Origin of the sequence: Nocardiopsis alba (assembly GCF_000710955.1) — a bacterium.
Taxonomy (GTDB): domain Bacteria; phylum Actinomycetota; class Actinomycetes; order Streptosporangiales; family Streptosporangiaceae; genus Nocardiopsis; species Nocardiopsis alba.
Map to the genome: position 1 here is coordinate 230,687 of NZ_BAZE01000001.1, position 56,447 is coordinate 287,133.

Consider the following 56,447-nt stretch of genomic DNA (forward strand, 5'->3'; position numbering starts at 1 on the left):
GGAGAGCACATCGTCACGGTCCGGAAGGTGGGCTACATCTACCGCGGGCCGCAACCACCGAACCCGCCCCGAGAGAACTGACCGGGGCCGGCCGCCACGAGCGCCCGTGGCGGCCGGCCCCTTCTCGTCGGCCGTGCGAGGGCCCGCGTCGATCCGAGCGCGGGCCCCGACCCCGTCTCAGAGCGTCACTCCCCGGAAGAGCACGACCGCCAGCAGCAGGCCCACCACCAGGTTGAAGACCGTCGCGGCCGCGAAGACGCCGATCGGCCTCCAGCCCGCCTCGCGCAACGAACCGGCCTTGAACTCCAGGCCGATGCTGGTGAAGGCGGCGATGAGGAACCAGTCGCGCAGCGCCTTGGCGGTGTCCAGCCCCGCCTGGGCGTCCCCGGGGGCGTTGTCGGCCCACAGGGTGGCCACCACCGAGGCGATCAGGAAGCCCAGCACGAACTTGGGGAAACGGTCCCACAGGGCACGGACCCCGGGACGGTTCGCCCGCCCTTCCGGAGCGACCTTGACGGCGAAGTAGGCGGTGAGCAGCACGGCCACCACCCCCATCAGGACGTTCTGGGTGGACTTGACGATGGAGGCGATCTGGAGCGCCTCCTCCCCCACGATCGCCCCGGAGGCGGCCACCGCCGCCGTGGTGTCGATGTTGCCGCCGATCCAGGCCCCGGCCTGGGCCCCACTGAGCCCGAACACCTCGACCAGCCAGGGCAGCAGGAAGATCGAGGGGACCGCGAACAGGATGACCAGACCGGCGGTGTAGGCGAGCTGCTCCCGCCTGGCCTGCACCGCCCCGGCCGCGGCGATCGCGGCACTGACCCCGCAGATCGACACCGAGGAGGCCAGGAGCGCCCGGAGCCGGTCGTCCAGACCGACCCTGCCCCCGAGCCACCAGGTGAACAGGAACACCGAGGTGACCAGGGCCAGCGCCTGAAGGACCGCCGGACCCGCGGCGCGGACGATCACGTCGAACAGGACGGTCGAGCCGAGCAGGACCAGACCGGTCTTGATGAGGAACTCGGTCCGGAACGCCGGCGCCAACCGATCGCGCAGCCCGAGCAGGGACAGGATCAGGTTGCCGAGCAGCCCCAGGACGATCGCGTACACGGGGTACTCGACCGCGTCGGCGAACCCGGCCAGGGCGGTGCCCTCCGCCAGTTCGGGGACGCGGGACTCCAGGAAACGGGTGGTGGCGGCGAGCCCCAGGACGACCGCCAGGCCCACCGCCGTCCATGACCAGAGGGCGAGGGGGTTCCGCCGCTCGGGCGGGGAGGAGGGTGTGGAATCGGAGGCGTCGACGCTCTCGACGGAGGGACGTTCGACGCTCATGGGATCAGCCCCGCCGGGATGACTCCGGCCAAGGCCAGTCCGAGTAGGACGAGGCCGGTGAGGGTGGCCGCCCAGTCCTCACCGATCCGGAAGCCTCGACGTGCGGGTGGGGACTCGGGCGTTGGGGTGGAGGGTGTCTCGCTCATGTCCTTCTCGTTCTCCGGGCGCGAGAACGCCCGGCTCGGGGGGATGGTCGGGAGTGCGGTGGGGTGACCGGAAGGCCGTCGGCCTTCCACGCCCGGAAGCCGCCGACCAGGTCGGTGGCCCGGGGCAGCCCCAGACGGTGGAGGCCGACGGCGGCCAGGCTGGAGGCGTAGCCCTCGTTGCAGAAGAGCACGATGTGCCGATCGGTCGAGTCCGCCTCGGGGATCCGGTCGGGGCCGGTGGGATCCAGCCGCCATTCCAGGACGTTGCGGTCGATGACCAGGGCGCCGGGGATCTCGCCCTCGGCCTCGCGGTCGGTCACCGGGCGGATGTCGACCAGAAGGGCTCCCCGGTCCACGGCGCGCCGTGCCTCCTTCGGTTCCAGGCGCCGCAGAGCGGATCGTTCGCGGGCCAGGAGTCGGTCGATCGCGCTCATCGACCTCCCTCCTCCGACTCCGCCGGGGCTGTGGGGGCGGCCTCCAGCGTGGGGACGTCGGGCTCGGGGTCGGTGGTGAGGATGCTCCCGGTGCGACGGAGCGTGCCCCCGTCGGTGACCTCGTAGTAGTGCATGGCGGTCAGCGGGGGCGAGTAGGCGTGCACGCTCACGGCCGGCGCGGTCGAGGTGTTGACGACATCGTGCACGTGCCCCAGAGGGAAGCGCCCTCCCTCGCCCTCGGCCAGGGTGCGTTCGCGGAGTCCGCCGTCCCAGTGGTGTTCGACCAGCTCGCCCGTGACGACGGTGAGAGCTCCGAGCGAACCCGCGTGATCGTGCAGGCGGGTGGACTGGTCGGGGGTCCAGGAGATGAGCCAGACGTCGGTGTAGTCGTCCGCGCGCAGCCGGACCGACCAGCGTTCCTCCGCGTCGAAGTGGATCTCGTGAAGCCCCTGCCGGACCTCCTCCGCGATCTCGGCGGTCAACCCGGCCAGGCGGTCCAGGGTGAGCGGGGTCGGTGCGGCCGGTGCCGTTTCCGAGAGAGGGGAGGTGTCGATGTCGTTGACGGTCATGTTCCTTCTCGCCTTGCCGGTGGTGTCGATGGATCCTCGTGCGGCCACCGACAGTGCTCGTCGAAGGTGAGCGACCTGCTCCGGAACCGGAGACGTGGTATCGCGCTGCCTGCCATGCGCAGCAGTAAACCACATTTCCTACAGGTTTAGTTGGTAGTTGTTCGGCGCGGCGCGCCACCTCCCTACCTGGAGCGAGACGCCCACGGCAAAGATTCCCTACTTTATTGGTTGACAAACTATGATTACAGGACGCACAGTGGAGTCACGCCGACCGGAATCGCGGAGCCGGTCGGCCCGGACCGCTCTCGCACACCCCGTCCGAACCTCCTCACCGGACGGGACGGGCGAGGCGGATCCCGTTCCGGGTCGAGGCCGCTGCCATGCGCGGAGCAGCTCAGGACCTCGGCCCGGACGACCATCCTCGGCATCACCCAAGAAAGGCCGCATCCGATGCCCGGAACACGTCACCCGGCCGGTCGCCACGCTCGGACGGCGGGCTCGATTCCGGCACCACCGATCGGCACAGAACACGGGAAAACCTCTCTCACCTCCCATCTCACCGGCACGAGCACACGAATCGGTGGCGTACGAAGGACACGGGACGGGCAGGTACGCCCTGTCGGGTGAGACCACCCGATCCACTCGGCCTCGCCGCACCGATGGTCGTCGTGGACGATCCACACGACCGACCCCCGCTCTGATTCCATGCAATTCCAGTAGGAATTCAGGATCGGCGCCCCGGGGCGGCCGCGCACCAGTTCAGGAGGTTCCTTCCTTGTCCGAGACGCTCCCCGGACCGGCGCCCGCCCCGACCACCGACACCGTCCCCCCGCGGACCATCGCCTCCATCGGCGAGGTGCTCGATGTCGCACGCTCCCTGCTGCCCTCCCTCTCCGAGGGGGCCGCCGAACGCGACCGCGACCGTGTCCTGCCCCATGGGCCCGTCCGTGAGATCTCCCGCTCCGGGCTGCTCGGCATCACCGTCCCCCGGGAACTGGGCGGCCTCGAGGCGCCCGCGAGCGTCGTCGCCGAGGTCCTGCGCCTGTTCGGCACGGTCGACCTGAGCCTGGCCCAGATCCTGCAACCGCACTTCTCCTTCCTGAACGCGCTGCGTCTGCGCGGAGGACGACCGGCCCGCGAGCGCGTGTACGGCGACGTCCTCGCCGGTTCCCTGGTCTCCAACGCCCAGGCCGAGCGTTCGGGCAGGACCGCGCACACCCACACCACCCGGATCGAACCCGACGGCGACCACCACATCGTCGACGGCACCAAGTACTACGCCACCGGCTCCCTGTTCGCCGACTGGCTGGCGGTGGTCGCCCCGGCGCCCACCCCCGAGGGCCCCCGACCGCACATCGCGTTCGTGCGCGCCGACGACCCCCGGGTCCGGATCGAGGACGACTGGGCCGGCATGGGCCAGCGCACCACCGCCAGCGGCACCGTCCACCTGTCCGGGGTCCGGGTCGCGCCGGAGTTCGTCCTGGAGCAGTACCGGACCTTCGAAGGACCCATCACCTACGGGGCCCACGCCCAACTCCTGCACACCGCCATCGACGTCGGCGCGGCGCGCGGAGCCCTGGAGGAGGCCGCGGAGTTCGTCCGTACCAAGAGCCGCCCCTGGTTCGAGAGCGGGGTGGACCACGCGACCGAGGACCCGCTCCTGGTGCACCGCTTCGGTGAGCTGGAGGTACTGGTCCGCTCGGCCGAGGCCCTGCTGGAGACGGCGGCCGCCCGAGTGGACGTCGCCGACACGACACCGATGGACGAGGACCCCCGAGCGGCCGAGACCACCACCACCGAGGCCTCGATCGCCTTGGCGGCCGCCAAGGTCGTCGGCGGCCGGGCCGCGGTCGACGTCTCCTCCGCCCTGTTCGAGGTGGCGGGCACCCGGGCCACGGCCGACGCCGCCGGCCTCCACCGCCACTGGCGCGACACCCGTACCCACACCGTCCACGACCCGGTGCGCTGGAAGGTCCAGCACATCGGCGAGTACTCCCTCAACCGTCGCCGTCCACCGCGGCACGGCCAGATCTGAACCGAAGGGCCGAGCACACCCATGTCCCTGACCTTCCACTGGTTCCTCCCCACCCAGGGGGACGGCCGAGGCGTCATCGGCGGCGGACACGGCGCGGACGTCGTCTCCGCCGCCGCCCGGCGCACGCGCGAACCGTCCGTCGAGTACCTGGCCCAGATCGCCCGGGCCGCCGAGAACCTGGGCTTCGAAGGGGTGCTCACCCCGACCGGGGCCTGGTGCGAGGACGCCTGGCTGACCACCGCCATGCTGGTCGCGCACACGCGTCGCCTCAAGTTCCTGGTCGCCTTCCGCCCCGGGCTGATCACACCGACCCTGGCCGCGCAGATGGCGGGCACCTACCAGAGGTTGAGCGGCGGCCGGCTGCTGCTCAACGTGGTGACCGGGGGCGAATCGGCCGAACAGCGGGCGCACGGCGACTTCCTGGACAAGGAGGCCCGCTACCGGCGCACCGACGAGTTCCTGCGCGTGGTCGACGCCCTGTGGGAGGGCGGGACGGTGGACTTCGCCGGAGAGCACGTCACCGTGGAGGGGGCGACCCTGCACCGTCCGCCCCACCCGCGGCCACCCGTGTACTTCGGCGGGTCCTCCCCCATCGCCCTGGAGGTGGCGGCCGCCCGGGTCGACACCTACCTGACCTGGGGAGAGCCCCCGGCCGCGGTGGCCGACAAGATCGAACGGGTCCGCTCGGCGGCCGCCGCCCACGGCCGGAACCCGGGCTACGGGATCCGACTGCACGTGATCAGCCGCGACACCGAGGAGGAGGCCTGGGACCAGGCACGGCGGCTCCTCGACGGGATCTCGCCCGAGACCATCGCCGAGGTCCAGAGGAACCTGCGCCGAAGCGAGTCCGAGGGGCAGCGCCGCATGCTGGACCTGCACGGCGGAGACCCCGCCGACCTGGAGATCCACCCGAACCTGTGGGCCGGTGTGGGCCTGGTGCGCGGCGGCGCGGGCACCGCCCTGGTCGGCAGCCACACCCAGGTGGCCGACCTGATCGAGCGATACCACCGGGTAGGGATCGACGAGTTCGTACTGTCGGGCTACCCGCATCTGGAGGAGGCGTACTGGTTCGGCGAGGGCGTCCTCCCGATCCTGGCCGAGAGGGGACTGTGGCACCACCCCGACGGACCGGCCGCGCCCTCGTACCCCGCCGTCCCCTTCGCCGCCGCCGGCGCCCCGTCCTGAGAATCGGAGTCCGTCACCATGACCACCACCGTTCTGGTCGGCAACCCACGACCGAACTCCCGGACCGCCACCGCCGCCCTGGCCACGGCCCGCCACGCGGCCCGTGCCGCCGGACTGTCCGCGGAACCGGGGCGGGGCGACCTCCTGGAACTGTCCGACCTGCAACCCCTGCTGCTCACACCGGGTCCGCCCCTGGACGTGCAGGCGGCTCTGGAACGGCTCCGCGCCTCCGAACTGTTGATCGTGGCCAGCCCCACCTACAAGGCCACCTACACCGGCCTGTTGAAGGTCTTCCTCGACCTTCTGCCCTCCGGGGGCCTGGAAGGGGTGACCGCCGTCCCCGTCCTGGTCATGGGGTCGCCCGCGCACACCCTCGCCGTGGACGTGCACTTGAGGCCGCTGCTCCTGGAGCTGGGCGCCTCGGTCCCCACCTCCGGTCTGGCCCTGCTCCAGGACACCGTCTCCACCGAGGGGGCGGACTCACCCGAGCTGGAGGAGGTCCTCCGTCCCTGGGCCGAGAGGTCCGCTCCCGCGCTGCGCGCGGCCCTGAACCCGCGCTCCACCACCGTTCCACCACTGCCCGATCCCTCAGGGAGAATCCGTTGAGCGTCACGGAGACCACCACCCGTACCGGAACGACCTTCGAGGCCGATCGTCTTCGGGCCGCCATGCGCAACCATCCGGCGGGCGTCGTCGTCATCACCGCGGACGTCGAGGGACGTCCGGTGGGGTTGACCGCCACCTCGTTCACGAGCGTGAGTCTGGATCCGCCGCTGGTGTCCTTCTACATCGCCGAATCGTCGACCACCTGGCCGGACCTGCGCCGCGCCCCCGTGTTCGGGGTGCACCTGCTCGCCGCCGACCAGGCGGGGACGGCCGCCCGGTTCGCCGCCAAGGGGGTGGACCGCTTCGCCGACCCCACCTCGTGGCGCCCCGGCCCGTCCGGGGTCCCGCTGTTGGAGGGCGCCACGGCCCACCTGGTGTGCGAGTGGTCCGAGATCCGCGCGATCGGCGACCACGTCCTGGTCGTGGGGCGCGTGACCCACGCCGGGGTCGTGTCGGAGACGGCTCCCCCGCTGGTCTACCACCGGGGGACCTTCGGTTCGGTGGCCCCGTCGGCCTGAACCGACGGCATGGACCTCCCTTCGCCCGGGAGATGGGCGCCCCTGGTCCGGGGGCGCCCTCATCACCTCCGCCGGCCGAACGACACGGAGGTCTCGGGGATCAGCCCTGTCCACCGAAGAGAGCCCGCAGTCGCGCCCCGAAACGGGCCAGCACGGCTCGCGCCCCGCCCATCCGAGAGGGTCGTCGCAGCCCGGGGATGATCGGTACCGGGACGGGAGAGGCCAGAGGGGCGGAGATCGACAGTCCGCCCGGAATACGGCCGAGCACGGGACGCCCGACAGGGGTCTCCAAGGGGATGCGACGCAGGACCGAGCGGTCACCGGACCTCACCAGGACCAGGGAGCCGCCGTCCACCAGGACGAGGATCCCACCCGGATCCACCCCCGGGGCCAGCTCCACCCGGACCTCCAGGAGACCACCGCGACGCCCGCTGTCGACCCTGGTCACGGGGCCGACGGAGAGCCCGCCGGCCAGGGTCTCGTCGATCCCCTCGAACACGTCCGTGACACGCATCGGACCATCCCTTTCGACTTGAGCTTCAGTGGCTCAAGTTTATTGAAGCCATGACGCGAGGGCAAGACGATCCCCTCTCCCCCATGAGGTGATCGAGCCCCGCGGGGTGCGAGAATGTCCCGGCCGCCCCACGGCCCGTCCCCTTTCTCACCCCTACGGAGCGAACATGGCACTCGTCGCCGGAATCGACAGTTCGACACAGTCCTGCAAGGTCGTGGTCTGTGACAGCACGACCGGAGAGGTGGTGCGCGAAGGCCGAGCCCCGCACCCCGACGGCACCGAGACCGACCCCCGCCACTGGTGGACGGCCCTGTCCCACGCCTCCTCCGGACTGCTCGACGACGTGGCGGCCGTCTCCGTCGCGGGACAACAGCACGGCATGGTCGTGATCGACGACGAGGGAGAGGTCGTCCGCCCCGCCCTGCTCTGGAACGACGGGCGTTCGGCCCGAGCCGCCGACGACCTGGTCGAGGAGCTCGGCGGCCCCCGGGTCTGGGCCGACGCCATCGGCAACGTGCCCGTGGCCGGCTTCACCATCACCAAACTGCGCTGGTTCTCCGAGCACGAACCCGACCTCGCCGCCAAGGCACGCGGTGTCATGCTCCCCCACGACTGGCTCACCTGGCGTCTGGGCGGAGCGCGCCAGGCTCCGACCACCGACCGGGGCGACGCCTCCGGCACCGGCTACTGGTCGCCCTCCGAGAACGCCTACCGCACCGACCTGCTGGTCCACGCCTTCGGACGAGAGCTGGAGGTACCCCGGGTCGCCGCCCCCTCCGAGGCCGTGGGACACACCCCCGAAGGGGCCCTGATCGCGCCCGGAACCGGGGACAACATGGGCGCCGCCCTCGGACTGGGCCTGCGCACCGGCGACGTGGTGGTCTCGCTCGGCACCAGCGGCACCGTGTTCGCCGCCCACGACCGGCCCACCCACGACGCCACCGGAGCGGTGTGCGGGTACGCCGACGCCACCGGCGGCCACCTGCCCCTGGTGTGCACCCTCAACGCGGCCCGCGTCCTCGGTTCGGCCGCGTCGATGCTGGGCACGGACCTGGCCGGTCTCGACCACCTCGCCCTGGGAGCGCGTCCAGGCGCGGAGGGCGTGGTCCTGCTCCCCTACCTCGACGGAGAGCGCACCCCCGTCCTTCCCGAGGCCAGTGGCTCCCTGCACGGGCTCCGCCGGGACAACATGACCCCGGGCAACATCGCCCGAGCCGCGGTGGAGGGCATGCTGTGCGGTCTCGCCGACGGACTGGTCGCCCTGACCGCGCAGGGTGTGCGGGCCGAGCGCGTCCTCCTGGTCGGCGGCGGCGCCCGTTCCGCCGCGGTCCGCGCCATCGCCCCCCTCGTCCTGGGCATGCCGGTCGCGACCCCGCCCGCCGCCGAATACGTCGCGCTGGGCGCCGCCCGCCAGGCCGCCTGGGCCCTGTCCGGCGACCCGCTGCCCCCCGAGTGGACTCTGGGCGCCCCCGCCGAGGAGGCCGCCCACTCTCCCGAGGCCGGGAACGGACTGCGCGAACGCTACGCCGAGTACCGGCGGGCCCTCCACGGCGTCTGATCCGCCCTGCCCGGCCGTACGGCCTCGGGTCGTGCGAACCCGGGAGGAGACCGACCGTCTCACGGCGGCCTCCTCCCGATCACCGGCCGGGCCGGGTGCGGCTCCGTTCGGGGCCGCACCCGGTTCAGCGGGCCAGCAGCTCCTCCACCAGCGCGGACACCTGATCCGTGGCGGTGAGGAAGCCGTCGTGGCCCTGGGCCGACTCGATCACCCGGACCCGCCCGGGGACCGGCAGGTGGCGGGCGATCTCCTCCTGCTGGTGGAGCGGGTAGAGGTGATCGGTGTCCACCCCGGCGACGATCGTCCGTTCCGGCATGGCCTTGAGCGCCGCCGCCACGCCGCCGCGACCACGGCCCACGTCATGGGCGTTCATCGCCTCGGTGAGCAGGACATAGCTGGCGGCGTCGAACCGGCGGACGAGCTTGCCGGCCTGATGGTCGAGGTAGGACTCCACCGCGTACCGCCCCCGGTCATCGAGGTCCTCCCCTTCCTGGGGCAGGCGACCGAAGCGTTCGTCCAGTTCCCGTGAGCCCCGATAGGTGATGTGGGCGATCCGGCGGGCCACGCCCAGCCCTTCGGAGGGCACGCGACCGGTGTCGTGGTAATCGCCGTCGAGCCAGTGCGGGTCGGAGCGGATCGCGTGCAACTGCGGTGCGGCCCAGGCGATCTGCCAGGCGCTCGTGGCCGCCGGGCAGGCCATGACCAGGGCCCGGCGGACCCGATCGGGGTGGATGAGCGACCATTCCAGGGCGCGCATCCCTCCCATGGATCCGCCGATGACCGCGGCCCAGGAGCGCACTCCGAGGGCGTCGGCCAGGGTCGTCTCGGCCCGGACCGTGTCCCTCAGGGTGAGGCGTGGGAATCGGCTTCCCCAGGGACTGCCGTCGGGCCCCTTCGAGGAGGGACCGGTGCTTCCCTGGCAGCCGCCGAGTACGTTGGGCGCCACCACGAAGTACCGGTCGGTGTCCAGAGCGAGGCCGGGGCCGACGACCCCCTCCCACCAGCCGGGTCCGGCCTGCCCGGGGGCGGCCGGTCCGGTCAGGTGGGCGTCCCCGGTGAGGGCGTGCAGGACCAGGACGGCGTTGGAGCCCTCCCGATCGAGGCGACCCCAGGTCTGGTAGGCCAGGCGGACACCCGGAAGGTGCCGCCCCGACTCCAGCTCCAGGGGGTGTTCGAGGGCGACCCAGCGGCGCGCGGCCACGGGGTCTCCCTCCCGCCAGCCCCCGTACGGAAGCCGGTCGGCGGGAGGGGCGGAGCCCTGGGTCATTGGTACGCCTTGGCCGCGCGGAAGCCGAGTTCGAGGTCGGCCTTGAGGTCGTCGATGTGTTCGAGGCCGACCGACAGGCGGACCAGCCCCGGAGCGACCCCGGCCGTGACCTGCTCCTCCGGGGTGAGCTGGCTGTGGGTGGTGCTGGCCGGGTGAACGATCAGGCTGCGCACGTCGCCGATGTTGACGAGCTGGCTGAACAGTTCTGTGCCGTCGACGAAGGCGCGTCCGGCCTCCACTCCGCCATGCAGTTCGAAGGAGAGCACGGCTCCGGCGCCGCGCGGCAGGTAGGAGCGGGCCAGCTCGTGGTGGGGGCTGGAGGGCAGCCCGGCGTAGTGGACGCGTTCCACCTCGTCCCGGGACTCCAGCCACTCGGCGAGGGCCTGGGTGTTGTCGACGTGACGTTCGATCCGCAGGGAGAGCGTCTCGACGCCTTGCAGGATGAGGAAGGAGTTGAGCGGGGCGATGGCGGCGCCGGTGTCGCGCAGCAGCTGAACGCGGAGCTTGGCGGCGTAGGCGCCGGGGCCGAGGGCCTCCCAGTACTTGAGGCCGTGGTAGCTGGGGTCGGGCTCGACGAAGCCGGGGAAGCGGTCCCCGTGGGCTCCGAAGTCGAAGGTCCCGGCGTCCACGACCGCGCCGGCGACGGTGGTGCCGTGGCCGCCGAGGTACTTGGTGGCCGAGTGCACGACGATGTCGGCCCCGTACTCGATGGGCCGGAGGAGGTAGGGGGTGGGGACGGTGTTGTCGACCACGAGCGGGACCCCGACCTCGTGCGCGGTGTCCGCGATCGCGCGTACGTCCAGCACGTTGCCACCGGGGTTGGCGAGGGTCTCACCGAAGAACAGCCTGGTCTCGGGGCGGGACGCGGCGCGCCACGCCTCCGGGTCGTTCTGGTCCTCGACGAAGGAGACCTCGATGCCCAGCTTGGGCAGGGTGTGGTGGAAGAGGTTGTAGGTGCCGCCGTAGAGCAGCGGGCTCGACACGAGGTGGTCGCCGGCCCCGACCAGGTTGAGGATCGCGGCGGTGATGGCGGCCGAGCCCGAGGCGAAGGCGACCGCGGCGACACCGCCCTCGAGCGCGGCGAGACGCTGTTCGAGGACGTCTTGAGTCGGGTTCATAATCCGGGTATAGATGTTGCCGGGCTCGGCGAGACCGAAGAGGTCCGCGCCGTGCTGGGTGTCCCGGAAGACGTAGGAGGTCGTCTGGTAGATGGGGGTGGCCCGCGCGTTGGTGGCGGGGTCGGGCGCGGCCCCGGAGTGGATCTGCCGGGTCTCGAAGGACCAGGAGTCCTCGTTGGTGATGTCGGTGCTCAAGACGTACTCCTACCGATAAAACAGACCAAAAAAGTAGGGAATCACCACAAGGCTAGCACCACCCCCGGAGAAGGGCCAGCGGATCCCCGAAACCGCAGCGCCTCTCGCACCATGAGCCCCCTCACCCCCGCCCCCTGGAGCCCCCGTCTCGAAGTCCTCGATCGACGACGCACACGAGTGAGCCCCCGCCACGTGTGAACGACGGCGCCGCCGGGGAGTGTGGGAGGCACGGACTCCGCTCGAGCCCGCACCCATGGTCGCTACCGACCGATATGCACTTTCTCACGTAGGGTTATCGAGCCACTACAAAGGACTGTCAACACACGCACGGGGGACGAATCGAGATGACGAACGACCACCCCGAGGGGCCGGGCGGCGACCCGGGTTCCTTCGACGAGTTCCTGGCCCGGTTCCTCGGCGCCCGCGGACCCGTCCGCCGCGTCGACCTGTCCAAGCTGATGAGCCCCGAGGCCCGACAGATCGCGGACGCCGCGGCGCGACGCGCGCTCCAGAGCGGTGGGGCCGACATCGACTCGGTCCATCTGCTCTGGGCGCTCCTGCGCTACCCGCCCGTCCGCGAACTGGTGGAGCGCACCGACGCCGACGCCAAGCCCTTGGAGGACGTCATCGACCAGGCTGTCGCCCAGGCGCCGCGGGCGGTGCGCGGCTCCGCCCGGTTGACCCCCTCGGCCAAACGGGCCCTTCTCGATTCCCTCCAGATCGCCCGCGCCACCGGCAGTTCCGGCATCATGCCCGAGCACATCCTGTTCGCGCTCGCGATCAACCCCGACCACCCGGTCGGCCAACTGCTGCGCGATCAGGGGATCACCCCCGAGTCGTTGCAGAAGGCGACCGGTCCCGCCTCCGGAGGAGGTCAGGTCGAGGGAGAACCCTCGCAGACACCCTCCCTGGACGAATTCGGGACCGACATGACCGCCCTGGCCCGGGAGGGTCGGCTGGACCCGGTGGTCGGCCGCGACGACGAGGTCGAACAGTGCATCGAGGTCCTGGCCCGCCGGCGCAAGAACAACCCGGTGCTCATCGGCGACCCGGGCGTGGGCAAGACCGCGATCGTGGAGGGCATCGCCCAACGCATCTTCGACGACGACGTTCCCGAGACCCTGCGCGGACGGCGGCTGGTCCAGCTCGACGTCTCCGGGATCGTGGCGGGCACCCGCTACCGGGGCGACTTCGAGGAACGGCTGAACAAGATCGTCGAGGAGATCCGCGCCCAGTCCGAGAACCTGCTCATCTTCATCGACGAGATCCACACCATCGTCGGCGCCGGAGCCTCGGAGGGATCGACCAGCGCGGGCAACATGCTCAAGCCCGCCCTGGCCCGGGGCGAGCTGCACATCATCGGCGCCACCACCGTGGACGAGTACCGCAAGAACATCGAGAAGGACGCCGCCCTGGAGCGCCGGTTCCAACCGATCCAGGTGCCCGAGCCGTCGGTGGAGGACACCGTCGACATCCTGCGCGGGCTGCGCGACCGTTACGAGGCGCACCACCAGGTGCGGTTCGGGGACGAGAGCCTCGTGGCCGCCGCCGAGATGTCCGACCGCTACATCACCGACCGATTCCTGCCGGACAAGGCCATCGACCTCGTGGACCAGGCCGGAGCCCGCGTCCGTCTCCGCTTGAAGACCTCCAGCTCCACCCTGCGCGAGATGGAGAAGCGGCTCAAGGACCTGGAGGGCGAGAAGGACCGCGCGGTCCAGGACGAGGACTACGAGAAGGCCTCTCGACTGCGCGACGAGATCAACGAGACCAGGAGCAGTGTCCATCAGGCGCGCGGGACCGGCTCGGCCGTCCCGGAGGTCGGTCCCGATGACATCGCCGAGGTCGTCTCTCGCGGCACCGGCATCCCGGTATCGCAGCTGACCCAGGCCGAACGCGACCGGCTCGTCAACCTGGAGGAGGTGCTGCACGACCGGGTCATCGGCCAGGACGAGGCGGTCACCGCCGTCTCGGAGGCGATCCGCCGCAACCGGGCCGGGCTCGGCGACCCGGACCGCCCCGTGGGCAGCTTCCTGTTCCTGGGCCCGACCGGCGTGGGCAAGACCGAGTTGGCGAGGGCCCTGGCCGAGGCGCTGTTCGGTTCGGAGGACTCCATGGTCCGGCTCGACATGAGCGAGTTCCAGGAGCGGCACACCGCCAGCCGGCTGACCGGCGCGCCGCCCGGGTTCGTGGGATACGAGGAGGCCGGTCAGCTCACCGAGGCGGTCCGTCGCCACCCGTACTCGGTGCTGCTCCTGGACGAGATCGAGAAGGCCCACCCGGACGTGTTCAACCTGCTGTTGCAGCTGTTGGACGACGGACGTCTGACCGACGGCCAGGGTCGCACGGTCGACTTCCGCAACACCGTGGTGATCATGACGAGCAACCTGGGCTCGGAGGCGATCACCGGGGGCGGTCCGATGGGCTTCACCGCCGACGGGCAGATGGACGCCGACACCGAACGACGGGTGATGCGCCGGCTCAGGGAGGAGTTCCGCCCCGAGTTCATCAACCGGATCGACGAGGTCATCGTCTTCCAGCAGCTCGGCGAGGAGCAGATCGACCAGATCGCCCGCCTCATGCTGGAGCGGACCGAGGAGCGGATGGCGGCCCAGGACATCTCGATCCGTTTCACCGACGAGGCGGTCCGCTGGATCTCCCGCCGCGGCTACCAGCCCGAGTTCGGCGCCCGTCCGCTGGCGCGTACCATCCAGCGCAACGTGGGCAATCGGCTGTCCAGGATGGTGCTGGACCGGCAGATCGCCTCGGGCGACCGGGTCGTGGTCGACGTGGACGACGCCGGCGAGCTGGTCATCTCGACCGAGTGACGGATGTGGACGGGCCCCGGACGCGCGCGTCCGGGGCCCGTCCTCGTGTGTCCGAGGTCAGCCGGAGAGGCCGCTGGTCCGGATCCGCTCACGGATCCACTCCCCCGCGGGCTTGAGGGAGTCGGTACCGGCCCAGGGGCCGCCCGCGTTACAGGTGCCCGTCTCGAAGACCGCGCCGGAGCGGAAGTCGTCCGAGAAGTTCCAGTTCACCCAGCTGATCTTCTCCCGCTCCATCAGGTCGAGGTAACGCTGAGCGGAGGAGAAGTCGTCAGGCCCGTCACCGGTGTGCTCCTGGGTGCCGAACTCGGTGACGAAGAGCGGAAGCTCCCGCACGGCCCGCTCGAAGGTGTCGTAGTGCACCGTGTCGTGGGAGGCCGCGTAGAAGTGGTACACGTACATGATGTTGTCCGCGTCCACCGGGTCGGCGACGATCTCGGAGTGGTCGGAGCCCTCCGACACCCCCAGCGAGGACCAGGCACGGGTGCCGACCAGCACGAGGGAGTCGGGATCCTCGGCGCGGATGACCGGGATGACCTCCTCGGCGTAGCCCTTGATCGAGTTCCAGGAGACCCCGTTGGGCTCGTTGGCGATCTCGTAGAGCAGGTTGTCCTTGTCCGCGTGGACCGAGGCGATCTCCTGGAAGAACTCCTTGGCCCGCTCGGTGTTGTGGTTCGGGTCGCCGGGCGTGAGCATGTGCCAGTCGACGATCACGTAGAGGCCGCGCTCGGTACCCTCCTCGATGAGCTCGTGGACGCGGTCGGTGAAGCCCCGAGGGTCGGTCTCGTAGCCGCCCTCCTGGATGTACATGGACACCCGAAGGACGTCGGCCCTCCAGTCGTCGGCCAGGGCGTCCAGGGAACCGTCGGTGAGGCAGTGGTCGTACCACTGGATGCCGTGGGTGCTCATCCCGGTGAGCTGGACCTGTTCACCGTTCTCGTCGCAGAGCTTGATCCCGCAGACGGAGAGCCGTCCGTGTTCGTCGATGGCGGTGGTGTCCGGGGAGGTGGACGAGACCGGTTCGAGTTCCTGGCCGGAGGCCGGGAAGAACGCGGCCGCGCCGAGCAGGAGCGCTCCCACCGCGGTGAGGGAGAGGGTCCGGTACGGGTGGCGGGCGGGGGTGGTCGTGCGAAGACGCGCCAAGGGTGTCCTCCAACGGGAGCGCGGGCCGGCCGCGCGCAGGGGGCGGGGGGATCCGGAAGGAGTGTTTCCCGTAGAAGTTACGACTTGGTAGCACAAACGTCAAGAGGAGTGACCCAACGTGATCATACCGGGCACGCGCCCTCCCGGGGCCCGCCCGGGAGGGCGCGTGCCCCTCATCGGCCCCGTCCGGTCAGGCGGGCTCCGGCTCGGGTTCGGGCCCCGGAGGGTCGGGGACCGGGCCGGGAGGACCGGGCTCGGGGTCCGGCAGCGGACTCGGCTCCGGAGGAACCGGCCCCGGCGGCATCGGAGCCGGCGGGAACGGATCCGGAGGCATGGGATCGGGCTGTCTCAGATCCGGATGGAGGGCGCTCATGCGGATCACCTCCTCTCGATACCGGTCGTCGCGCGTACTCTCGCCCCTCGTATCGGGCCTCGCGCCATCACCCGTCCTTTCCACTGTCGACGTCCCGCCGACGTTCCTCCGCCCGCGAGCTCTGGTTCATCCGCCTGCCGGCCCTCTCGTTGAGCGCGGCGACGACACCGACCAGACGTCCGATCCGGCTGTCGGCGGCCTCGGATCCGGAACGTTCCTCCACGTGTTCGGGGGCGTCCGGCAACAGTCGCCCTACAAGACGCATACCCGCCTGGGTGAGGCCGGGTGCCACTCCGTGGACGGCCAGGCCGATCCTGGCGATCGGCGAGATCACCAGGAAGCCGCGTCCGCTCGCGGCGGCGGCCACGATGCGCCGGGCGGCGCGTTCGGCGCTCACGCTGAGCAGCGGGGCGCCCGCGGCCAGCGCGAACCACGCGTACTCGCGTTCGGGGTTTCCACTGAAGACCACCCCGCGGTGCGAACCGGTCCGCATCAACCCCGGAACGACGGTGACCACACGGACCCCGCTCCCCCCGGACTCGGCGGCCATGCCCTCGGACAGCGCCGCCCAGGCGTGCTTGGCGGCCGAGTACGGCAGCAGGTGCGGCACCGACAGGTAGGCGCCGATGGAGGTGATGTTGACGATGGTGCCGCCTCGTCCGCGCATCCTCTCCATCGCGGCGCGGGACAGGTGGAAGGGGCCCCAGAACATGACGTCCATGGCCTGGACGAAGGCGTCGTCGGGCAGGGTCCTCTGGGGGCCGACCCGCATGATCCCGGCGCTGTTGACCACCACGTCCAACCGGCCGAAACGATCGACCGCGTCGTCGAGCAGGGAGTCGACCGCCTCCGGGTCGGTGACGTCGCAGACCACGCCGAGGGCCTCCACACCGCGGCCGGTGAGCTCGGCGACCGCCCGGTCCAGGTCCTCCCGTCCTCGGGCGCAGATCACCACCGAGGCCCCACCGGCCCCGAACTCCCGGGCCAGCTGGAGACCGAGGCCGCGCGACCCTCCGGTGACGAGTACGACCCGGCCGTTCATCCGTCGGGCGCGACGGCGTTCGGACAGGGCGGAGGCACCGGCCCCGAGGGCGGCCGCGGCCGCTCCCCAGGCGAGGAGCTCCGCCCCGCTCCGACCCGCGGACACCGGTGTCGACTCCCGTGAGCGGCGGTGGCGTCTCCACAACCACCGGGCTCCGGCCAGGGCCAGGGTCGTCCTCAGACCTCGCATCGGTGCTCCCCTGCGGCGCGTGCGCGTCGATGGGTCCGTCCCATGTACTCCCCTGTTCGGGTCGAGTGCGTCGGTGGGGGATGTGGGGACACAGTTACCCGGTGCTCCGTGGGAGAAAACCGTGTCTGGGAAGAGATGGAGAACCCGGGCCTTCGCCTTGGGACGGCCCGGGTCCCTCGAACCCCCACCGGGCCCAGATCAGCGCAGGACGAACTCTCCTTCGGGGCCGCGCAGGACCGCCTCCAGCGAAGGGGCGTCCCCTCGGACGACCTCCAGGTCCACTCCGAGGGCGGACAGGACCGGGGACAGGGAGTCGGGGTCGGGATGCTCGGCGCGCAGGGACACCAACTCCAGGGGGGGCAGGTCCCCCAGCCCCGGCTGCGGGGTGTCGCCCCAGTCGATGAGGAAGGGGACCGGGGCCGGGTAGTGGTCGGCCTCCCGTTTGGCCAGCAGCCAGCGCAGGACCGACCCTTCGGGGGTGGTCCGGGACCATGGTTCGACGTCTCCCGGGTCGTGCCCGACCGCTCGGGCGCGTTCCACCGCGGCCTCCAGGTCGCCTTCGACCCGGACCGCGAACGTGGCCAGGTGGGGGTGGTCCAGCGTGGCCAGGCCGAACACCGGCACCGGACCGGGGTCGGCCCGCTCCGGGTCGGGGCCGACGATCTCCAGGTAGTGGGGCACCCGCCGTCCGTCCACGGTGAGGGCGATCAGGGCGTTGGCCGAACCGACCGGGTGGCTTCCGCCCCGGACCGGAGCGACCCCCGAGAGGTCCGCGAAGGCCGGTAGGGCGGTCTCCAGGTCCGGGACGGCGTAGACCAGGTGGTCGAGGGTGGCGGGGATGCTCATCGGTCTCCCTCCGGGGTCGCACGGCCCGAGGCCGTACGGCCGGGCCGGTCGTGCGGATGTACGGGCTCCCCCAAGGAGAGCATGAGCCGGTTGGCCCAGTTGAAGAAGGACGCGCTGTTGATCACGTCGCCGATCTCGATGTCGGACAGCCCGTGGGCCCGCAGCTCGTCCACGTGCTCGGGGCCGAACTCCACGGGGGTCCGGGACAGGGCGACCGCCGCGCGGACCACGGCGTTCCAGAGCCGGTCGCCGGTGTCGGTGTCCACGCCCTCGGCCAGCAGGCGGTCGACGTCCTCGCCCCGGGAGGAGAAGCGGGCGGCCAGGCGCGCGTGCACGGAGGCGCAGAACACGCAGCCGTTGAACCGGGACACCGCGGCCGCGGCGAGCTCGCGTTCGGCCCGGGGCAGTCCGCCCTCGGTGTTGTGGAAGATGTCGAAGTCGGTGCGGGTCCGCGCCTCCAGGGCGTCCGGGTCGCGGACCAGCAGCGCGAAGTAGGGCATCCGGGCCCTGGATTCCTCGACCAGAGCCTCTCGGTGGCGCGGGGTCAGTTCGTCCTCGGTCAGGGGCGCGAGCCAGGGCAGCCAGCCCACGGTCGAGCGGGTGAAGTGCTCGGGCCGACGGGAGTCGGGGTGCTCGGTGACGAGGTCGGGAGCGGTCGCGACGGTGTTCTCGGGTACGGCGTTCACGATCGGGCGTCCTCCGTTCGCGTGGAGAGGGCCTCCAGCCCGTGGACCAGCCGGATCTGGAAGGCCAGGAAGGAGACGAGCTGGGAGAGGGTGACGATGTCGGTGGTGGTCCATCCGGCGGCGGCCAGGGCGCGCAGGTCGTCCGGTCCGGCCTCACGGGGACGCAGTACGAGCAGGTGGGCGTGTTCCAACGCGGTGGCCACGGCCTCGCCGAGCAGGGCGCGTTCGGGGTCGGACACCGTCAGGGTCGGTCCGTCGGTGGACTCGTCCACCAGGCCGTCCTCGCGGTAGCGACCGGCGGGTCCGTGGGCCCGCGCCCGCTCCCCCAGGGCGATGACCGTGTTCGCGGCGTCGTCTCCGGCCCGTTCCCGGGCCAGGCCTTCATAGTGGTCACCGAGCCGGGAGGCCTCGTGCAGGGTCGCCACGAAGACGGCGATGAGCGCGCGTGTCGCGTGAGGGACGCCGCCCGGGTCGGCGGGTTCGATCAGGGCCCGGTGGCTGAGCCGGGCGTTGGCCCGGGCCTCGGGCCGGGCGGCCCGCACACGGTCCAGGGGACTTCCGGGCGTGATGTCGAGCAGACGGTCGACGAGATCGTCCGTCATGTGGCCTCCTTCGAGGAATGGGTTCGTCGGCGGGTCAGGCGCCGAGATCGATGTCGTTCCGGGTCCAGCCGAGCTCGGGGGCGACCCGGGTGGCGATGAGCTCCATGGAGCGCAGCACGTACTCGTGCGGCGGATCCACCGAGTGGACCTGGAAGGACAGGTGGGTGGCGCGCCGGAGCGCGGTGTCCCGGGAGAGCGACTCCAGGACGTCCTCCGGGGTACCGACGTGGGCGTCCAGCCGGGCCAAGAGCTCTTCCACCGGCAGCCGGTCGACCTCGTCGCCGAGGGTGGAGCGGGCGAAGCGGGTGTTGCGGTAGCCGTGTTCGGCCAGACGGAGCGCCTCCTGTCGGTCGTCGGCGACGAACAGGGTCCGGGCCACGCTGATCCGGGGAGCCGCCCCCGGCGCCAGATGGTCCAGGTAGGCGTCGATGATGGGGTTCTGGATGTCCCACAGCGTGGTCTCGGGCGCCTCGGCCGGGCGGGGCTGGGTGCGCGAGAGCATCAACCCGTCGCCGCGTTCGGCGGCCGTCACCGCGAGCGGGCTGGAGAAGGTGGCGAACCAGAGCCGTTCCAGGAGCTCGGGCCGGGCCGGATGGAGCCGGTTCGAGGTGCCGTCGAAGGCCTCCCCCGCCAGCGCCGCGAGGAGCGCCTCGCGTTTGCGGGCGAACACCTCGCGCCGTTCGGTGAACTCCACCCCGAAGCTGGGGAAGGTGGAGGGGGTCCCTCCGGAGCCGATCCCCACCTCCAGGCGTCCCTCGCTGAGCAGATCCAGGACGGAGGCGTCCTCGGCCACCCGGATCGGGTCCTCCAGTGGCAGGGTGACCACGCCGGTCCCCAACCGGATCCGTTCGGTCCGGGCCGCGGCCCGGGCCAGGAACACCAGGGGCGAGGGCAGGCCGCCCTCGTCCCCGTCGAAGTGGTGCTGGGCGACCCAGGCGCTGTCGTAGCCGAGGGCCTCGGCGTGCCGGATCTGTTCGAGGGCCAGACGGTAGCGTTCCGCCGGGGGCGCGTCGTCCAGCACCCGGGTGAAGAAACCGAGCTGTTCGGGCATGGCCGTGCTCCTTGTGATGTCGTCGCGGATGGTTCAGGGGCGGGCCGGGAGCGCGGGCTCCCGACGGCCGGGGATGGCCTCGATGAGGCCGCGCGTGTACTCGTGGCGGGGATCGGCGAAGACCTTCTCGGTCACGCCGGACTCCACCACCCGACCGCCGCGCATCACCGACAGGGTGTGCGAGAGGCGCCGCACCACCGCGAGGTCGTGCGAGATGAACAGGTAGGTCAGTCCCAGATCCTCCTGGAGTCGTTCGAGCAGGTCGAGGATCTGCGCCTGGACGGTGACGTCGAGCGCCGAGACGGGTTCGTCCAGGACCACGACCTCGGGTCGCAGCACCAGGGCTCGGGCGATGGCCACGCGTTGGCGCTGGCCGCCGGAGAGTTCCCGGGGTCGACGGTCGCTCAGGTGCGTCGGGAGCGCGACCCGCTCCAGGAACTCGGCGACCGTGCGCGCGCGTTCGGCTCTGTCACCGATCCGGTAGTTGACCAGGGGTTCGGCGACGATGGAGCCGACCGTCCGCCGGGGATCGAGCGAGCCGTAGGGGTTCTGGTAGACCATCTGGAGCCGACGGCGCAGGTCGCGCAGGCCCCTGCCCCGGAGCGGGCCGATCTCCGTTCCCCCGACCGACACCTCGCCGGAGGTGGGGCGGCGAAAGCCCATGACGGCGCGGGCGGTGGTGGTCTTGCCCGAGCCGGACTCCCCCACGATCGCGTGGGTGGTGCCCGGCGTCACCGTGAAGGAGACCCCGTCCACGGCGCGGAACCGGTCCCGGCGGGTTCCGAACTCCTGCACCAGGTCCGTGACGGCGATCGCCGGTGGCAGGTCGGCCCGTTCGGCGAGCAGGGCGGCGGTCCGTTCGGCGGTGCGGTGCCCCGCGCCGTTCAGGGCGGGGGCGTCGGCGACCAGCCGCCGGGTGTAGGCGTGGCCCGGTGTGGACAGCACCGTCGCCGTGTCGCCGGCCTCCCGGACGCGACCGCCTTCGAGCACCACCACCCGGTCCGCCCGGTCGGAGGCCACCGCGAGGTCGTGGGTGATGAACAGGACCGACGTGCCGTCCTCCGTTCTGAGTTCGTCGATCAGGTCGAGGACGGTCCGCTGCACGGTGACGTCGAGGGCGCTGGTGGCCTCGTCGGCGATGATCAGCTCCGGGCGCAGGGCGATCGCCGCGGCGATGAGGACGCGTTGACGCATGCCCCCGGAGAGTTCGTGCGGGTACTGGCGGGCCCGACGTTCCGGATCGGGGATGCCCACGCGTTCCAGGAGTTCGAGCACCCGGGCGCGGATCCGCCGTTCGTCGGCCCATCGGTGGATCCGCATGACCTCGGCGATCGCGTCCCCGATCCGCTTGACGGGGTTGAGTGAGGTGCCGGGGTCCTGCGGGACGAGTCCCACCCTTCTCCCCCGCACCGACTCCATCCGCCTGTCGCTCCACGAGGTGATGTCGGTGCCGTTGAGGCGGATCCGGCCACCGGTCACCCGTCCGTTGTCGGGCAGGAGACCGATGACGGCCTGCGCGGTGGTGCTCTTTCCGGAACCGGACTCGCCGACCACCGCGACCACCTCGCCGGGATGGACGGTCAGGGAGACGCCGTGCAGGACCGGGGTCTCCACGTGGCGAGAGGTGTAGGCGACGGTGAGGTCCTCGACCTCCAGCACCGGTGTGGTGCCGTCCGGGTCGGAGACGTCGGATCGGTTGCGGGTCATGCTCTCCCCCGTCGTGCGATCGAGGCGCTGATCCGGTTCGCGGACAACACGACCGCGACGACGACCAGGCCGGGAAGGGTGGTGAGCCACCAGGAGGTGGCCACGTAGTCGCGCCCCTCGGCGATCATCAGCCCCCACTCGGGGGTGGGCGGCGGGGCGCCGTAGCCCAGGAATCCGAGGGTGGAGATGGCCAGGATCGCGGTGCCGAACTGGAGCGCCGCCAGGGCCGCCACCGCGGTCAGGGAGTTGGGCAGCACGTGCCGCCACAACACCGTGAGGAAACGGCCCCCGCCGGCGTAGGCGGCCTCCACGTAGTCGGTGGCGCGCACCCGCACCACCTCGGAACGGGCCAGCCGGGCGAAGGCGGCGACACCCGCCACGCCCACCGCGAAGGCGATCTGGGCGGTGCCGAAGCCCAACACGATCACCACGCTCAGCGACAGCAGCAGCGAGGGAACGGCCAACAGGACGTCGACCACCCGCATCAGGACGTCCTCCACCAGACCGCCCACGGTCCCGGCGACGGCGCCGATCAGCGTGCCCGCCACCAACCCGACGGTGACCGCGATCAGGGCCCCGGAGAGCGAGTGGACCGAGCCGTACACCACCCGGGCGAACACGTCACGGCCGGTGGCGTCGGTACCGAACGGGTACTCGGCGTCCGGAGGGCGCAGGGCGTCGGCCGCGACCCCGGCGACCGGGTCGGCGGAGGTGAACAGGCCCGGGGCCAAGGCCCAGGCCACCGCCACGAGGACGACCAGCCAGGCCAGGGCGGTGCCCACGTCCACCCGCCGCAGCCGTTCGAGGGCGCTCGGGCGGGCCGGGACCGATCCCGTGACCGTCGCGGATCGGGTCGAGGTGTTCGGGTTCACGCGGCCGCACCCGCCTTCGTTCTCAAGCGCGGATCCAGCAGGGGGTAGAGCAGGTCCACGCACAGGTTGATCAGGACGAACACGGTGGCGGTGAGCAGGACGACGGCCTGGAGGACCGCCACGTCCTGGTTGCCGACCGCCTGTTCGGTGAGCCGGCCGAGACCGGCCCGACCGAACACGGTCTCGGTGACCACGGCGCCGCCGATCAGCTCACCGAACAGCACGCCCGCCATGGTCAACGCGGGCAGCAGGGCGTTCCCGGCGACATCGCGCCACAACACCCGGTGGTGGCCCGCTCCTCGGGACCGCACCACGGTGACGAAGGGCCGGGTGTACACCTCGTCGATGCTCCGCACGAGGATCTGGGCCAGGGGCGCCGAGATCGGGACCGCCAGGGTCAGGACCGGCAGGATCAGCCCCTCCACCGGCCCCGGCGCGATCACCGACACCAGGCCGAGCCGGAAGGAGAACACCTGGACCAACAGGATGCCGAGCCAGAACACCGGGACCGAGACGAACAGCGACGGCAGGGCCCGCAGGGCGCCGCGGATCCAGGAGAGCCGCGGATAGGTCGACAGGAAGGCGATCCCCACGGCGAGGATCACCGCCACGACGAACCCCAGCGAGGCCAGCAGGAGCGTGCCCGGCAGGGCCTCGGCGATCATCCGGCTCACCGGCGTACCGCTCTGGACCGAGTAGCCGAAGTCCCCCCTCAGAAAGCCCAGGAGGGTGTGGAGGAACTGTCGGTGGGCGGGGACGTCCACACCGTAGGCCTCGCGCAGGGCGGCGATCTGTTCCGGAGACAGCCCCAGTTCGGGGTTCTCGAACCTGATCATGACGGCGTCGCCGGGCATGGCCTGGAGGAGGACGAACGCCGCGGTGAACGCGGCGAACAGCACCACCACGGCCTGTCCGACCCGTCGGAGTACGTAACGCATACGAGCTCCTCCTCACTGAGTCCGGGGACCGTTACTCACTCAGCCAGACGCCCTGGAAGGAGGGGCGGGCGACGGATTCGAAACCGATCCCGTGCACGCTCGGGGCCACGCCGTAGACCTGCGGCTCCTCGAACAGCGGGATGACGTAGGCCTGCTCCGAGAGGTAGCGCTGCGCCTCCGCGCTCGCCTCGTCGCGCTCCTCGGGGTCGGCGGTGGAGGCCACCGCCTCCAGCAGCTCCTCCAGCCTCTCGTCCTCGACGGAGTCGCCCTTGGGGTCACGGTTGAGCAGGGTGTTGCGGTTCCGGGAGTGGTACTGGCTCTTGATGACGTCGTGGTCGGCCCGGCCCACCATCGAGTGGTAGAGCTGCACCTGGTCGGGGTCGTTGATCGCCTCGGTGTAGGTGCCCGCGTCGGCCGCCAGGATCTGGAGATCGACCCCGATCCCGGCCAGCTGCCGGCCGACCAACGTCAGGGTCTCGAAGGAGCGCGGCTGCGGGGCGGCCTCGTTGACCACCAGGGAGAGCCGTTCCCCGTCCTTCTCCCGGATCCCGTCGGATCCGACGGTCCAGCCGGCCTCCTCCAAGAGCTCCTCGGCGCGTTCGGGGTCGTACTCCAGGTACTCGGACTGGTCCGCGTAGCCCTGGGCGGTGCTACTGAGCGTGGAGGTCGCCGGCGGGTAGTGGTCCGTGTAGATCGTGTCCACGACCTCTTGGCGGTCGATCCCGGCCACCAGCGCCCGGCGCACCTTCAGGTCGGAGAGGATCTCGTTGCCGAACCGCAGGCTGAGACTGTTGTTCACCCCGTTGGTCTGCGGCGCGAGGATCTCGATACCGGCCGCCTCGACCCGCTCCTCGTCCTGGGCCTGGACGTAACGGGCGACGTGCGCCTGTCCTGAGGTCAGGGCCCCCACTCGGACACTGTCCTCGGGGGTGACGTTGATCCGGACCTCGTCCAGGTAGGGACGTCCCTGGTTCTCCCAGCTCTCCGGTGCCCAGGCGTAGTCCTCGCGGGCGGTGAGGGTGAGACCGGTGCCCAGTTCCTCGTCGGAGACGACGAACGGGCCGGAGCCGATCACCTCGGTCGCGTTGCCGGGGCTGAAGCCCTCCTGGGCCAGTTCGAGGGTCTCGGCGGAGAGCAGGCCGGAGTTGATGGTGGAGGTGGCCTGGAGGAACCCGGGCGAGGGGGCGTCGAAGTGGAAGCGGACGGTGTTCTCGTCCAGGACCTCGCTGCTCTCGTAGTTGTTGATCGCCTCGGAGACGATGAGGGCGCGATCCTGATCGCCCAGCCCGTAGAGGTCGAAGTTGGCGGCGACGACCTCCGCGTCCAGCGGAGAGCCGTCCGAGAAGGTGACGTCGCCGCGCAGGGTGAAGGTGTACTCGGTGGCGTCCTCGTCGACCTCCCAATCGGTGGCGATCCAGGGCTCGAACTCCAGGGTCTCGGGGTCCTGGTGGACGAGTCGGTCGGCGATGTTGTTGACCAGTCCGCCGTTGGGGTAGAAGCCCGCCTCGGGCGGATAGAGGCTGTCGTGGGGCTGGTACTCCAGGTAGACGAGGGAGCCGCCCTGGACGGGTTCACCGTCGGCTCCGGCCCCGGAGGAGGCCGGGGATCCGCAGGCCGTGAGAAGGGCGAGTACGGCCGCGGTCGGCAGAAGCAGGGCACGTGACGGGATGGGAGCGTGGGACACGTTCTTCCTCTCGAAACCGACGGCCGGGATGCGGGCCCGTTGGAGTCACGGGTTCTCGCGGGGACGTCCCCGCCGCGTCGGATAGCACTTGCGCCCGACGGTCGCGGGCGCCTGGTCTTGCTCGGGAGCACCCCACCGCCGTACGAGGGTTGCTGTCCCGCCTGCCGAGCCAGACGGCGGGAGCTCTTGACCGGACAAAAACATATCATACAGGTAGGAAAACTCGATTTAAGGGACGAGTGACCCCCGCCACCCGAGGGCCGAGCCTCGGGGAGAACGTGTTCACACGGCTCTCAGCAGGCCTCGAAGAGATGCTCCGGGTCGGAGGAGGGGACCAGCGCCGCGTCCCTCAACAGCACACGATCCGGACGTTCGGGATCAGCGCACACCACATCGAAGTCGAGAGCGGCCTCCGCCAGCTCCTCGGGGTACTCCACCGCGAGCACGTTCCCCGAACCGTAGACCCCGGTGTAGGCGCCGCACTCGTGCCACGCGGCGCAGGACTCGGTGACGGCGAGGTCGAACCCCACCTCGTCATGGCCGCGACCGGTCTCCTCCGCCGTGTTCTTCTGCGCCGCGGCCAGACCACGCCCGTGGGCGACACCGACCAGGACCGAGGCCAGAGCCAGGTTGTCGTCGACCGTCAGAGCCTCACCCGAACGCAGATACGAGTCGAGGTTGTCGAACTCGACGGCGTCGAACCCGGCGTCCGCGCATCGATCGATGGTCTCGGTGAGGATCTCGGCGATCCGCTCCCGGCGCTCGCCGGTGGAGGTGTCCAGGATCCGTTCGTCCGGCCAGCCCGGGTCCACCACCGGCTCGCCGTCCTCACCCCTGAGCACCAGGTCGGGATCCTCCTCGAGCCAGCGGTCGAGCTCGTCCGGCTGGGTCTGGAAGCCGTTGACGTAACAGACCGAGTACAGGCCGGGGGCGGGCTCGGCGGTGCTGTCGCGCACCACCGTGGTGACCCCTTCGGGCGGCGGATAGGCGCCGCCCAATTGGTAGTCGAAGCCGCCTTCGGGAGGAAGCTCCACCGCCCGTTCGGGGGCGCACCCCACACCCGAGAGCGCCAGGACGACCGCCCCGAACACCACCGCGACGCGCCCGCGACCCCGAACCATGCCTCGACCCACCCCTTCACCGCGGAGGAGGCACGATCAAGGAGCGCGACAACCTCCGGACACCCCGGACCCCGTCATTGTGCCAAAGCCCCGCACGCGCCCCCCGAACGGGCCTTCCGCGCGCTCAGTCGACCGGCGCCAGGGTCATCAGCCCGCAGCCGTAGGCCTTGGCCCGCCCGATCCCCGCTCCCAGTCCGCGCCGCAGGGCCTCGGGGTCGGTGACGGTCAGTCTGCCGTCGAAGGTCGCGGTGACCACGGGGACCCGCATCCGCGCGCCCTTCCTGCCCGGGCGGGGATCGGGTTTGTCGAACCCCGAACGGTTGCGCTCGTGCACGAGCAGCTCATAGCCGTCGATCTCCGGGCGGGCCGGGTCGACCTCCTCCTTGCGCAGCACCTCGAACCCCCATCGCTCCTGCTGCTGGAGGAGCCATCCGGCCTGATGACGAACGGTCACGTGCGCGGTGCGCCTGGTGTTCTCCCCGTCCTTACGACGAATGCTGTGCACGGGGTTGGCCGTGAGCCGGAAACCCCAGACCTGCCCCTTCTCCAAGCCGGACAGGAACCCGGTGTAGTCATGGGTCCGCCACCAGGTCTCCGGCTCCGACCTGGGCCAACCGGCCTGCTCCACCATGTGGGTCAGCTCGGGACGGCTCGGGCTCACGATGTAGAGGAGGACCTCGGCCTTGGCGTTGCGATCGACCCGCCACAACACTCGGCCCTCGCCCCGACCGTCCTCCGCTCCGGAGGAGCCGGACGTGGTCGGCAGCATTTCGGGGAACCCGCCCAGGACGGCCGCGTGCATGGTCTGCGGAGAGGAGAGCAGCTTGCGCGCGCCGGCGCGATGGGTGTTGAGGCGGAATCGGGTCAGGTACATCGGGTGACTCCCAGGGCCGGAAGGGGTGCGTGGTCGAGAGTCGACCGGCGACGCCCACCGGGGGCCGACGCCGAGACCGCGCCGAAGCGGACCGCGCGGGGGCCGCGCCTTCGACACTTCGAACCGGAACCGCTCGGGGGACCGACTCCATCGACGCCGAGGTCGAGGTCGAATACGTGCACGCGGATCGGGGACCGACCGTCGGAATCGAGGCCGAACCCGGGCCACGCGGCACGGGCGACATCGGACAGACGGCCCCTCCGGGGCCGGGAAGGGGATCGGGGGGTCATGGGACTCATCCAAGCGAATTCCCGGCCCGCCCCGGGTGGGAAACCGGGTTTTCCGGAGGCCTCATGTGGCCAGGACACCGTCTCAGTTTTCACGACAAAAGCGACAGGCCTGTGGTACGAGGTACCGCTCCCTCCACCGGACGTATCGCACCCCTCACACCGGGGAGGTCGAACCGGGGCCGTCTCGATCGAGACGGCCCCGGGAGGATCAGCCGGCGACGTCCAGCAGCACGTCCACCAGACGCTCGGCGGCGTCGGGGCGGCCGTGGGACCGGGCCCGGTCCGCGATGGCCTCGCGTCCGGCCGGGTCGGCCAGCAGCGGCTCGACCGCGGCCTGAAGGGTCTGCGGGGTGACCTCGCCCAACAGCGCGACGGCCGCGCCCGACTCCTGGAGGTGACGGGCGTTGTGCGCCTGCTCGTTGCCGGCGGAGGAGGCCAGCGGGATGAACACGGCCGCCTTGCCCAGCGCGGTGAGCTCGGCGATGGTGCCGGCGCCGCTCCGGGAGATCACCACGTCGGCGAGGGCCAGCACGTCGGGGAGTTCGGGGCCGACGAAGTCGGTGAGGTGGTAGCGGCCGGCCAGGGCGGGCGGCAGGTTCCGTGCGCTCTCCCCCAGGGCCGCGACGTTGGCGGCGCCGCACTGGTGGACGACGTTGGCGCGCTCCAGCAGCCAGGGCAGGATGTCGCGCACGTTGTTGTTGATCTGCGCCGACCCCTGGGCGCCACCGGTCACGTAGACGGTGGGCAGGGCCGGGTCGTGGCCGCCGAAGCCGAGCCCCTTGGCGGCCTCCTCCGGGCGTCCGGTCAGGACCTCGGGCCGGACCGGGTTACCTGTGACCACGGCGTCGGCCTGGGAGGCCTCGGGCAGCAGTTCCACGGAGGACTCGGCGGACACGGCGATCCGGGCCCCCGCGCGGGCGAGGACCTTGTTGGCCAGGCCCAGGCGCACGGTCTGCTCGTGGACGACCAGCGGGCGGCGGCACATGCGGGCCGCCAGGCCGACGGGGACCGCCACGTAGCCACCGGTGGCCAGGACGACGTCGGGGGCGAAGTCGGAGACGAGCCTGCGGGCCTGGGCGACGCCGCGGGGCACGTTGGTCATGTCCTTGACGTTGGCGGGGGAGGCGAGCTTGAGCGGGTTCTTCGATCGGCGGATCTTACCCGTGGCGACCGCTTCGAAGGCGATCCCGTTGTCGGTGGCGACGCGCTTCTCCAGACTCCCCGCGGCGCCCACCCACAGCACCTCCAGGGAGTTTCCGGTCGTCTCCAGGCGCTCACGCAGCGCGTTGACGGCGGTCAGCGCGGGGTAGGTGTGGCCACCCGTTCCCCCTCCGGTGACGATCAGACGCAGGTCACGGGGCAGGCGGTCGTTGGTGCTGTTCACGCGGTTCCCATCTGGGCGGACGAGAGGACTTCGGTTGAAGGGCCGCGACGTGTCGTTCACGGCCCCACAGCACGGTAGCCGGGTTCGGAGCCTGTTGTGTCCCCTCAAGGGGGTGAATGGGGCGAACGCGACGGTGATCTCGGCCGGACGTCTCCGTGGAAAGAGGGGTGGGTCCTCAGCGCCCGGGCAGCTCCTCCGGCAGGTCGAAGAGCGGGAACAGGTCGGTGTCGAAGAAGACCGAGCAGTGTCCGACACCGCCTCGGACGAGGGTCAGCACGTGGACGCCGAAGGCCCGATGGACGCCGTCACGACCGCGCAGGTACATGCCGAAGGCGGGCTGACCATTGGCGGAGGTCGACAGCAGTACCAGGTCCCCCGCCCCACGGGCCGGGCACTGGGCCCGGATCAGACGCCCGATCGCCTCCCGACCGCGCACCCAGGTGGCGTACGGCGGCATCTCGAAGGCGGCCTCCTCGGTGAACAGTTCGGTGAGCGCCGGAATGTCGTAGCTCTCGAAGGCGGCCACGTAACGTTCCAGGAGTCTGCGCTGGTCGGCCGAGGGTTCGGGGACCTCGTCCTCCTCGGGCAGGATCTCGGCGATCCGCGCCCTCGCCCGCTGGAGGAGGCTGTTGACGGCGGGGACGGTGGTGTCCAGGACGTCCGCTACCTCGGCGGCGCTGAACCGGAGCACCTCGCGCAGGATCAGTACCGCGCGCTGTTTGGCCGGCAGGTACTGGAGCGCGGCGACCAGGGCCAGCCTTACGCTCTCCCGGTCGGCCACGACGTTTCCGGGGTCGCCGAGATCCGGGCCGAGGCGATCGGGCATCGGTTCGAGCCAGGGCACCTCGGGGCTCTCGACGAGACGGCCCTCCGGCTCGGAGGTGGGCGCGCCGAGCCCGGTCGGCAGCGGTCGACGGCCGCGTCTGTCCAGGGCGGTGAGGCAGGCGGTCGTGGCGATCCGGTGCAGCCAGGTGCGCAGGCTGGAACGGCCCTCGAAGCGGTCGTAGCCCTTCCACGCGCGCAGGTAGGTCTCCTGGAGCAGGTCCTCCGCGTCGTGCGCCGAACCGAGCATCCGGTAGCAGTGCGCGTAGAGCTCCCGCCGGTAGGGGGCGATGAGCCGGGAGAAGTCCCGGTCGATGTCGATGGTCTCTGCCGTGTGTTCCACCACGATCGTCACGCTACGCCTCCCCTACGACAGAACCGATGGACGAGGACGTTCCTTTGCCGAGCATTCCACCGGCGATGGTCCTTCGAGGCCACCGCCGGGAACGCGGGGGCGGGGCGATCGCCTCCGGACGAACGCCCCGCCCTCGGACCGGTCATGTCACCGGTCCGTTCAGGAGAGGTTCTCCATCTCCGCCAGGTGCTCCTCGCTGAGCTGGATGATCTGGACGTAGTTGCCGTCCGGGTCCTTGGCCGTGGCGAACAGGCTGCCCTGTCGGTCCTCCAACGGCGCCACCCACTCGGTGTCGAGTTCGTCCATGCGGGCGGCGACGGCGCGCGCGTCGCCGACGTCGAAGTTGAGGATCATCCGGGTGGCGTCGGCGGCCTTGGGGCCGACGTCGTCACGGTGGTCGATCAGCAGATGGAAGGTGCCGAACCGCAGCACCCGGTAGGCGTCCATGGAACTGCTCTCCGCCGGGTCCAACGCGGCCGCGTACCAGTCGCGCAGACGGTCTGGGTCGGTGCTGGCGAGCAGCATGCTGTCGAGTACGGGGCGTTTCATCGGATTCTCCCTGTGGGGTCGGTGTCGTCGTTCCTCACCCGTACCGACCCGGCCGGGGCCGGAAACTCATCGCTCGGTTCCGGATCCGATTCCGCTCCGGCCCCGTCGTCGCTCTCCGCGTCGCCCTCTCGAGGGCGGTCGGAGCCCCGGAGCAGGATCAGGGCCAGGACACCGCAGGCCACCATGGCGACGACCCCGAGCCCGGCCGTGACGTTGAGTCCGTCGGTGAAGGCCTCCGAGGCGGCGGCGAGCAGCCGTTCGGCCCGCCCCGGCGGCAGCCCCTCCGCGGTGGCGACCGCCTCGGCCAGGGTCCGCGCCTCCTCGCCGTCGACACCGTCGGGGACCTCCAAACGATTCCGATAGACGGCCGAGGCGAGGCTGCCCAACAGGGCCACGCCGATCGCGATGCCGAACTCACCACTGGTCTCGGACAGGGACGCGGCGGATCCGGCCTTGTGCCGGGGCGCGGCTCCCACGACGATGTCGGCGATGAGCGCCGCGCCGGGGCCGACACCGGTCGAGGTGAGCAGCAGCCCCAGGATCACCATGGCTCCGCCCCCGTCAGCGGGGACGAAGAGCAGCACCGTGAACCCCAGCGAGCCGACGAGCATGCCCCCGCCGATGACCTTGGCTCGTCCGATCCTCTGTGCCAGGGGCGCGGCGAGCAGGGTGGCGCCGATCATCGCCACCGCCGGGATCACCAGCCAGAGCCCCGCGACCAGGGGTGAATGGCCCGCGACCATCTGGAGATACTGGCTGATCAGCAGGAACGTTCCGCCCATCGCCACGGCGCCCACCAGCATGGTGAACAGGGCCGCTCCGAAGGAGCGCTCCCGGAACAGGCTCAGGTCCACGAGGGGGTCGGCCAGGCGGCGCTGTCTGCGTACGAACCACACGCCCATCGCCAGACCGAGGAGGCCGGCGGCCAGGGCCGTGGTCGGAGTCCCTCCCTCGGCGGCCGTCTTGAGCGCGAAGACCACCGGCAGGATCGCGGCCAGGGACAGGACGGCGCTGAACAGGTCGAGCCTCCCGGCCGACGGGTCCCGGTACTCGGGCAGGAGCAGGGGCGCGCACACCAACAGCAGGACCATCACCGGAACACCGAGGAGGAAGACCGAACCCCACCAGAACCATTGGAGGAGCAGGCCGCCCACGACGGGACCGATGGCGGTGCCTCCCATGAAACAGCCGGTCCAGATCGAGATGGCCATCGCGCGCTGGGCCGGGTCGACGAACATGTTGCCGATCAGAGCCAGGGTGGAGGGCATCAGGGTGGCGCCGGCGATGCCCATGAGGACACGAGTGGCGATGAGCGCCTCGGCGCTGGTCGAGAAGGCCGCGGCGATCGAGGCCAGACCGAAGGCGGTGGCGCCGATCATCAGGAGCCGGCGACGTCCGATCCGGTCGCCGAGAGTACCCATGGTGACGAGGAACCCGGCGATCATGAAGCCGTACACGTCCATGATCCACAGGGTCTGGGCCCCGGTGGGCCGCAGGTCGGCGGCCAGGTGCGGGAGCGCCAGATAGAGCACGCTCAGGTCCAGGGAGAGCAGCAGTGTGGGCAGGGCGAGCACGGCGAGGCCGAGCCATTCCCGTCGACCCGCCCGGGCGGGCGGGCCCGTGGGCGGTGTGGGCGTGTTCATCGGTTCCCTCTTCTTCCCTCAGCGATTCGTTCGTGCGTACGGACACGGATCGCGCCGAGAACTCATCGCGGGAGGGGGAGGGTGGTCGGCGAGGGGCCGGAGGCGCCGGTCGAAGGCGCCGTTCCGGTCGAGGGGCCGCCCCGAACGGTGTCGGGGCGGCCCCTCCTCACTCTGTGCGGGTCATTCCTGGATCAGACCGATCACGTTTCCGGCCGGGTCGGTGAACCAGGCCACCATCGGCCCCTCCCCTCGGGCGATGCCCTTCTCGTCCTGGTCGAAGCCCTCGTAGCGCAGCATGGCGACCCCGCGACGTCCGAGCTCGTCGACGGCGGCGTCGATGTCGTCGACCACCAGGTTGAGGACGGTGAACACCGCCGGCTCGTGGTCGGGCTTGGGGTAGACGAGGATCGATCGGTCGGCCCCCAGTTCGATCCGGATCAGGCCGTACCCCTCCATGCCCGGGACCGGTACGACGTCCAGTCCCAGCGTGTTCCGGTAGAAGTCGAGGGCGACCTCGGTGTCGGGGACGGCGAAGGACCCGAAGGCCCGTGTGCTGTCGAACATGCTTCCTCCAACGTCGTCGTGATCTCTCACCCGTGACGACCTCTCCCACCATCGGAACTCATCGCTCTCGACCGGGTCAAACGATGCGGACGAATCTCTGCACGCCCTTTGGGTGACTCCTCCGGACGGCCGTGGTCGACTGGGCAGGGTCGGGACGTCGCGCTATACGTGCCGTCTCGTGGCGGTGTCCGGAACGGGGCATCGCTCCTCATGCGGAGGGAGAGCGCGACATGCGCGCAGTGGTGTTCGAGAACTATGGGGAGTTCCCCTCGCTCACCGAGGTCCCCACACCGACCCCCGGCCCCGGAGAGGTCCTGCTCCGAGTGGCGGGGGCCGGAGCGTGCCACTCCGACATCAGCGTCTATCGGGTGTTCCGGGAGGGACAGCCGGGCGCTCAGAAACCGCCGTTCGTCCTGGGTCACGAGAACGCCGGGTGGGTGGAGGCCCTGGGCCCCGGGGTGAGCGATCGGATCAGGGTCGGCGCCGCCTATCTGGTCTACGGGCCGATCGGTTGCGGGCACTGTCGTCGCTGCGCGGAGGGCTCGGACACCTACTGTGAGAACGCCGCGACCATGCCCTACCTGGCGGTCGGGTTGGGGCGGGACGGCGGCATGGCCGAGTACATGACCGTGCCCGCGCACCACCTCATCCCCTTGGACGACGCCGATCCGGTGGCGGCGGCGCCCTTGGCGGACGCGGGGCTCACCCCGTACCACACGATCCGGCAGACGCTCCCGCACCTGAACGGAGGGGGACGGTACACGCTGGTGATCGGTCTGGGCGGGCTCGGCCGCATCGGGGTGCAGATCCTTCGTGCGCTGAGCGGGGCGACGGTGATCGCCACAGACGTCAAGGAGGACGCCTTGCGCCGGGCCGAGGCCGACGGGGCCGTCACGGTGACCGCCGGAGAGCGGCAGGTCGAGGAGATCCGGGCGCTCACCGGCGGGCGCGGGGTGGACGCCGCCTTCGACTTCGTGGGGGCGACCCCCACCATCGCCACCGCGGCGGCCTGCATGGCCCCCGGCGGACGGTTCAACGTGGTGGGCATCGCCGGCGGCACGCACGAGTTCTCGTTCTTCGCCAACCCGTACGAGTCGTACATGACCAACACCTACTGGGGGTCGGTCAAGGACCTCTGGGAGGTGGTCGACATGTACAAGGCCGGGCAGATCCGCCCGGAGATCGAGCGGTTCTCCATGGGCGACGCCCTGGAGGCCTATCGGAGGCTGGAGGCGGGAGAGATCAGCGGCCGTGCCGTCGTGACCCCCGACGTGCACTGATCGAACGGTCTCCCTGCGGGCGGGGCGGGAACGGGGCCCGCCCCCTTCGGCGCGCCCGACCCGGCTGCCTCGGGCCCGAGCGACGCCTTCTCCTCCCGGCCCGGGACCTGCCTCCGCCCCTCGGCCACCGACCGAAGGCGGTCGTCCACGACGTGACCTCTCTCAGACGACCTCCTCCCTGGACATCGGCCTCGCTTCGGGAGGGGACCACTCGGAGAACGGTAGGACCGACCGGAACCGGCACCGCGACGGGAACGGGACAAGCCGGGGGCGGAACGCACGGCCGTGGTCCGGGCCTGCCAGGATGCTCGGAAGACCGCAGTGGAAGCGAGGAGCGAGATGGATCTGGGAATCGCCGGCAAGGTCGCGTTGGTGACCGCCGCCAGTTCGGGGCTGGGCCGGGCGATCGCGGTCGCTCTGGCCGCCGAGGGAGTACGGGTCGCGGTGACCGGCCGGGACGAGGAGCGCCTCCAGGAGACGGTGGAGGCCTGCCGTGAACACGGCGCACACGCCGTCGGTCTCGTCTGGGATCTGGCCGACCACGGGCGCGCCCACGAGATCGCCACCATGGTGGCCGCCGAGCTGGGCCCGGTGGAGATCCTGGTCAACAACACCGGAGGGCCGCCCCCCACCACCGCCCTCGGGCAGGACCCGAAGCTGTGGGAGGACATGTACGCCGCCATGGTGCTGCCGGTGATCGAACTGACCGACGCCGTGATCGGCGGGATGCGCGAACGCGGTTGGGGTCGGATCATCACGAGCACCTCGTCGGGTCCGATCGCGCCCATCCCGAACCTGGGCGTGTCCAACACCCTCCGCGCCTCGCTGCACTCCTGGTCCAAGACCATCGCCGGAGAGGTGGCGGCGGACGGGGTCACCGCGAACGTCATCGTTCCCGGCCGGATCGCCACCCCGAGGGTGGAGTCCCTGGACCGTGCCCGCGCCGAACGCGAGGAAACGCCCCTGAGCGAGGTGCGTCGACAGGGGCGCGCGTCGATCCCCGCGGGCCGTTACGGCGAGCCCGAGGAGTACGGCGCGGTGGCGGCCTTCCTGGCGAGCCGGCAGGCCGCGTACGTGACCGGCTCGGTGGTCAGGGTCGACGGCGGCCAGATCCCCTCCGTCTGACACCGGGCTCCGGGGAGGGGCGGCGCCCCTCCCCGGCCGGCCGTCCCCGCGTTCGGCCGGCCCCTCGCGTCAGGTCGGGGCTCCCTCGTCCAGGCCGAGGGTCGCGCGCAGTTCGGTGCAGATCAGGGCGCAGTCCTCGTCGAAGGTCACCACCTCGATGGGACCGCCGCGCGCCCAGCGGACGAGTTGGTCGTGCCATTCCGAGCGTGGCATCGAGACGGTGTCCGGCCGTTCCAGGTCCTTGGCGACCTCGCCCGGGGGTCCGTCGGTGAGCACGGTGATCCGGTGCTCGGGGTAGGTGTCAGAGGGGTCGACCTCAAGAGGACGAGCGGAGTGCAGGACCACGACGTGGGTCTGTTCGGGGCTCTCGTTGGTGGACATCTGGGCCTTTCCTAGGGGGGAACGACCGAACCTTACTCGGCCGGGCCCCTGTCCAAACGCCTTATCCAGGGCCGGTTCCGGTCACCGCCTAGGGCCGGGGGTCCCGCCACAGGTGGGGACGTGGCGCCTCGTAACGGTCCACCATCGAAAGGGCGTTTCGGTGCGGCCGAACATCCGGCCCAGGATCACGACGTCGGACGTGGACGGCGGAGCCGATGACGAGCAGGCTGTACCCATGAGACTCCGACGACGGCTCCAACGCCTCGACCGACGCGCCTACGCCCGGGTGACCCGTCTGGGCGCCCCCGCGTTGGACGGCTACGCCCCGAAGTTCGTCCAGGCCACCGACCACATGGCCCCCTGGGTCATGGTCTCGGCGACCCTCGCCGCCACCGGAGGTCCTCGGCTGAGGCGCGCCGCCGCGCGGGCGATCCTCGCCGCGGCGGCTGCCAACGCCGGTTCGTCCGTGATCAAGCACCTGGTCCGCAGGCGCCGCCCGGACTCCTCCGCGGTCCCCGCGGCGCGCGTCCCCTACCGCTCCTATTCCAGCTCCTCCTTCCCCTCCGGGCACACCGCCGCCGCGACGGGGTTCGCGCTCGGGATCTCCACCGACTCGCCCCCGTCGCTGACCGTCCCCGTCCTGGCTCTGGCCGGGGCCGTGGGCTTCTCACGGGTCCACAGCGGGGTCCACTATCCGGGCGACGTCCTCGCGGGCATGGCCGTGGGCGCCGTCTCCGCCCTGCTCGCCCGTATGGTCCTCCCACCCCGGGACGAGGAGGAGCCCGGCGCGGAGACCTCGTCGACGGAGACCGTCGACGTGGACCCGGAAGGAGAGGGCGTGACGGTCGTCCTCAACACGCACGCGGCCGACGGGACCCTCTCCGTCCTCTCCCCGGACGCCGAAACCGAGATCTCCGACAGGCTGCCGCGGGCGCGAATCGTGCACGTCGACCCCGACGAGGACCTTCCGGAGGTACTGGACCGGGCCGCGAGCGACTGCGCGGTCCTCGCGGTGGCCGGCGGGGACGGGACCATCAACGCCGGGGCGACCGCGGCGCTGGCCCACGACCGCCCTCTGCTGGTGATCCCCACCGGCACGTTGAACAACTTCGCCCAGACCCTGGGCACACCTTCACCGGACACCGCGTTGGACGCCTACGCCGGGGGCCGCCTGGCCCGGGTGGACGTGGGCGAGGTGGACGGGAACATCTTCCTCAACACGTCGTCGTTCGGCTCCTACCCCAGGATGGTGGAACGGCGTGACCGGTGGGCGAAGCGTGTCGGCAAATGGCCCGCCTTCGTCCTGGCCCTGACGTGGGACCTGTGGGAGGTAAGGCCCACCCCGGTCCTGATCGACGGACGGCCGGCCCGGGTGTGGTGGGCGTTCGTGGGCAACTGTCGGTATCGGACGCGGGCCCGGGTCCCGGTCCACCGGGAACGGTTGGACGACGGGGCCCTGGACGTGCGCCTCCTGTGCGCCCGCCGTCCCTTCCCGAGGATCCGTGCCCTGTCTGAGATCCTGGCCGGCCCTCTGACGGTGGGGGGCGACTACGTCGAGCGGACGGATCGGACCCTGACCTTGGAGATCCCCTCCTCCCCCCGGTTGATCGCCGTGGACGGGGAGATCCTGGAGGGGTCCCGGGTCATGTCGTTCCGCAAACGGCCGGCGGCGCTCCGGGTGTTCGTGCCCGACGGCCCTCGCCCGTCCTCCCCTCAGCCCTCGTCCTCCAGGCGGGCGAGGAGCTCGACCAGACCCCGGTAGGCCCGTTCGGTGTCGGGGCCGTGCCCGTGCGGCCCCGCGAACAGGTCCACGAACTCCACCACGTCCCTCAGATCCCAGCGCAGACGGTACAGATCGAGCAGGTCCCGGTCGGGTACGAGCCCCGAGCCTTCCGTGTAGCGGGCCAAGGCCTCGGGGTCGTCGGCGAACGGCCACAGGTCGCGTTCGGGCGACGCCACGCCCACGGTGTCCCAGTCGACCAGGCGCGGCCGCCCGTCGCACCAGAGCAGATTGCCCGGATGCGGCTCCCCGTGGGTGACCACGGAGCGGGAGCGGTCGACCCCCGCGGCCCCGCGCTCGAAGCCGGTCAGACGTTCCATGAGGACGTCCCCGTGCTCGGCGAGGAGTCCGCCCACCCGGGTGGAGAAGGGGCCCTGATCGCCGAGCCCGCCCGGGTCGGCCACCGCGGAGAACAGGAGGTCGGTGCCCTCCAGCCCCACCGGAAGCTCCCGGATCCCTCGTGGCCGGGCGCTCCGGTGCAGTTCGGCCAAGGCGAGCAGCACCCGGTCGCGACGTTCGGCGGGCAGGGTGTCTCCGAACCCGCCGGACTCCCCCTCCACCCAGGGGAGGACACTGAGCGCGTAACGCCCACCGATCGGCCGGACCGTGGAACCGTCGGCCGAGCGCAGCGGGGCGACCACGAAGTCGAGCCCTTGGTCCTCGCGCAGGCGCGCGGCGGTGTCCATGGCCCCTTCCAAGCGTGTGAGCACGGTCTCGGGATCCGCGCCGAGGAAGGTCTTGTGCTCCAGGTCGGCCACGGTCGCGAACCATCCCCACCCCGAGGTGTCGGTGATCCGCCAGTGGTGGTCGCCGAACCCCACCGGTGCGTGGGTCAGGGTCGCGGTGTCGATGTCCCAGGCCGTCAGTGCGTCCGGGATCCACCGCTCGTCGAAGCCCATGGGAAGGTCGCGCATGGTCGCGACGTTAACAGCGCCCCGACCCGAGGTCCCGGGTTTCCCGGCGGTGTCCGCCCCGTTCCCTCACCGGGCGGACACCGGGGAGGTCCGTGGCGGAACGCCGGCACCGAGGAGCGACGTTCAGGGCACCAACCCGTAGATGGTGCTCATCGCCTCTCCCCCGGTGGAGGGGTGCAGGATCACCGCTCCCGGTACCGGGAGCAGGCCCCATCCGCTCGCCGACGCGTCCGGCCGGGCCTCGGGGCCGGCGACCTCGATCCACTCCGTCTCCTCGGACCCACCGTCCAACGGGACCGACAGCACCGCGAGTCCCTCCGTCTCCCCGCCCGGCTCTCCCACGAAGGGGATCACCACGGTCTCCTCGTTCAGAGCCACCGCGCTCCGCTTCTGGGCGAGGAGGCCGCGCTCCTCGTCGTTCACCCACGCGGTAGCGGCGGGTTCTCCACGAGAATCCGTCCGGTACAGGACGTCGCGGTCCGTCTCCATGAGGATCGTGCCGCCTCCGTCGGCGCGCAGGACACGAGCGGAGGAGGGGTCCTCGAGACCGACCCTCTCGGAGATCTCGAACGCCTCCTCACCGGTGACCGCGTTCAGGAGATCCCGGCGTCCATAGGAGTCGACGACGAGAACGGGCTCCTCCCCTTCGGAGACCCTCCCCGCCCCCCGTCCGCAGAGCGACGCGGGAGTGATCGAAGTGGTCCTCGTAAGGCTCCTCCCAACGCCATGCCTCCTCCCCCGTCTCCATCTCCAGTGCGGTCACCCGGACCCGGGCTCCCCCGTCCCCCTCCCGGCACACACGCGAGAGCGCGAACACCTCCCCGACCGGTACGAGGTCGCCGCCCTCGCCCGGGGCGTAGCGGCAGTCCGACTCCGCCAGAGGGTGATCCCACACCCGCTCATCGTTCGCGGTCCGTCGGGCCTCCAGTACGGGCTCCCCATCACTTCCCGTCTCGAGGCTCGCTTCGAGGTCGGAGAGGGGCCACCACCGTTCATCGTCCGCTCGCCGATCCCCGGAGTGATCGCGGATCGGCTCCTCCGAGAGTCTCTCTCCGGTGGCCGCGTCGAAGACGGTGAGCCTCTCCTCTCCGAACCGGCCGTCGCCGGTCCACCACACCGCGTGGGCACGCGTCCCGTCCAGGGACGCCCAGGTCGAAACGCCCGTCTCGTCGGGGCGCCGGAAGGTCCACAACTCCTCGCCGGTGGCCCCGTCCAACGCCGTCACCCCGTCGGACAGCCCCAGGATCGGGCCCCGTACGCCCGCCTCGATCCATTCGACCTCGACCCCTTCGGGGAGGTCCCGGCTCCAGCCGAGACGGCTCACCCCTTCGGGGAACCCCGCGGGCTCTCCGGGTTCGGCGATGGTGTGCTCGGTCGGCCGGTACCAGCTCACGTACACCGACCCCGAGGCTCCCAGGAGCACGGCGAGGAGGCCGGCCGCCGCCGAGAGCGCTCCGCACCTCCCGGACGTCCCCCGAGGCGCGCGTCCCACCACCAGGAGCGCCGCGGTGATCACCGTGAACACCACCGTCCCCGCCCACAGGGCCGCGTCCCTCTCCGCCAAGGACCGGCCGCTCTCCTCGATGAGCCGGAAGGCGTCGGCCGGAAAGGTGACGACCGTGAGGGCCGCCAGCGACACCAGGGCCGCGCTCAGCCACAGGGTGAGCAGCGGATCCCTTCCCTCGGAGGCGATGGTGTCCCGCCCATGGCGCACCGTCCCCCACGCCACGGCCACCATGATGAGAAAGGCCACGGACCACAGGCCGTCGGGCCCTTCGAACCCTCCCAGAAAGAGGAAAGCGACCACCTTGAGCACCAGCACGCCCACGAGCGCGCCGACGGCGGCCCGGGCGAGCGTGTCCTCACGACGCCATCCGCCTTCGGCCTCTCCACTCGTCCCGCCACGCTCGGCCACGGCTCTTCCTCGATTCCCGCTGCGCCCGTCACTCATCCTCAAGGCACCAGGCCGTACAGGACGGTACGATCGCGTCCCTCGCGGTCGGTCCGATAGGAGAAGGAGAGCACGGCACCCGGAACCGCGAGCAGACGGTGCTCGTTCGATTCCTCGGTGCCGGCCGCTCCGGGCTCGGCCACCTCGATCCACTTCTCGGCCTCGGGCCCGCCGCCCAGCGGGACCGACAGCAACGCGAGCTCGCCCATGTTCTCCATCCCCAGGCCCCGGTGGGGTATCAGCACCGTGTCCTCGCCCAAGGCCATCGCGTACCCGGAGTCGTAGGAGAGGTCGCGCCGCTCACCGCCCGCCCGCACGGTGTCGAGGACCGATCCGGAGGCGTCGGTCCGTGTCAGGTCGTAGCGGCCCTCTTCCGAGAGTTCCCCTCCTGGCACGGGCCGAAGGACGATCGCCCCGTCACCGCTCGCCCGAAGGACGTCGACGCCTTCCCGGGCCTCCTCGTCCTCGATCGGCGGGGACTCGGGGAGTAGCGCCATCTCCTCCCCGGTACGGACGTCCAGATACGTTCTCGGAGCGTTGAGGTCGTCACCGACCGCGAGCACCGTGGTCTCCTCTCCGAGCGACCGACCGGCACCGGGACGCACACGCACGGATCTGCTCGTCTCGGCATCCTGCTCATGGCGCCACACCTCGTCCCCGGACACCACGTCCAGGGCGATGACCAGCCACGTGTGCCGGAGGTGTCTGTCGTCCCCACAGCCGTAGGGGGCCACGAGAACGTCCTCGACCAGGATCACTGACTCGGTCATCTCCTCCAGGAAGCAGTCCCCCTCCCGGACCTTCAAGGAGACCCTCCACGATTCCTCGGCCGTCTCCGGGTCCAAGACGCGGACGGCCCTTGTCCCCTCCCGAACCTCGCTCTCCACCTCCAGATCACCCCGGACAAAGGCCCACGAGGTATCGATCTCCGCCCAGCCGTCGCTCTCGGAGTGCTTCCTCTCCGCGATGATCTCTCCGGTCGCGGTGTCCAGCACGGTCAGGAAGCGTTCGCCCTCCGGTGACTCCCGCACCATGCGGGCACGGGCACCCTCCCCCATCACCCGGTGCCCCCACACGACCTCATACGGACGCCGGTAGGTCCACAGTTCCTCACCCGTGGCACCGTCCAAGGCGACGAAGCCGTCGCTCAACCGCACGATCGGGCCGCGAACCCCTCTAGAGATCCCAATGATCCGTCTCTCCTCACCCGGCGTCCACTCCCATCCCACCTGGGACACCTCCGAGGGGACCGAGAGAGACTCTCCGGCCTCGGCACGTGTGTGTTCGACCAACGGAGACAGGCTCGTGTACCCCGCCGCGACCCCGATCAGCGCCGTGCTCAACGCCCCCGCGACGACCGTCAGGGGCCGACGTGATCGGGAGAGTCTCTCGGGCCGGCGTCCGGTCAGACCCAGCACGAGGAGACACACCGTGAGCAGGACCAGAACCGCGTACTGGAACACCGCCAGAGCGGAGGGCCGCCACTCCTCGTCGGCGAAGGGCAGGACCGCCTCGTCCGGGAAGAGCAGGAGGCAGGCTCCGACGAGCAGAACCGCCACGGCCAGGAACTCACCGGCGATCGGGCGTCCGCGCTCGACCGTCCCGGCGTTCCTCGCGCGGGCGTCCACGGCCCCGCTCCACAGCATGACGGCGCCGATCCCCAGGGCCAGGAACCAGAGGACGCCCAGCCCCTCCGCCACACCGCCCAGGAGAGGGACGAACGGGGTGATGACGACACCGGCCAAGGCCACCCCCAGGCCCGTCCAGACCGCGATGTCCGCCAGTGGCCGGCTCCGTGCCCCCTCGTACTCGTTCCGGCCGCCTTCGACCCTGCTCTCGCCGTTCACTCGCCCCTGCTCGTCCGTATCGTCCGCCATGCGGACTACAAGTTAACAGTGCGCCCGGAATCGCCCCGTTCCGGGGAGCGCGGACCGACGAATTGTCCCGAACAGCCCCGGAACCCCGGAGCCGAGGGCTAATCTGCTGCCCGAACGGGCGGAGACGACAGGGGTGGGACCGATGACGGAGACCGGACCGGACACCGGGGTACTGCGGGAGATCGTCGAGGGCGTCTACGCCTGGGAGCAGCCCGACGGCACCTGGTGGGTGAACAACGCGGGCGCCGTCGCCGGAGACGAGGGGGTCCTGGTGGTCGACACGTGCGCGACCGCCACCCGCACCCGCAGGTTCCTCGACGCGCTGGACGTCGCCACCGGTGGCGCGCCGATCCGCTGGGCGCTCAACACCCACCAGCATGGCGACCACACCTACGGCAACAGTCTGCTGCCCGAGAGCACCGTCCTGATCGGACAGACCTCCATGCGGGAGGCGCTCGCGCGCGACCCGCTCTTCGAACATCTTCCACCGGTGTGGACGCCGCAGCCGGAGTGGGGCGACGTCACCCGCAGGCTTCCCGGGGTGACCCTGGATCGTGCGCTCACCCTCCACACGGGAGGACGCCGGGTCGACCTGCTCCACCCGGGATACACGGCCCACACCTCCGGGGACGTGGTGGCCTGGCTCCCCGGGGAGCGGGTGCTGTTCACCGGCGATCTGATCTTCCACGGCCTGACCCCGTTGGCGTTCATGGGATCCCTCGAGGGCTCGTTGCGTTCGTTGGAGTGGGTGGCCTCCTTCGAACCCGAGCACGTCGTCCCCGGCCACGGCCCGCTTCTGGGCGCCTCCGAGCTGGACAAGGTCCTCTCCGCCCACGAGCGCTACTACCGGTTCGTCCTGGACGCCGCCGGGGACGCCGTACGTGAAGGGCTCTCCCCCTTGGAGGCCGCGCGCGCTCTGGACCTGGGCGAATTCTCCTCGTGGGCGGACGCCGAACGGATCGTGTTGAACCTCCACCGGGCGCAGGCCGATCTCCTCGGGGAGCCGATGGACCTGTTGGGCGCGCTCCAGGACACGGTCACGTGGAACGGCGGTCCCATGGCCACCACCCTGTAGAGGCGCCGCGCCCTCGACCGTTGGTCACCCATCGACCCTTTTTTGGGTGAAATCACCTTAAACGTGAGCCAAGTGCCTCTTGTCTCCCGCTGCGGAGGGTCCACCGGTGTTTCGCTGGTACCGGTGGACATGACCTGAGCGCGCAGAAGGGGGCACGATGGTCGAGGCGAGCGAAGGACTGAGACACGCCAGACCCCGAGGGCCGCGGAGCGGCTGGGTCCCCCTGGGGATCTCCACCGCCGTGGTCGTGGTCCTGCTCGGCGGATGGGCGCTGGTGAACACCGTCCTCCCCTCCGGCACCCCCGTCGCGGCGGGGCAGAGCATGACGATCGCCTCGGCCGAGGGGCACGAGGCGAAGCTGACCTTCGGCCGAGGCTGGGAGATCTTCCCCGGCGACAGCAGCGCGGGCGACAACTACCGACTCGGCCACGGCTCCACTCAACTCCGGTTGAACGTGGCCCTCCCCGAACGGAGGGCCTCGGACATCGAGCTGTGGGAGGGGATGCGCAACATCGTCCGCGTCGGAGACCCCTCCGCCAGTCTGACCGACCCGCAACCGGTCACCACCGCGTCGGGGGCCGAAGGGCTGACCGGCGTCATGCACAGCAACCGGAACACCGGGACCGCCACCCTGTTCCCCTCGCCCAACAAGGGCTTCGTCATCGAGGCGACCGCCACCGGATCCGGTCAGGGCGAGGCCGAACGTCTGCTCCAGACGCTCCGATTCGACCGTGTCGGAGGTGGAGCATGAGTCACGCGCGCCCCGAACCCGACGTGCCCTCCACCGTGAACGGGAGGGTGCCACGACCACGCCCCTCCGCTCGAGAAGACGAGGAGGGCGGCCCTCGGCGCGTCGGTCGCGGGCCCGCGACCGACCGCCACCGGACCCTTAGGATCGTCACCGGGATCGTCTTCGGTCTGGGGTGCCTGATCGGGTTCGGCATGTTCGTGAACGGCTTCCTCGGCATGGTGTTGGTCTTCCCCGGCGAGACCGCGCTGTCGTTCGTCCTGCTCGCGGTGGTCGGCGTCGTGGGATTCGCGGTGCTCCGCCGGATCCGGCCGGTCCGGGCCCCGACGATGGCCGTCTCGATCCTGGCCCTGGTGTGGGGCATGACCGGAGCCCTCGGCCTGGCGCTGACGGCCAACGGCCACCTGCTGTCGATCTGGAACAAGGTCGCCGGCCTGCCCTTCGGCGGCGAGTGGGGGGCGGCGCTCACCGCGCCGTTGAACGAGGAGCTGCTCAAGGTCGTCGGGATCGTGCTCATCGCGGTCCTCCTTCCGAGGGCGATCCGCAGCCCCATCGACGGCTTCATCGTCGGCGCTCTCGTCGGGCTGGGCTTTCAGCTGGTGGAGGACCTCACCTACTCGCTGAACATGATCGTCATGAGGGGCGGTATCGACGGCGTCGTCGCCGTCGTGCAGTCCTTCTTCCTCCGGGTCGTGCTCACCGGGCTGGGCTCGCACTGGGCGATGACGGCCGTGGCGGGGGCCGCGGTGGGGCTGGTCGCGGCGGCCTCTTGGCGCCCCGAAGGCCGCCGGACCGTCCAGGCGGCCCTGCTCCTGCTGTTGGCGATCGTCCTGCACTGGCTCTTCGACGCGCCGCTGCTGGGTTCGGTCTCGGGAATCCTGTTCAAGGGGCTGCTCATCTTCCTGACGGCCGTGACCGTCTACCTCGTCGCCCGCCACACCTACCGTTCCCGGGTCCGACGGGCCTTGGCCGAGGCCGGTGACGAGCTGGGGATGCGGCGTTCCTCCGCGATGGCCCTGGCCGGTCGTCGGGCACGCGTCAAGGAGCTACGCGCCACCCCGGTGCCGGAACGGCCGGCCGCGCGGAACCGGCAACGACAGATGGTCGCGTTCGCCGAGGAGAGGGCGGTCGAGTACCACCCGCCGCCCCGGCCGGAGCCCGTGCTCGGCGAATGAGCCGCCTCCGAACACCGACGAGGCCCCCGGTGCCGACCGGGGGCCTCGTCGTATCCCCACCCCTCCGACCTGCGCCCCGAGTGGCCACGAACGCGGCTCATAGGTTAGCTTTACCTAAATCGGGCGCAATGGTGCTCTTCAGGCACTTCGGCATCGCTGTGCGCTCCGATACCACCGACACCACGGGCCCCGTGCGCGGCCGACACCGCCCACGCCCCGCCTTCGACCCCTCGGGGAGATCGCCCGCGGCGACACCATCAGCGATCAGAGGATTCCCTTGTCCAGACTCACCACCGCCACCACGGTCCTCGTGGCGGGAGCACTCCTCCTCAGCGGCTGCGGCACCACCGAGACCTCCGGCACCGGGGACAACCGGTCGAACGTGGCCACCGGACAGGAGGGCTTCCAGGACGTGCGCGAGCTCTCCGAACGGCTCGGCACGGACGCCGCCCCCGGCGAGTTCCCCCGCGTCGTGGACAACCTCGTCGCCAACGGCGAGGTCGGACCGACGGAGATCCCGGCCAAGCCCGAGCGGGTCATCGTCCTCGACACCGGTGAACTGGACAACGTGCTCTCCCTCGGCATCGAACCGGTCGGGATCGCCCACCCCGCCGACGCCGGGATCGCCCCCGACTACCTGGAGGTCGGCGACGCGGTGGACCTGGGCGCCTACGACGCTCTCGACCTCGAACAGATCAAGAACCTCGAGCCCGACCTCATCCTGGGCACCACGCTCCGGATCGACGACGACGGTCTGAAGGAGAGCCTCCAGGAGATCGCCCCGACCGTTCTCGCGCCCCGCCCCGGCGTGCTCTGGAAGGAGAACTTCCTGCTGAACGCGGACGCCCTGGGAGAGGAGGAGCGGGCCCGCGAACTCCTCGACGCCTACGAAGAGCGCGCGGGCGAGGTCGGTGACGCCATCGTCGAGGCCAACGGGGGCGAGGTCCCCACCGTGTCCATGCTCCGCTTCATGGCCGGCCGCACCCGCCTGTACGGCAACGACTCCTTCATCGGTGTCCTGCTCCAGGACGTGGGCCTGAAGCGCCCCGAGGCCGAGGACATCGACGACCTCGCCCTGGAGATCTCCCCCGAGGAGATCACCCTGGCCGAAGGCGACTGGGTGCTCTGGGGCACCTACGGCGAGGCCGACGCGACCGAGCAGGCCGCCGTGGTGGACGGCCCCCTCTGGGACCGGGTCCCCGCCGTCGCCGACGACGGCCTGGTCCGCGAGATCCCCGACGAGACCTGGTACCTGGGCCTGGGCGTGACCGGCGCCGAACACGTTCTGGACGATCTGACCGAGATCGCCGACAGCCTCCGGTGACACCCCGATCCCTCGCGCCGAGGAGGACCGCGCACACCGGCGCGGTCCTCCTCGGCGCCCTCGTCCTACTGATCGTGGCCTTCCTGGTCAGCCTCGCCGTGGGCACGCGCGTCCTCTCCCCCGTCGAGACCCTCCAAGGGATCTTCGGCCGGGAGGGCATCGCCGCCACCGTCATCTGGGAGATGCGCTTCCCCCGGACCCTCCTGGGCCTGCTCGTGGGCGCGAGCCTGGGCATGGCGGGGGTGCTCGCCCAGTCCGTGACCCGCAACCCCCTCGCCGACCCCGGGCTACTGGGCATCTCCTCCGGAGCCGCGGTCGCCGTGGTCGCGGGGAGCGCCTTCCTCGGTCTCGGCGCGGGCGCCCCACGGGTCCTCCTCGCCCTGCTGGGCGCCGCGCTGGCCACGGCGGCGGTGTACCTGTTCGCCCAGCGCTCCCCCGAAGGCCTCACACCCGTCAACATGACCCTGGCCGGCGCGGCCACCACCGCCTTCCTCGGCGCCGTGATCTCCGCGACCGTGCTGCTCAGCGCCTCGACCATGGACCAGTACCGGTTCTGGGTGGTCGGGGCCCTCACCATGCCCGGGACCGGGGTGCTCCCGCCCAGCGTCCCCTTCATGCTCGCGGGCGCCGTCCTGGCCCTGGTGGTGTCCGGCTCGCTCAACGCGATGGCCCTGGGCGACGACACCGCGGCCGCCCTCGGGGTCCGGGTCATGCGGACCCGACTGCTGGCCGGAGCCGCCGTGGTCCTGCTCTCGGGCACCGCCGTGGCCCTGGCCGGACCGATCGCCTTCGTCGGCCTGGTGATCCCGCACATCGCCCGAGCGCTGGTGGGCGGCGACGTCCGACGACTGCTCGCCTGCGCCGCACTGCTCGGCCCGCTGCTCCTTCTGATCTCCGACGTCGTGGGACGGCTGGTGGCCCGGCCCGGCGAACTCCAGGTGGGGGTCGTGACCGCACTGGTCGGGGCGCCCTTCTTCATCTGGTTGACCCGACGTACCAAGGAGCGTGGCCTGTGACCGCCACCGTACGCGCGGGCCGTCCGTCACGCGCCCTCGACCTGCTCCCCCGCCCCCGGCCGCGCGCCCGGGTGGTGGTGGCGACCCTGTCCGTCGCCGTCCTGGTGATCCTCTCCGCCCTGGTGGCGCTGAGCCTGGGCGATCGACCGACCGCGCCCGCGGACCTGTGGGCCGCGTTGCACGGCCGAGGCGCGGAGAACACCGTCTACGCGGTACGGGAGGTCCGGCTTCCGCGTGTGGCGCTGGCGATCCTGGTCGGCGCGGCCTTCGGACTGGCGGGCGGGCTCGGCCAGAGCGTACTGCGCAACCCGCTGGCCAGCCCGGACGTCCTGGGGATCAGCGCGGGCGCCTCCACCGCGGCCGTCGGGGTGATCGCCGTGGGCACGCTGGGCGGGCCCGTGGGCGTCGTCCCGATCCCGGTGGCCGCCCTGGCCGGAGGGCTGGGCGCGGCCGCGCTGATCTTCCTGCTGGCCCGAGGCGATTCCCTACGGGGACGGCGGCTCCTCCTGGTCGGGATCGCCCTGTCGGCGGCGTTGACCGGGTTCACGCAGTACCTGCTGACCGTGGTGGACGTGCACGACGCGCAGCGCGCGGCGGTCTGGCTCACCGGCAGCCTGAACACCCGCTCGTGGGAGGACGCCGTCCCGGTCGCCCTCGGCCTGGCGGTCCTACTGCCCACCGCTCTGGTGCTGGCGCACACCAACCGCGCCCTGCTCTTCGAGGACGACGTGGTCGTCGGCTGGGGTGTGCGCACCGGCCGGGCCCGGGCGACGCTCCTGCTGGTGTCCGTGTGCCTGGCGGCGCTCGCGACCTCGGCGGCCGGGCCGGTGGCCTTCGTCGCCCTGGTATCGGGGCAGGTCGCGCGACGGCTAGCCGCCGTCCCCGACATCCCACCCCTGCTGTCCGCGTCGACCGGCGCCGCCCTGGTGCTGATCGCCGACACCGTGGCGCGCACCGCGCTGCCCGTGCAGCTTCCGGTCGGCGTGCTCACCGCGCTGGTCGGCGCCCCGTACCTGCTGTACCTGTTGCAGCGACGCCGTGGATCGAGAGGTACCGCCCGATGACCGACGCCGAGAGCCGGACCGCCCGTCTGGAGGCACGTGACGTCCGTCTGGGGTACGGCGGTGACCCCGTCGTACCCGGGCTGTCCGTACGGATCCCGGACGGGCTGGTCACGACCGTGGTGGGCGCCAACGCCTGCGGCAAGTCCACGCTGCTACGCGGCCTGTCCCGGCTGTTGGAGCCCTCGGGCGGCTCGGTGCTCCTGGACGGAAAGGACCTGGCCAAGACCCCCTCGCGCGAGGTCGCCCGGGTGTTGGGGATGCTGCCCCAGTCCCCCACCGCCCCCGAGGGCATCACCGTCCGGGACCTGGTCTCCCGGGGCCGCCACCCGCACCAGAGCTGGTGGCGCCAGTGGGGCGAGGACGACCACGAGGCCGTGGAGGACGCGCTCCGGGCGACCGGAACGGACGGGTTCGCCGACCGTGACGTGGACGAACTGTCCGGCGGCCAGCGGCAGCGGGTGTGGATCGCCATGGCGGTGGCCCAGCGCACCGACCTGCTGCTGTTGGACGAGCCCACCACCTACCTGGACATGGCGCATCAGCTGGACGTGCTGGAGCTGGTCTCCAACCTCAACCGCGAACGCGGCAGCACCGTGGTCATGGTGCTGCACGACCTCAACCTGGCCTGCCGGTACGCCCACCACATCGTGGCCATGCGGGCGGGACGGATCGTCGCCCAAGGGCCGCCGGCCGAGGTGGTGACGGAGGAACTGCTGCGCGAGGTGTTCTCCGTGGAGGCGACGGTGCTCACCGACCCGGTGTCGGGCACCCCGGTGATCGTCCCCCAGCGCACCGTGCGTCCCTGACGCAGGCGAAGGAAGGGCGTTCACCTGGGCGCCCCCTTTAGAGCTCGTTGTCCTTGTCCCCGTGCGACTTGGAAGGCCTGCACCGCCGTGGCCCACGGCGGTGCAGGACCGGAGGGCCCCCGAACCAAAGGCTGCGGGTCGTGGACGTTGACCCCCGAGACCGCCACGGACAAGGACATACAGGCCCGGTCGGTGATCAAGTGGACCTTCGACCCATTCTCACCCCGGTCTACAGGATTCGGACCTGTCAACTCCCCCCTTGGAGGGCCCGCATATTGACCGGGTCGATCACCCACCGAGACCAGTCCACACCGACCACGGGCACCGACTTCGTCCAGGACCAGCCGGTGCGGCTCGGCCTGGGCCCGGGCCTGGAACCACTCGATGAAGCACCGGTGCGCGGTGGCCCCGGACAGACCGAACACCGGCGGAAGCTGCGCCCAGGCGCGGCCGGACGTGGACACGAAGACGATCGCGGCCACCTACCTCACGATCGCCGTGTCTGCGTCGACCGCCGCCCTGAGGACGTGTGAGCGCCCCGCCCCCACCCGCTGGAACAGCTCCCACGGCTCATCCGGAACAAGGCCTTCGACCATCGACACACGGCCAGGCCATCGAGCATCCAAATGAGATGAACCCTTGGTTCACCGGTTACTGCGTACAGGGGAAGGAATCCGATGAACGCAAGCCACGGCGCTTTACATCATGTCGAGCTGTGGGTACGCGAACTCGACACCGCCGAGCACAGCCTCGGATGGCTGCTGCCGGCTCTGGGCTACGAGGAATACGAGCGCTGGGGGCGGGGTGTCAGCTACAGGCTCGGGGCCACTTACATCGTGCTTGAGGCGAGTCCCGCGGTACGAGGCGAGCATGACCGCAAGCGCGCCGGGTTGAACCATCTCGCCTTTCACGTGAACACCGCCGACGAGGTGGAGTCGCTGGTACGCAAGGCGGCCGGCCAGGGGTGGACGCTGATGTTCGCCGATCGGCACCCCCATGCGGCCGGGCCTGATCGGCATGTGGCGTATCTGGAGGATCCGGACGGGTTCGAAGTCGAGCTCGTGGCTAGGGATAAGACTGCCGAGCCCTGAGTTACGCCCGTCATATCCAATTCTTCTCGCGCGCGTAGCGGGCGACCTTCCCGACGCGTCTACGTGGCGGTCTTCTGGACGGCGCTGAAGAGGTGGTCCCGCACCGCCCCGGTCGGCAGGTGAAGGGTCTCGCTCGTCTGGACGATGGTGAGCCCCTTCAGGGTGCATTCGAGGACGTCGTGTTCGCGTTCGGTCAGTGGGCTGTATGAGGTCATCACCTGGACGAAGAGCTCGTTGTCGATGTGGCGCCCGCCTTCGGGCATGTCGAGGTCGAGGAGCACCGCATCGGGGCGATGGCGCTGGACCTGCCGGAGCACTTCTTCCCCGGTCGCGGCCTCTGCAACGACCGGGACGTCCCCTTCGGTCTTCGAGGGGGACTCGGCACCACGATCTTCAACACCTTGTTCGTCGCCGCACTCACGTCAGGGCTCCTGGCGCTCATATTCTGACAAGGTCGAAAGAGAAGGGCAGGACAAGACATGTCGATTCACTTGACCCCCATCGGCTTCGTGCACAGCACACGGACGGATGCCACCGACGACGCCTGGGACGCGGAAGCGACGACCATCCACCTCGACGGCGACACCTTCCCCCCCGAGGCGCTCCAGGGCCTCGACGCATTCAGCCACGCGGTGATCGTCTACTGGTTCGACCGCGTCCCGACTGAGAAGATCACGACCGGAGCCCGGCACCCTCGGGGGAACGAGTCATGGCCGAAGGTCGGTATCTTCGCCCAGCGGGGCAAGAACCGCCCCAACCGCATCGGCGTTACCACCGTGCGAATCGTCGACGTCCAGAACCTGAGCGTCACGGTCGAAGGTCTCGACGCGATCGATCGGACCCCGGTTCTGGACATCAAGCCCTACATGCTCGAGTTCGCACCACGCGGCACTGTCTCCCAACCGCAATGGTCGAAGGAACTCATGTCCGACTACTGGCGAACAATCCAATCCCGGTAGTCACCGAAAAAGGCGTGAGCCCCCTACCATTGCATCTCCCCCTTGCCAGGCGAGGACTCGGTGATGCTCACACGAACAGGAGCACCTTGAAGAGCCAAGCGGCGATGCAGGGTCCAAGGCCCGATTCCGCGTTCAGGATGTGAACCTGTTCGATGGCGCGTCACCGGGTCGGGAGACGAGAGTCGTCATTGGAACTGTTCCGCGTGCTGTAGCGAAATTTCTCGTTCCACCTGCTCAGAGTTCATCTCATTTGGATGCTCGATGGCCTGGCCGTGTGTCGATGGTCGAAGGCCTTGTTCCGGATGAGCCGTGGGAGCTGTTCCAGCGGGTGGCGCCGGGGCGCTCACGCGTCCTCAGGGCGGCGGTCGACGCAGACACGGCGATCGTGAGGTAGGTGGCCGCGAGGAACGCAATCTGCGTGACGTGGGGTGATGCCCCCGGAGACGCGGAAAGAGGCCCACCGGATGGTGGACCTCTCTACAACCTGCTACTTCTCTGTCGGGACGGCGGGATTTGAACCCACGACCCCTTGACCCCCAGTCAAGTGCGCTGCCAAACTGCGCTACGTCCCGTGCGCCGATCCGCCGTCTCCGGCGCGACCAACAGCTCAGACTCTATCGCATTTCCCGGGCCCGACGAACATCGGCGAGGCCGCGCCCGGGACCGGATCAGGGGGTCCATCCCTCCAAGCGCTCGGACCCCCCGTCCCGGGCGACCGCCACGAGAGCTCCCGGGACGGCGATCGCCTCCGAGGCCGCGCGGCCTTCCGAGAACATCATGGTCGGGCTCTCCCAACCCACGGTCTCCCCGAAGGGCGCGACCAGGGTGTAACCGGACTCGCCCACGTAGTCCCGCGCACCGACGAAGGCCAGGGCGTCCTCCAGTACCGCGATGGACGACCCGCCGATGGTGATGTCGTGAAGGTAGACCCCCTCGACCACGGCCGTGCCCGTGACCTCTCCGGAGGGGTCGATCCGGTGGAAGGTGGTCTCCAACTCTCCCGTCTCACGGGCGATCACGGCCCCGTTCGCGTCGGCCGCCACCACCCCCCTGAGGTCCGCGCTGTAGGCGTGCTCCTCGGGAAGGACCACGAGGTCCTCACCGGTCTCCGCGTCGAGCACCAGGGTCCTGCCCTCGGGGCCGCGTTCCAGCACGACCACGTGACCCTCTCCCGGTTCCGGGACCGTCTTCTGCCGGGGACCCTCCTCACCGGGCGGGACGCTCCACTCGCGGGTCCAGAGCTCGATCTCCTCCTCCCGGTCGACCGCCACGAGCCGGGCGTCCACACCGGTCCCCTCCCACCCGAAGGGGTCGTTCGCCCTGACCGCGTTCTCGAAGAGCTCCCCGTCCTCGTCCGGGCAACCGACGGTCCCGACGATGAGAGGTCCGTGGTTCAGCACTCCGGTGACCGTGCAGTCTTCGGGGAGGTCGGAGATCTCCGCGAGGATCTCCAGGTCCCATTCCCCGTAGGACCCCTCCCGAGGAGGAGGGACGAGGTCGCCCCGCACCTCGACGACCCTCCCGTCGGCCGGGTCCAGCACATCCGTGGCACGCGGGTCCTCGCCGTCCTCGGTCTCGCCCACCAGGTGGCGTACGTGCACACGACCATCGCGTGTCCACACTTCATCGACCGGATCGTTGGGGCGCAGATAGGACCACCTCTCGGCCCCGCTCGCCCCGTCCAACGCGGTCACCCCGTCGGACAACAGAACGAGCGGCCCGTGATCCCAGACCTCGACGGCGCGGATCTCCTGCCCTCGGGGCGGACGCCACTCCCAACCGACGCCGGAGACCGTGGCCGGGATCGCCTCGGGTTCCCCGAGGTCACCGGCGACGCGATGCGGCACCCAGGGGACGACGAACCGGGCGAGCGACACCCCGACGAGGACGACCGCCACGGCCCCGATCCCGACCATCGGCAGGAACCTCCGGGCCGGCCTCGGCTCGAACCGCCGACCACCGGCGAGCATGAGAAGACACCCCAGGGCCACGGCGCAGACCACCAGCCACACGTGCGCGTCGTCCGGCCGGGCGAGGACCGCTCGCCCTTCCGGAGTGGTCCCGCTGAAGAGCCCCTCGGGGAAGGCGCTCCACACCAGGTAGAGAGCGAGCAGGCAGGCCAGGGACATCCAGACGAGATACACGGGGACGGAGGGAGGGTAGAGGTGGTGGCGTCTCCATCTCATCCCGCCCCTCAGGATCAGGACCGCCAAGGGGACGGCCGTCCACCAGAGGGAGCCGCCGGAGGCTTCGAGCCACTCTCCGCGGGTCACGGACATCGTCACGAGCCATAGCAGGGCGCCGACCAGTAGCCCCGCGCCGATCCACACGGGCACGGGCCCGGGCCGGAACGGCCCTCCACCATCCTCACGAGCCTTGCCCGTCACCGTTCTCACCTTTTCTCATCTCGTTCGTGTTCGGCACAGACCCCGAAAGGGCGCCCCGGGAAGGGATCCCGGGGCGCCCCGAACATTCGAGGACGAAACTAGCCGAACAGGTCCGGGCGGTGACGGCGGGCCTCCAACACGAGGGGGTTGTCCCATCCGTCCGGTCCGGCGGACTGGAAGGAGATCGCGACCAGCTCGGCCCCGGTGCGGGGGTGCCGGGGCTGGGCGGCGAACACCTGACGCATCCGGGCGGCCTGATCCGGCACGACGCGCTCTCCCCACCCGATGAGGCCGCGTGACTCCAGGTCCTTGACCTGGACGTTCTTTCCGCCGACCTCGACCCCCCTGCCGGCCGAGATCCGGTCGAGCGTCCGATCGATCTGGACGATGTCCGGCCAGCGCAGCCGGACCTGGAACCCGATGTGGTCGCGCAGCTCCACCCCGACCGGGGAGGTCAGGACGGTGGTGCCGCGGATCATCCTCCTGGTCTTGATCACGGGTGTGACCGCGAGGCAGAGGGTGGCGATGGCCCCGACGACGATCCCGCCGGTCATCCCCGTCCCGGAGGCGATCGTCTCGAAGAGGATCGAGCCGAGGAGCAGGAAGACGACGAAGAACACCCCCAGGAGCGGGCTGAACGCCAACAGGTAACGCAGATAGGTACCGGCTCCCCCTGAGGGGTGGAAGGCCTGTGTGCCCGGCTCTCCCGGCAGAGGCCATTCGGGGGAGACACGATCCCACCCCTGCGGCAGCCCTTCCACCGCCACGTGCTGCGGCGCCCGCCCGTGGTACGACGGCTGCCCGTGGCCGGGCGGCCACGCGTATCCGTGCGGCGGCCCCGGCGAGGGCGGACCCCATTGCTGCTGCGACTGCTGAGGATGTGGCGGGTACTGCGGATGCTGTGGGGGTCGCGGGCCGGGGTGACCGCCCCACCCTCCCTGTGGCGGGTACCCGTTCACTCTCTCGCCCCCGGGTTCGGTCCGGTATCCGTCTTCGTTCTCATCTGTCCCCCGTCTCCTTCGCGTCCGTCCATCGATTCCGGGTTCGAACGCCGGAACAGTGTGCCAGGGAACGCCCGACCACGTCACGGTCCGGCCCCGTTCACCGGCTCTCCCACCCGACACGTGACCCCCTCGGGCCGTGAACGCTTCCGGAGCGCCCCTACCGGTCGGGGTGCCGAGAACGGCATGAGGATGGCCGCATCCGGCCAAACGTGAGATCTTTTCATCTTTATGAAGGCTCGGGAAGGGCCCGGAGAACGAGCCGAGGCCCCGCGTCGACCCGCAGGTGGACGGCCCGACGGCACGACGGGACGACCTCGCCGCGGCCCCCCGTTCCCGGAAAGAGCCGAACCCGGCATCGTACCCACCCGGGCCCGCCCCCCTCCCTCCGCGCCCCCGGACCGATGCCCCTCTCCCCCGTTGCCCCGGCGATCCCGGTGACCTTCAATAGGGTCCACCCCGCACCCCGCAAGGCCCGCATCGGGCCGAAAGGACACACCACACGCATGGCCTCCTTCAACCGGCGTGGATTTCTCCTGAGCTCGGCGGTGGGCCTGGCGGCCCTGGGGCTGAGCGCCCCTCCCGTCTCGGCCGCCACTCACGACCGACTCCTCCGCCGCACCCTGGACCGGGTCGTCGACCCCGAGGGCACCACCCTCGCCGAGGTCGCCACCCCCGTCGGCGACGGCTACCGACTGCTGACCTCCGGCCCCGGATGGCCCATCGAGGTCCGCGAGGACCTGGTGGCGGCCCGTTCCGACCGCGACGACCGCCGCACCCCCTTGGCGGCCTTCGTCCAGTTCACCGACCTGCACATCATGGACGCCCAGAGCCCGGTGCGCTTCGAGTACACCCACCCGATCCTGGGATCCAGCGCCCACCGCCCCCAGGAGACGCTCGCCCCGCTCGGCGCCTCGGCCCTGGTCGCCAGGGTCAACTCCCTGCGTGCCGGTCCCGTCACCGGACGTCCCTTCGACTTCATGATGACCACGGGCGACAACACCGACAATCACGAGCAGATCGAGCTCGAATGGCTCATGGCGATCCTCAACGGAGGGTCGATCACCCCCAACACCGGAGATCCGTCCGGCTACGAGGGCGTGCAGAACTGCGGCTCCGACCTGTACTGGCATCCCGACAGCGAGCGCGGCGACCGGTACAAGTCCCGAGGCTTCTTCCCCCACCTGCCCGGTTTCCTGGACGCGGCCACCTCCGAGTTCCACAGCCCGGGGCTGGACGTCCCCTGGTACTGCACGATCGGCAACCACGACAACACCCCGTCCGGCACCCTGCCCGTCGGAAGCCTCACGGACTGCTTCATCGGCGACCGCAAGATCATGTTCGCCGACGACCGGGTGACCGAGCAGGCCGCGGCCGCCATGACCGAACCCGACCAGGTCGGCGAGCTTCCCGACGAGGTCGAGCGGTTGGAGGAGCCCGGAACGGTCAAGGCCTC

At 70.9% G+C, this 56,447-nt stretch carries 53 protein-coding genes, 1 tRNA gene, 2 pseudogenes and 1 riboswitch (2 of these 57 running past the window's edge); of the genes and pseudogenes, 22 read left to right on the forward strand and 34 right to left on the reverse strand.

The genetic code is table 11. The annotated features are described in order from the left end of the window. A protein-coding gene (locus TR33_RS00895; protein WP_017533944.1) for a winged helix-turn-helix domain-containing protein crosses the window boundary here: on the forward strand, window positions 1–81 show its 3' end. Its footprint begins 450 nt before the window's first position; 81 of the gene's 531 nt are visible here — the last part of the coding sequence; its start codon lies off the left edge, out of view; it ends in the stop codon at window positions 79–81. Window positions 82–177: 96 nt separating this feature from the next. Here the strand turns inward: TR33_RS00895 and TR33_RS00900 are convergent, their stop codons facing one another. From TR33_RS00900 to TR33_RS00910, 4 genes are read right to left on the reverse strand one after another with little or no spacing between them, the layout of a single operon-like run. Further along, window positions 178–1,332, reverse strand: a complete 1,155-nt coding sequence (locus TR33_RS00900; RefSeq protein WP_017533945.1) for a YeiH family protein — start codon at window positions 1,330–1,332, stop codon at window positions 178–180. Next, complete coding sequence (locus TR33_RS26815; protein WP_017533946.1) at window positions 1,329–1,478, reverse strand: hypothetical protein; 150 nt, start codon at window positions 1,476–1,478, stop codon at window positions 1,329–1,331. Before TR33_RS26815 ends, TR33_RS00900 begins: the two co-directional genes overlap by 4 nt. Further along, on the reverse strand, window positions 1,475–1,912 hold the full coding sequence (locus TR33_RS00905) for a rhodanese-like domain-containing protein (protein WP_017533947.1): 438 nt from the start codon (window positions 1,910–1,912) through the stop codon (window positions 1,475–1,477). Before TR33_RS00905 ends, TR33_RS26815 begins: the two co-directional genes overlap by 4 nt. Beyond that, on the reverse strand, window positions 1,909–2,481 hold the full coding sequence (locus TR33_RS00910; RefSeq protein WP_193789600.1) for a cysteine dioxygenase: 573 nt from the start codon (window positions 2,479–2,481) through the stop codon (window positions 1,909–1,911). The genes TR33_RS00905 and TR33_RS00910 overlap by 4 nt, the downstream gene beginning before the upstream one ends. A gap of 775 nt (window positions 2,482–3,256) precedes the next feature. Here TR33_RS00910 and TR33_RS00915 point away from each other — a divergent pair. The 4 genes from TR33_RS00915 to TR33_RS00930 are packed head-to-tail and all read left to right on the forward strand — an operon-like array spanning window position 3,257 to window position 6,825. Then, entirely contained in the window at window positions 3,257–4,516 is a 1,260-nt protein-coding gene (locus TR33_RS00915; protein WP_042280872.1) for an SfnB family sulfur acquisition oxidoreductase, read from the forward strand. A 21-nt stretch (window positions 4,517–4,537) separates the two neighbouring features. Beyond that, complete coding sequence (locus tag TR33_RS00920) at window positions 4,538–5,701, forward strand: LLM class flavin-dependent oxidoreductase (protein ID WP_042280874.1); 1,164 nt, start codon at window positions 4,538–4,540, stop codon at window positions 5,699–5,701. Window positions 5,702–5,719: 18 nt separating this feature from the next. After that, window positions 5,720–6,307 carry an NAD(P)H-dependent oxidoreductase gene (locus TR33_RS00925; protein WP_042280876.1) on the forward strand — a complete coding sequence of 196 codons (588 nt, stop codon included), beginning with the start codon at window positions 5,720–5,722 and terminating at the stop codon, window positions 6,305–6,307. Then, window positions 6,304–6,825 (forward strand): flavin reductase family protein, encoded by a 522-nt coding sequence (locus TR33_RS00930; protein WP_042280877.1) that lies wholly within the window; start codon window positions 6,304–6,306, stop codon window positions 6,823–6,825. The genes TR33_RS00925 and TR33_RS00930 overlap by 4 nt, the downstream gene beginning before the upstream one ends. Before the next feature lie 100 nt (window positions 6,826–6,925). Here TR33_RS00930 and TR33_RS00935 read toward each other — a convergent pair whose 3' ends face one another. After that, complete coding sequence (locus TR33_RS00935) at window positions 6,926–7,339, reverse strand: hypothetical protein (RefSeq protein WP_042280879.1); 414 nt, start codon at window positions 7,337–7,339, stop codon at window positions 6,926–6,928. A gap of 166 nt (window positions 7,340–7,505) precedes the next feature. Between TR33_RS00935 and xylB the strand changes: the two genes are divergently transcribed. Next, the gene (gene xylB / locus TR33_RS00940) at window positions 7,506–8,897 is read left to right on the forward strand and encodes a xylulokinase (RefSeq protein ID WP_042280880.1); all 1,392 of its coding nucleotides are present in this window, start codon (window positions 7,506–7,508) and stop codon (window positions 8,895–8,897) included. A 124-nt stretch (window positions 8,898–9,021) separates the two neighbouring features. Here xylB and metX read toward each other — a convergent pair whose 3' ends face one another. Together metX and TR33_RS00950 are read right to left on the reverse strand one after the other, a co-directional pair. Beyond that, a complete protein-coding gene (gene metX, locus TR33_RS00945; protein WP_042280883.1) occupies window positions 9,022–10,164 on the reverse strand; it encodes a homoserine O-acetyltransferase MetX in 1,143 nt (380 codons plus the stop codon). Then, entirely contained in the window at window positions 10,161–11,477 is a 1,317-nt protein-coding gene (locus tag TR33_RS00950) for a bifunctional o-acetylhomoserine/o-acetylserine sulfhydrylase (protein WP_017533957.1), read from the reverse strand. Before TR33_RS00950 ends, metX begins: the two co-directional genes overlap by 4 nt. A gap of 344 nt (window positions 11,478–11,821) precedes the next feature. On the opposite strand from TR33_RS00950, the gene TR33_RS00955 reads away from it, so the two are divergent. Then, window positions 11,822–14,305, forward strand: a complete 2,484-nt coding sequence (locus TR33_RS00955) for an ATP-dependent Clp protease ATP-binding subunit (RefSeq protein ID WP_042280884.1) — start codon at window positions 11,822–11,824, stop codon at window positions 14,303–14,305. A 57-nt stretch (window positions 14,306–14,362) separates the two neighbouring features. On the opposite strand, the gene TR33_RS00960 is transcribed toward TR33_RS00955, so the two are convergent. The 17 genes from TR33_RS00960 to TR33_RS01040 all read right to left on the reverse strand — a co-directional run bounded on the left by TR33_RS00960 (window position 14,363) and on the right by TR33_RS01040 (window position 33,037). After that, window positions 14,363–15,445 carry a glycoside hydrolase family 5 protein gene (locus TR33_RS00960; RefSeq protein ID WP_042280885.1) on the reverse strand — a complete coding sequence of 361 codons (1,083 nt, stop codon included), beginning with the start codon at window positions 15,443–15,445 and terminating at the stop codon, window positions 14,363–14,365. A gap of 440 nt (window positions 15,446–15,885) precedes the next feature. Continuing rightward, window positions 15,886–17,049, reverse strand: coding sequence for an SDR family NAD(P)-dependent oxidoreductase (locus TR33_RS00965; protein ID WP_042280886.1), 1,164 nt, complete (start codon window positions 17,047–17,049; stop codon window positions 15,886–15,888). A 198-nt stretch (window positions 17,050–17,247) separates the two neighbouring features. Then, window positions 17,248–17,895, reverse strand: coding sequence for a VOC family protein (locus TR33_RS00970; RefSeq protein ID WP_042280887.1), 648 nt, complete (start codon window positions 17,893–17,895; stop codon window positions 17,248–17,250). After that, window positions 17,892–18,581 carry an alkylhydroperoxidase domain protein gene (locus TR33_RS00975; RefSeq protein ID WP_017533962.1) on the reverse strand — a complete coding sequence of 230 codons (690 nt, stop codon included), beginning with the start codon at window positions 18,579–18,581 and terminating at the stop codon, window positions 17,892–17,894. The genes TR33_RS00970 and TR33_RS00975 overlap by 4 nt, the downstream gene beginning before the upstream one ends. Then, complete coding sequence (locus TR33_RS00980; RefSeq protein WP_042280888.1) at window positions 18,578–19,183, reverse strand: CMD domain protein; 606 nt, start codon at window positions 19,181–19,183, stop codon at window positions 18,578–18,580. The genes TR33_RS00975 and TR33_RS00980 overlap by 4 nt, the downstream gene beginning before the upstream one ends. A gap of 34 nt (window positions 19,184–19,217) precedes the next feature. Beyond that, the gene (locus TR33_RS00985) at window positions 19,218–20,234 is read right to left on the reverse strand and encodes a putative FMN-dependent luciferase-like monooxygenase (RefSeq protein WP_017533964.1); all 1,017 of its coding nucleotides are present in this window, start codon (window positions 20,232–20,234) and stop codon (window positions 19,218–19,220) included. Window positions 20,235–20,267: 33 nt separating this feature from the next. Next, entirely contained in the window at window positions 20,268–21,941 is a 1,674-nt protein-coding gene (locus TR33_RS00990; protein WP_017533965.1) for a dipeptide ABC transporter ATP-binding protein, read from the reverse strand. Further along, a complete protein-coding gene (locus TR33_RS00995; RefSeq protein ID WP_017533966.1) occupies window positions 21,938–22,813 on the reverse strand; it encodes an ABC transporter permease in 876 nt (291 codons plus the stop codon). The genes TR33_RS00990 and TR33_RS00995 overlap by 4 nt, the downstream gene beginning before the upstream one ends. Continuing rightward, on the reverse strand, window positions 22,810–23,751 hold the full coding sequence (locus TR33_RS01000; protein ID WP_017533967.1) for an ABC transporter permease: 942 nt from the start codon (window positions 23,749–23,751) through the stop codon (window positions 22,810–22,812). Before TR33_RS01000 ends, TR33_RS00995 begins: the two co-directional genes overlap by 4 nt. 31 nt (window positions 23,752–23,782) lie before the next feature. Further along, entirely contained in the window at window positions 23,783–25,435 is a 1,653-nt protein-coding gene (locus TR33_RS01005; protein WP_017533968.1) for a TIGR04028 family ABC transporter substrate-binding protein, read from the reverse strand. Window positions 25,436–25,514: 79 nt separating this feature from the next. Further along, a riboswitch (SAM riboswitch) is annotated at window positions 25,515–25,627 on the reverse strand. Between the two features lie 101 nt (window positions 25,628–25,728). Then, the gene (locus TR33_RS01010) at window positions 25,729–26,556 is read right to left on the reverse strand and encodes an endo alpha-1,4 polygalactosaminidase (RefSeq protein ID WP_042280897.1); all 828 of its coding nucleotides are present in this window, start codon (window positions 26,554–26,556) and stop codon (window positions 25,729–25,731) included. Window positions 26,557–26,680: 124 nt separating this feature from the next. Beyond that, window positions 26,681–27,430 carry a type I-E CRISPR-associated protein Cas6/Cse3/CasE gene (cas6e, locus tag TR33_RS01015; RefSeq protein ID WP_042280899.1) on the reverse strand — a complete coding sequence of 250 codons (750 nt, stop codon included), beginning with the start codon at window positions 27,428–27,430 and terminating at the stop codon, window positions 26,681–26,683. Window positions 27,431–27,928: 498 nt separating this feature from the next. Further along, a complete protein-coding gene (locus TR33_RS01020) occupies window positions 27,929–29,104 on the reverse strand; it encodes a UDP-N-acetylglucosamine--N-acetylmuramyl-(pentapeptide) pyrophosphoryl-undecaprenol N-acetylglucosamine transferase (protein WP_042280901.1) in 1,176 nt (391 codons plus the stop codon). Between the two features lie 175 nt (window positions 29,105–29,279). Beyond that, window positions 29,280–30,281 (reverse strand): sigma-70 family RNA polymerase sigma factor, encoded by a 1,002-nt coding sequence (locus TR33_RS01025; RefSeq protein WP_014908850.1) that lies wholly within the window; start codon window positions 30,279–30,281, stop codon window positions 29,280–29,282. A 159-nt stretch (window positions 30,282–30,440) separates the two neighbouring features. Then, window positions 30,441–30,830 (reverse strand): VOC family protein, encoded by a 390-nt coding sequence (locus tag TR33_RS01030; protein WP_017533981.1) that lies wholly within the window; start codon window positions 30,828–30,830, stop codon window positions 30,441–30,443. Next, on the reverse strand, window positions 30,827–32,473 hold the full coding sequence (locus TR33_RS01035; RefSeq protein WP_042280903.1) for an MFS transporter: 1,647 nt from the start codon (window positions 32,471–32,473) through the stop codon (window positions 30,827–30,829). The genes TR33_RS01030 and TR33_RS01035 overlap by 4 nt, the downstream gene beginning before the upstream one ends. A 180-nt stretch (window positions 32,474–32,653) precedes the next feature. Continuing rightward, window positions 32,654–33,037 (reverse strand): VOC family protein, encoded by a 384-nt coding sequence (locus tag TR33_RS01040; RefSeq protein ID WP_026124898.1) that lies wholly within the window; start codon window positions 33,035–33,037, stop codon window positions 32,654–32,656. A 230-nt stretch (window positions 33,038–33,267) separates the two neighbouring features. On the opposite strand from TR33_RS01040, the gene TR33_RS01045 reads away from it, so the two are divergent. Together TR33_RS01045 and TR33_RS01050 are read left to right on the forward strand one after the other, a co-directional pair. After that, window positions 33,268–34,317: an NAD(P)-dependent alcohol dehydrogenase gene (locus TR33_RS01045; RefSeq protein WP_042280905.1), complete on the forward strand. Its 1,050-nt coding sequence runs from the start codon at window positions 33,268–33,270 to the stop codon at window positions 34,315–34,317. 339 nt (window positions 34,318–34,656) lie between these two features. Next, a complete protein-coding gene (locus TR33_RS01050; RefSeq protein ID WP_042280907.1) occupies window positions 34,657–35,442 on the forward strand; it encodes an SDR family oxidoreductase in 786 nt (261 codons plus the stop codon). 69 nt (window positions 35,443–35,511) lie between these two features. On the opposite strand, the gene TR33_RS01055 is transcribed toward TR33_RS01050, so the two are convergent. Continuing rightward, window positions 35,512–35,823, reverse strand: a complete 312-nt coding sequence (locus TR33_RS01055; protein ID WP_042280909.1) for a hypothetical protein — start codon at window positions 35,821–35,823, stop codon at window positions 35,512–35,514. Window positions 35,824–36,058: 235 nt separating this feature from the next. Here TR33_RS01055 and TR33_RS01060 point away from each other — a divergent pair, with 235 nt between their 5' ends. Next, window positions 36,059–37,585 (forward strand): bifunctional phosphatase PAP2/diacylglycerol kinase family protein, encoded by a 1,527-nt coding sequence (locus TR33_RS01060; RefSeq protein ID WP_084570166.1) that lies wholly within the window; start codon window positions 36,059–36,061, stop codon window positions 37,583–37,585. Here TR33_RS01060 and TR33_RS01065 read toward each other — a convergent pair. From TR33_RS01065 to TR33_RS01075, 4 genes are all read right to left on the reverse strand, one after another. Continuing rightward, a complete protein-coding gene (locus tag TR33_RS01065) occupies window positions 37,537–38,517 on the reverse strand; it encodes a phosphotransferase (RefSeq protein ID WP_084570167.1) in 981 nt (326 codons plus the stop codon). The genes TR33_RS01060 and TR33_RS01065 overlap by 49 nt on opposite strands. Before the next feature lie 123 nt (window positions 38,518–38,640). Continuing rightward, window positions 38,641–39,006 carry a hypothetical protein gene (locus tag TR33_RS27075; protein ID WP_234305714.1) on the reverse strand — a complete coding sequence of 122 codons (366 nt, stop codon included), beginning with the start codon at window positions 39,004–39,006 and terminating at the stop codon, window positions 38,641–38,643. A gap of 88 nt (window positions 39,007–39,094) precedes the next feature. Continuing rightward, window positions 39,095–40,432, reverse strand: coding sequence for a hypothetical protein (locus TR33_RS01070; RefSeq protein ID WP_234305715.1), 1,338 nt, complete (start codon window positions 40,430–40,432; stop codon window positions 39,095–39,097). Between the two features lie 38 nt (window positions 40,433–40,470). Next, entirely contained in the window at window positions 40,471–42,345 is a 1,875-nt protein-coding gene (locus tag TR33_RS01075; RefSeq protein ID WP_234305716.1) for a PQQ-binding-like beta-propeller repeat protein, read from the reverse strand. A gap of 142 nt (window positions 42,346–42,487) precedes the next feature. Here TR33_RS01075 and TR33_RS01080 point away from each other — a divergent pair, with 142 nt between their 5' ends. From TR33_RS01080 to TR33_RS01110, 7 genes are all read left to right on the forward strand, one after another. Further along, on the forward strand, window positions 42,488–43,420 hold the full coding sequence (locus TR33_RS01080) for an MBL fold metallo-hydrolase (RefSeq protein WP_199806086.1): 933 nt from the start codon (window positions 42,488–42,490) through the stop codon (window positions 43,418–43,420). 157 nt (window positions 43,421–43,577) lie between these two features. Beyond that, on the forward strand, window positions 43,578–44,171 hold the full coding sequence (locus TR33_RS01085) for a hypothetical protein (protein WP_042280913.1): 594 nt from the start codon (window positions 43,578–43,580) through the stop codon (window positions 44,169–44,171). Next, window positions 44,168–45,343, forward strand: a complete 1,176-nt coding sequence (locus TR33_RS01090) for a PrsW family intramembrane metalloprotease (RefSeq protein WP_042280914.1) — start codon at window positions 44,168–44,170, stop codon at window positions 45,341–45,343. The genes TR33_RS01085 and TR33_RS01090 overlap by 4 nt, the downstream gene beginning before the upstream one ends. A gap of 277 nt (window positions 45,344–45,620) precedes the next feature. Next, window positions 45,621–46,667: an ABC transporter substrate-binding protein gene (locus TR33_RS01095; RefSeq protein ID WP_017533998.1), complete on the forward strand. Its 1,047-nt coding sequence runs from the start codon at window positions 45,621–45,623 to the stop codon at window positions 46,665–46,667. After that, the gene (locus TR33_RS01100; protein ID WP_017533999.1) at window positions 46,664–47,683 is read left to right on the forward strand and encodes a FecCD family ABC transporter permease; all 1,020 of its coding nucleotides are present in this window, start codon (window positions 46,664–46,666) and stop codon (window positions 47,681–47,683) included. Before TR33_RS01095 ends, TR33_RS01100 begins: the two co-directional genes overlap by 4 nt. After that, complete coding sequence (locus tag TR33_RS01105) at window positions 47,680–48,747, forward strand: FecCD family ABC transporter permease (protein ID WP_017534000.1); 1,068 nt, start codon at window positions 47,680–47,682, stop codon at window positions 48,745–48,747. Before TR33_RS01100 ends, TR33_RS01105 begins: the two co-directional genes overlap by 4 nt. Next, a complete protein-coding gene (locus TR33_RS01110; protein ID WP_017534001.1) occupies window positions 48,744–49,553 on the forward strand; it encodes an ABC transporter ATP-binding protein in 810 nt (269 codons plus the stop codon). Before TR33_RS01105 ends, TR33_RS01110 begins: the two co-directional genes overlap by 4 nt. Window positions 49,554–49,605: 52 nt before the next feature. On the opposite strand, the pseudogene TR33_RS26820 reads toward TR33_RS01110, so the two are convergent. Then, window positions 49,606–50,155: pseudogene (locus tag TR33_RS26820) on the reverse strand (transposase); the annotation flags it as partial. A gap of 75 nt (window positions 50,156–50,230) precedes the next feature. Here TR33_RS26820 and TR33_RS01120 point away from each other — a divergent pair. Beyond that, window positions 50,231–50,644, forward strand: coding sequence for a VOC family protein (locus TR33_RS01120; protein ID WP_017534003.1), 414 nt, complete (start codon window positions 50,231–50,233; stop codon window positions 50,642–50,644). 59 nt (window positions 50,645–50,703) lie between these two features. Here the strand turns inward: TR33_RS01120 and TR33_RS01125 are convergent, their stop codons facing one another. Then, a complete protein-coding gene (locus tag TR33_RS01125; protein WP_234305717.1) occupies window positions 50,704–50,859 on the reverse strand; it encodes a sigma factor-like helix-turn-helix DNA-binding protein in 156 nt (51 codons plus the stop codon). A 27-nt stretch (window positions 50,860–50,886) separates the two neighbouring features. Between TR33_RS01125 and TR33_RS26520 the strand changes: the two genes are divergently transcribed. From TR33_RS26520 to TR33_RS26825, 3 genes and pseudogenes are all read left to right on the forward strand, one after another. Next, the gene (locus tag TR33_RS26520) at window positions 50,887–51,093 is read left to right on the forward strand and encodes a hypothetical protein (protein WP_017534005.1); all 207 of its coding nucleotides are present in this window, start codon (window positions 50,887–50,889) and stop codon (window positions 51,091–51,093) included. Window positions 51,094–51,123: 30 nt separating this feature from the next. Then, window positions 51,124–51,603, forward strand: a complete 480-nt coding sequence (locus TR33_RS01135; RefSeq protein ID WP_042280919.1) for an SAM-dependent methyltransferase — start codon at window positions 51,124–51,126, stop codon at window positions 51,601–51,603. Between the two features lie 274 nt (window positions 51,604–51,877). Next, window positions 51,878–51,996: pseudogene (locus TR33_RS26825) on the forward strand (IS5/IS1182 family transposase); the annotation flags it as partial. Between the two features lie 105 nt (window positions 51,997–52,101). Here TR33_RS26825 and TR33_RS01145 read toward each other — a convergent pair. The 3 genes from TR33_RS01145 to TR33_RS01155 all read right to left on the reverse strand — a co-directional run bounded on the left by TR33_RS01145 (window position 52,102) and on the right by TR33_RS01155 (window position 54,751). Further along, window positions 52,102–52,175: transfer RNA gene (locus TR33_RS01145), tRNA-Pro, on the reverse strand. A 96-nt stretch (window positions 52,176–52,271) separates the two neighbouring features. Continuing rightward, window positions 52,272–53,990 (reverse strand): hypothetical protein, encoded by a 1,719-nt coding sequence (locus TR33_RS01150; RefSeq protein ID WP_234305718.1) that lies wholly within the window; start codon window positions 53,988–53,990, stop codon window positions 52,272–52,274. A gap of 98 nt (window positions 53,991–54,088) precedes the next feature. Further along, window positions 54,089–54,751: a hypothetical protein gene (locus tag TR33_RS01155; protein ID WP_234305719.1), complete on the reverse strand. Its 663-nt coding sequence runs from the start codon at window positions 54,749–54,751 to the stop codon at window positions 54,089–54,091. A gap of 746 nt (window positions 54,752–55,497) precedes the next feature. On the opposite strand from TR33_RS01155, the gene TR33_RS01160 reads away from it, so the two are divergent. Beyond that, a protein-coding gene (locus TR33_RS01160) for a TIGR03767 family metallophosphoesterase (protein ID WP_042280925.1) crosses the window boundary here: on the forward strand, window positions 55,498–56,447 show its 5' portion. Its footprint extends 814 nt past the window's final position; only the first 950 of its 1,764 coding nucleotides appear in the window; the start codon lies at window positions 55,498–55,500; the stop codon falls past the right edge of the window.

Bases quoted from the DNA above. Each gene is read 5' to 3' on its own strand.
- TR33_RS01010 (WP_042280897.1), bottom strand. From the start codon at position 26,556: ATGGTTCGGGGTCGCGGGCGCGTCGCGGTGGTGTTCGGGGCGGTCGTC.
- TR33_RS01035 (WP_042280903.1), bottom strand. From the start codon at position 32,473: ATGAACACGCCCACACCGCCCACGGGCCCGCCCGCCCGGGCGGGTCGA.
- TR33_RS01085 (WP_042280913.1), top strand. From the start codon at position 43,578: ATGGTCGAGGCGAGCGAAGGACTGAGACACGCCAGACCCCGAGGGCCG.
- TR33_RS26815 (WP_017533946.1), bottom strand. From the start codon at position 1,478: ATGAGCGAGACACCCTCCACCCCAACGCCCGAGTCCCCACCCGCACGT.
- metX (WP_042280883.1), bottom strand. From the start codon at position 10,164: ATGACCCAGGGCTCCGCCCCTCCCGCCGACCGGCTTCCGTACGGGGGC.
- TR33_RS00900 (WP_017533945.1), bottom strand. From the start codon at position 1,332: ATGAGCGTCGAACGTCCCTCCGTCGAGAGCGTCGACGCCTCCGATTCC.
- TR33_RS00935 (WP_042280879.1), bottom strand. From the start codon at position 7,339: ATGCGTGTCACGGACGTGTTCGAGGGGATCGACGAGACCCTGGCCGGC.
- TR33_RS00990 (WP_017533965.1), bottom strand. From the start codon at position 21,941: ATGACCCGCAACCGATCCGACGTCTCCGACCCGGACGGCACCACACCG.
- cas6e (WP_042280899.1), bottom strand. From the start codon at position 27,430: ATGTACCTGACCCGATTCCGCCTCAACACCCATCGCGCCGGCGCGCGC.
- TR33_RS01000 (WP_017533967.1), bottom strand. From the start codon at position 23,751: ATGCGTTACGTACTCCGACGGGTCGGACAGGCCGTGGTGGTGCTGTTC.
- TR33_RS01135 (WP_042280919.1), top strand. From the start codon at position 51,124: ATGTCGATTCACTTGACCCCCATCGGCTTCGTGCACAGCACACGGACG.
- TR33_RS01045 (WP_042280905.1), top strand. From the start codon at position 33,268: ATGCGCGCAGTGGTGTTCGAGAACTATGGGGAGTTCCCCTCGCTCACC.
- TR33_RS00980 (WP_042280888.1), bottom strand. From the start codon at position 19,183: ATGACGGACGATCTCGTCGACCGTCTGCTCGACATCACGCCCGGAAGT.
- TR33_RS00910 (WP_193789600.1), bottom strand. From the start codon at position 2,481: ATGACCGTCAACGACATCGACACCTCCCCTCTCTCGGAAACGGCACCG.
- xylB (WP_042280880.1), top strand. From the start codon at position 7,506: ATGGCACTCGTCGCCGGAATCGACAGTTCGACACAGTCCTGCAAGGTC.
- TR33_RS01125 (WP_234305717.1), bottom strand. From the start codon at position 50,859: ATGACCTCATACAGCCCACTGACCGAACGCGAACACGACGTCCTCGAA.
- TR33_RS00970 (WP_042280887.1), bottom strand. From the start codon at position 17,895: ATGAGCATCCCCGCCACCCTCGACCACCTGGTCTACGCCGTCCCGGAC.
- TR33_RS00925 (WP_042280876.1), top strand. From the start codon at position 5,720: ATGACCACCACCGTTCTGGTCGGCAACCCACGACCGAACTCCCGGACC.
- TR33_RS01080 (WP_199806086.1), top strand. From the start codon at position 42,488: ATGACGGAGACCGGACCGGACACCGGGGTACTGCGGGAGATCGTCGAG.
- TR33_RS00905 (WP_017533947.1), bottom strand. From the start codon at position 1,912: ATGAGCGCGATCGACCGACTCCTGGCCCGCGAACGATCCGCTCTGCGG.
- TR33_RS00985 (WP_017533964.1), bottom strand. From the start codon at position 20,234: ATGCCCGAACAGCTCGGTTTCTTCACCCGGGTGCTGGACGACGCGCCC.
- TR33_RS27075 (WP_234305714.1), bottom strand. From the start codon at position 39,006: ATGGAGACGGACCGCGACGTCCTGTACCGGACGGATTCTCGTGGAGAA.
- TR33_RS01030 (WP_017533981.1), bottom strand. From the start codon at position 30,830: ATGAAACGCCCCGTACTCGACAGCATGCTGCTCGCCAGCACCGACCCA.
- TR33_RS00955 (WP_042280884.1), top strand. From the start codon at position 11,822: ATGACGAACGACCACCCCGAGGGGCCGGGCGGCGACCCGGGTTCCTTC.
- TR33_RS01120 (WP_017534003.1), top strand. From the start codon at position 50,231: ATGAACGCAAGCCACGGCGCTTTACATCATGTCGAGCTGTGGGTACGC.
- TR33_RS01075 (WP_234305716.1), bottom strand. From the start codon at position 42,345: ATGGCGGACGATACGGACGAGCAGGGGCGAGTGAACGGCGAGAGCAGG.
- TR33_RS01065 (WP_084570167.1), bottom strand. From the start codon at position 38,517: ATGCGCGACCTTCCCATGGGCTTCGACGAGCGGTGGATCCCGGACGCA.
- TR33_RS01110 (WP_017534001.1), top strand. From the start codon at position 48,744: ATGACCGACGCCGAGAGCCGGACCGCCCGTCTGGAGGCACGTGACGTC.
- TR33_RS01040 (WP_026124898.1), bottom strand. From the start codon at position 33,037: ATGTTCGACAGCACACGGGCCTTCGGGTCCTTCGCCGTCCCCGACACC.
- TR33_RS01060 (WP_084570166.1), top strand. From the start codon at position 36,059: ATGAGACTCCGACGACGGCTCCAACGCCTCGACCGACGCGCCTACGCC.
- TR33_RS00920 (WP_042280874.1), top strand. From the start codon at position 4,538: ATGTCCCTGACCTTCCACTGGTTCCTCCCCACCCAGGGGGACGGCCGA.
- TR33_RS01050 (WP_042280907.1), top strand. From the start codon at position 34,657: ATGGATCTGGGAATCGCCGGCAAGGTCGCGTTGGTGACCGCCGCCAGT.
- TR33_RS01090 (WP_042280914.1), top strand. From the start codon at position 44,168: ATGAGTCACGCGCGCCCCGAACCCGACGTGCCCTCCACCGTGAACGGG.
- TR33_RS01055 (WP_042280909.1), bottom strand. From the start codon at position 35,823: ATGTCCACCAACGAGAGCCCCGAACAGACCCACGTCGTGGTCCTGCAC.
- TR33_RS00965 (WP_042280886.1), bottom strand. From the start codon at position 17,049: ATGCGAGGTCTGAGGACGACCCTGGCCCTGGCCGGAGCCCGGTGGTTG.